Annotated in this window: 51 protein-coding genes and 1 pseudogene (2 of these 52 cut by a window edge); 24 read left to right on the plus strand and 28 right to left on the minus strand. The window is 37.0% G+C overall.

The features are described from left to right. The 5 genes in view from rpsM to rplQ are tightly spaced (at most 34 nt apart) and all read left to right on the plus strand, a layout consistent with a single transcriptional unit that may run on beyond the window. A protein-coding gene (rpsM, locus tag ABEA36_RS08900; RefSeq protein ID WP_345491239.1) for a 30S ribosomal protein S13 crosses the window boundary here: on the plus strand, positions 1-174 show its 3' end. It extends 183 nt beyond the left edge of the window; only the last 174 of its 357 coding nucleotides appear in the window; its start codon lies beyond the left edge, outside the window; its stop codon occupies positions 172-174. Positions 175-189: 15 nt separating this feature from the next. Continuing rightward, a complete protein-coding gene (gene rpsK / locus ABEA36_RS08905; protein ID WP_345491241.1) occupies positions 190-579 on the plus strand; it encodes a 30S ribosomal protein S11 in 390 nt (129 codons plus the stop codon). Positions 580-613: 34 nt separating this feature from the next. Continuing rightward, on the plus strand, positions 614-1,234 hold the full coding sequence (gene rpsD, locus ABEA36_RS08910) for a 30S ribosomal protein S4 (protein WP_345491244.1): 621 nt from the start codon (positions 614-616) through the stop codon (positions 1,232-1,234). Between the two features lie 25 nt (positions 1,235-1,259). Further along, positions 1,260-2,249 carry a DNA-directed RNA polymerase subunit alpha gene (locus tag ABEA36_RS08915; RefSeq protein WP_345491246.1) on the plus strand — a complete coding sequence of 330 codons (990 nt, stop codon included), beginning with the start codon at positions 1,260-1,262 and terminating at the stop codon, positions 2,247-2,249. 28 nt (positions 2,250-2,277) lie between these two features. Next, positions 2,278-2,664: a 50S ribosomal protein L17 gene (rplQ, locus tag ABEA36_RS08920; RefSeq protein WP_345491247.1), complete on the plus strand. Its 387-nt coding sequence runs from the start codon at positions 2,278-2,280 to the stop codon at positions 2,662-2,664. 124 nt (positions 2,665-2,788) lie between these two features. On the opposite strand, the gene ABEA36_RS08925 is transcribed toward rplQ, so the two are convergent. Beyond that, positions 2,789-3,004: a SlyX family protein gene (locus tag ABEA36_RS08925; RefSeq protein WP_345491248.1), complete on the minus strand. Its 216-nt coding sequence runs from the start codon at positions 3,002-3,004 to the stop codon at positions 2,789-2,791. Between the two features lie 396 nt (positions 3,005-3,400). On the opposite strand from ABEA36_RS08925, the gene ABEA36_RS08930 reads away from it, so the two are divergent. Next, positions 3,401-4,810 (plus strand): hypothetical protein, encoded by a 1,410-nt coding sequence (locus tag ABEA36_RS08930; protein ID WP_345491249.1) that lies wholly within the window; start codon positions 3,401-3,403, stop codon positions 4,808-4,810. A 99-nt stretch (positions 4,811-4,909) separates the two neighbouring features. Here ABEA36_RS08930 and radC read toward each other — a convergent pair whose 3' ends face one another. Both radC and slyD read right to left on the minus strand, forming a co-directional pair. Further along, complete coding sequence (gene radC / locus ABEA36_RS08935; protein WP_345491250.1) at positions 4,910-5,557, minus strand: RadC family protein; 648 nt, start codon at positions 5,555-5,557, stop codon at positions 4,910-4,912. 215 nt (positions 5,558-5,772) lie between these two features. After that, positions 5,773-6,351, minus strand: a complete 579-nt coding sequence (gene slyD, locus ABEA36_RS08940) for a peptidylprolyl isomerase (RefSeq protein WP_345491251.1) — start codon at positions 6,349-6,351, stop codon at positions 5,773-5,775. Positions 6,352-6,668: 317 nt separating this feature from the next. On the opposite strand from slyD, the gene ubiA reads away from it, so the two are divergent. Next, entirely contained in the window at positions 6,669-7,514 is an 846-nt protein-coding gene (gene ubiA, locus ABEA36_RS08945) for a 4-hydroxybenzoate octaprenyltransferase (RefSeq protein WP_345491252.1), read from the plus strand. Here the strand turns inward: ubiA and plsB are convergent. Further along, the gene (gene plsB / locus ABEA36_RS08950; protein ID WP_345491253.1) at positions 7,511-9,946 is read right to left on the minus strand and encodes a glycerol-3-phosphate 1-O-acyltransferase PlsB; all 2,436 of its coding nucleotides are present in this window, start codon (positions 9,944-9,946) and stop codon (positions 7,511-7,513) included. The genes ubiA and plsB overlap by 4 nt on opposite strands. Before the next feature lie 427 nt (positions 9,947-10,373). Between plsB and rpmB the strand changes: the two genes are divergently transcribed. Both rpmB and rpmG read left to right on the plus strand, forming a co-directional pair. Then, positions 10,374-10,610 carry a 50S ribosomal protein L28 gene (gene rpmB, locus ABEA36_RS08955; RefSeq protein WP_065558426.1) on the plus strand — a complete coding sequence of 79 codons (237 nt, stop codon included), beginning with the start codon at positions 10,374-10,376 and terminating at the stop codon, positions 10,608-10,610. Positions 10,611-10,632: 22 nt separating this feature from the next. Continuing rightward, positions 10,633-10,800 carry a 50S ribosomal protein L33 gene (gene rpmG / locus ABEA36_RS08960; protein ID WP_034884348.1) on the plus strand — a complete coding sequence of 56 codons (168 nt, stop codon included), beginning with the start codon at positions 10,633-10,635 and terminating at the stop codon, positions 10,798-10,800. A 197-nt stretch (positions 10,801-10,997) separates the two neighbouring features. Here rpmG and ABEA36_RS08965 read toward each other — a convergent pair whose 3' ends face one another. From ABEA36_RS08965 to ABEA36_RS08980, 4 genes are all read right to left on the minus strand, one after another. After that, a complete protein-coding gene (locus ABEA36_RS08965) occupies positions 10,998-12,014 on the minus strand; it encodes an SPFH domain-containing protein (protein ID WP_345491284.1) in 1,017 nt (338 codons plus the stop codon). A 37-nt stretch (positions 12,015-12,051) separates the two neighbouring features. Beyond that, positions 12,052-13,440, minus strand: a complete 1,389-nt coding sequence (locus ABEA36_RS08970; protein ID WP_345491286.1) for a hypothetical protein — start codon at positions 13,438-13,440, stop codon at positions 12,052-12,054. Positions 13,441-13,535: 95 nt separating this feature from the next. Continuing rightward, on the minus strand, positions 13,536-15,332 hold the full coding sequence (locus ABEA36_RS08975) for an ABC transporter ATP-binding protein (protein ID WP_345491288.1): 1,797 nt from the start codon (positions 15,330-15,332) through the stop codon (positions 13,536-13,538). A gap of 233 nt (positions 15,333-15,565) precedes the next feature. Further along, the gene (locus tag ABEA36_RS08980) at positions 15,566-16,309 is read right to left on the minus strand and encodes a Crp/Fnr family transcriptional regulator (RefSeq protein WP_345491290.1); all 744 of its coding nucleotides are present in this window, start codon (positions 16,307-16,309) and stop codon (positions 15,566-15,568) included. A 211-nt stretch (positions 16,310-16,520) separates the two neighbouring features. Between ABEA36_RS08980 and ABEA36_RS08985 the strand changes: the two genes are divergently transcribed. From ABEA36_RS08985 to ABEA36_RS09005, 5 genes are all read left to right on the plus strand, one after another. Beyond that, positions 16,521-17,633: a mandelate racemase/muconate lactonizing enzyme family protein gene (locus ABEA36_RS08985; protein WP_345491292.1), complete on the plus strand. Its 1,113-nt coding sequence runs from the start codon at positions 16,521-16,523 to the stop codon at positions 17,631-17,633. An 83-nt stretch (positions 17,634-17,716) separates the two neighbouring features. After that, complete coding sequence (locus ABEA36_RS08990; protein ID WP_345491294.1) at positions 17,717-19,024, plus strand: MFS transporter; 1,308 nt, start codon at positions 17,717-17,719, stop codon at positions 19,022-19,024. Positions 19,025-19,286: 262 nt separating this feature from the next. Then, positions 19,287-20,837 carry a 2,3-bisphosphoglycerate-independent phosphoglycerate mutase gene (gene gpmM / locus ABEA36_RS08995; protein ID WP_345491296.1) on the plus strand — a complete coding sequence of 517 codons (1,551 nt, stop codon included), beginning with the start codon at positions 19,287-19,289 and terminating at the stop codon, positions 20,835-20,837. A 183-nt stretch (positions 20,838-21,020) separates the two neighbouring features. Continuing rightward, positions 21,021-22,235, plus strand: a complete 1,215-nt coding sequence (envC, locus tag ABEA36_RS09000) for a murein hydrolase activator EnvC (protein ID WP_345491298.1) — start codon at positions 21,021-21,023, stop codon at positions 22,233-22,235. Further along, positions 22,232-23,062 (plus strand): divergent polysaccharide deacetylase family protein, encoded by an 831-nt coding sequence (locus ABEA36_RS09005; RefSeq protein ID WP_345491300.1) that lies wholly within the window; start codon positions 22,232-22,234, stop codon positions 23,060-23,062. Before envC ends, ABEA36_RS09005 begins: the two co-directional genes overlap by 4 nt. Before the next feature lie 136 nt (positions 23,063-23,198). Here ABEA36_RS09005 and rapZ read toward each other — a convergent pair whose 3' ends face one another. From rapZ to yccX, 6 genes are all read right to left on the minus strand, one after another. Continuing rightward, a complete protein-coding gene (rapZ, locus tag ABEA36_RS09010; protein WP_345491302.1) occupies positions 23,199-24,059 on the minus strand; it encodes an RNase adapter RapZ in 861 nt (286 codons plus the stop codon). Between the two features lie 43 nt (positions 24,060-24,102). Continuing rightward, positions 24,103-25,533 carry an RNA polymerase factor sigma-54 gene (locus ABEA36_RS09015; RefSeq protein ID WP_345491362.1) on the minus strand — a complete coding sequence of 477 codons (1,431 nt, stop codon included), beginning with the start codon at positions 25,531-25,533 and terminating at the stop codon, positions 24,103-24,105. Continuing rightward, positions 25,533-26,258, minus strand: a complete 726-nt coding sequence (gene lptB, locus ABEA36_RS09020; RefSeq protein WP_345491304.1) for an LPS export ABC transporter ATP-binding protein — start codon at positions 26,256-26,258, stop codon at positions 25,533-25,535. The genes ABEA36_RS09015 and lptB overlap by 1 nt, the downstream gene beginning before the upstream one ends. Position 26,259: 1 nt before the next feature. After that, entirely contained in the window at positions 26,260-26,808 is a 549-nt protein-coding gene (gene lptA / locus ABEA36_RS09025) for a lipopolysaccharide transport periplasmic protein LptA (protein ID WP_345491306.1), read from the minus strand. A gap of 11 nt (positions 26,809-26,819) precedes the next feature. Beyond that, positions 26,820-27,404, minus strand: coding sequence for an LPS export ABC transporter periplasmic protein LptC (gene lptC / locus ABEA36_RS09030; RefSeq protein ID WP_345491308.1), 585 nt, complete (start codon positions 27,402-27,404; stop codon positions 26,820-26,822). An 85-nt stretch (positions 27,405-27,489) separates the two neighbouring features. Then, positions 27,490-27,792 (minus strand): acylphosphatase, encoded by a 303-nt coding sequence (yccX, locus tag ABEA36_RS09035; RefSeq protein ID WP_345491310.1) that lies wholly within the window; start codon positions 27,790-27,792, stop codon positions 27,490-27,492. A 159-nt stretch (positions 27,793-27,951) separates the two neighbouring features. On the opposite strand from yccX, the gene ABEA36_RS09040 reads away from it, so the two are divergent. Next, entirely contained in the window at positions 27,952-29,142 is a 1,191-nt protein-coding gene (locus ABEA36_RS09040) for an efflux RND transporter periplasmic adaptor subunit (protein WP_425571920.1), read from the plus strand. Between the two features lie 4 nt (positions 29,143-29,146). Then, positions 29,147-31,111 carry a MacB family efflux pump subunit gene (locus tag ABEA36_RS09045; protein WP_345491314.1) on the plus strand — a complete coding sequence of 655 codons (1,965 nt, stop codon included), beginning with the start codon at positions 29,147-29,149 and terminating at the stop codon, positions 31,109-31,111. 42 nt (positions 31,112-31,153) lie between these two features. On the opposite strand, the gene ABEA36_RS09050 is transcribed toward ABEA36_RS09045, so the two are convergent. Then, entirely contained in the window at positions 31,154-32,473 is a 1,320-nt protein-coding gene (locus tag ABEA36_RS09050; RefSeq protein ID WP_345491316.1) for an MFS transporter, read from the minus strand. A gap of 427 nt (positions 32,474-32,900) precedes the next feature. Here ABEA36_RS09050 and ABEA36_RS09055 point away from each other — a divergent pair, with 427 nt between their 5' ends. Then, positions 32,901-33,938 (plus strand): tagatose 1,6-diphosphate aldolase, encoded by a 1,038-nt coding sequence (locus ABEA36_RS09055; RefSeq protein WP_345491318.1) that lies wholly within the window; start codon positions 32,901-32,903, stop codon positions 33,936-33,938. A 67-nt stretch (positions 33,939-34,005) separates the two neighbouring features. On the opposite strand, the gene ABEA36_RS09060 is transcribed toward ABEA36_RS09055, so the two are convergent. Both ABEA36_RS09060 and ABEA36_RS09065 read right to left on the minus strand, forming a co-directional pair. Then, entirely contained in the window at positions 34,006-34,488 is a 483-nt protein-coding gene (locus tag ABEA36_RS09060) for a DUF2628 domain-containing protein (RefSeq protein WP_345491320.1), read from the minus strand. Between the two features lie 168 nt (positions 34,489-34,656). Next, positions 34,657-35,577 carry a LysR family transcriptional regulator gene (locus ABEA36_RS09065; protein WP_345491322.1) on the minus strand — a complete coding sequence of 307 codons (921 nt, stop codon included), beginning with the start codon at positions 35,575-35,577 and terminating at the stop codon, positions 34,657-34,659. Positions 35,578-35,746: 169 nt separating this feature from the next. On the opposite strand from ABEA36_RS09065, the gene aroG reads away from it, so the two are divergent. Continuing rightward, the gene (gene aroG / locus ABEA36_RS09070) at positions 35,747-36,802 is read left to right on the plus strand and encodes a 3-deoxy-7-phosphoheptulonate synthase AroG (RefSeq protein WP_345491324.1); all 1,056 of its coding nucleotides are present in this window, start codon (positions 35,747-35,749) and stop codon (positions 36,800-36,802) included. Positions 36,803-36,843: 41 nt separating this feature from the next. Here aroG and ABEA36_RS09075 read toward each other — a convergent pair whose 3' ends face one another. Continuing rightward, a complete protein-coding gene (locus ABEA36_RS09075; RefSeq protein WP_345491326.1) occupies positions 36,844-37,527 on the minus strand; it encodes a LexA family transcriptional regulator in 684 nt (227 codons plus the stop codon). A 626-nt stretch (positions 37,528-38,153) separates the two neighbouring features. Here ABEA36_RS09075 and ABEA36_RS09080 point away from each other — a divergent pair. Then, on the plus strand, positions 38,154-39,335 hold the full coding sequence (locus tag ABEA36_RS09080; protein ID WP_345491328.1) for an FAD-dependent oxidoreductase: 1,182 nt from the start codon (positions 38,154-38,156) through the stop codon (positions 39,333-39,335). 34 nt (positions 39,336-39,369) lie between these two features. On the opposite strand, the gene ABEA36_RS09085 is transcribed toward ABEA36_RS09080, so the two are convergent. After that, the gene (locus tag ABEA36_RS09085; RefSeq protein WP_345491330.1) at positions 39,370-39,762 is read right to left on the minus strand and encodes a winged helix-turn-helix transcriptional regulator; all 393 of its coding nucleotides are present in this window, start codon (positions 39,760-39,762) and stop codon (positions 39,370-39,372) included. Between the two features lie 104 nt (positions 39,763-39,866). Here ABEA36_RS09085 and ABEA36_RS09090 point away from each other — a divergent pair. Beyond that, positions 39,867-40,406: pseudogene (locus ABEA36_RS09090) on the plus strand (NAD(P)H-dependent oxidoreductase). Positions 40,407-40,504: 98 nt separating this feature from the next. Here the strand turns inward: ABEA36_RS09090 and gyrB are convergent. From gyrB to codB, 9 genes are all read right to left on the minus strand, one after another. Continuing rightward, complete coding sequence (gene gyrB / locus ABEA36_RS09095; protein WP_345491332.1) at positions 40,505-42,916, minus strand: DNA topoisomerase (ATP-hydrolyzing) subunit B; 2,412 nt, start codon at positions 42,914-42,916, stop codon at positions 40,505-40,507. 42 nt (positions 42,917-42,958) lie between these two features. Then, positions 42,959-44,035 (minus strand): DNA replication/repair protein RecF, encoded by a 1,077-nt coding sequence (gene recF / locus ABEA36_RS09100; protein ID WP_345491364.1) that lies wholly within the window; start codon positions 44,033-44,035, stop codon positions 42,959-42,961. 57 nt (positions 44,036-44,092) lie between these two features. Beyond that, positions 44,093-45,196: a DNA polymerase III subunit beta gene (dnaN, locus tag ABEA36_RS09105; protein ID WP_345491334.1), complete on the minus strand. Its 1,104-nt coding sequence runs from the start codon at positions 45,194-45,196 to the stop codon at positions 44,093-44,095. A gap of 25 nt (positions 45,197-45,221) precedes the next feature. After that, positions 45,222-46,598 (minus strand): chromosomal replication initiator protein DnaA, encoded by a 1,377-nt coding sequence (gene dnaA / locus ABEA36_RS09110; RefSeq protein WP_345491336.1) that lies wholly within the window; start codon positions 46,596-46,598, stop codon positions 45,222-45,224. Positions 46,599-46,829: 231 nt separating this feature from the next. After that, positions 46,830-47,879, minus strand: coding sequence for a porin OmpA (gene ompA, locus ABEA36_RS09115; protein WP_345491338.1), 1,050 nt, complete (start codon positions 47,877-47,879; stop codon positions 46,830-46,832). Between the two features lie 208 nt (positions 47,880-48,087). Then, a complete protein-coding gene (locus ABEA36_RS09120; RefSeq protein ID WP_345491340.1) occupies positions 48,088-48,987 on the minus strand; it encodes a recombination-associated protein RdgC in 900 nt (299 codons plus the stop codon). A 97-nt stretch (positions 48,988-49,084) separates the two neighbouring features. Then, positions 49,085-49,834 (minus strand): MipA/OmpV family protein, encoded by a 750-nt coding sequence (locus ABEA36_RS09125; protein ID WP_345491342.1) that lies wholly within the window; start codon positions 49,832-49,834, stop codon positions 49,085-49,087. Between the two features lie 111 nt (positions 49,835-49,945). Further along, on the minus strand, positions 49,946-51,223 hold the full coding sequence (locus tag ABEA36_RS09130) for a cytosine deaminase (RefSeq protein ID WP_345491344.1): 1,278 nt from the start codon (positions 51,221-51,223) through the stop codon (positions 49,946-49,948). Then, positions 51,220-52,467, minus strand: a complete 1,248-nt coding sequence (gene codB, locus ABEA36_RS09135) for a cytosine permease (RefSeq protein WP_345491346.1) — start codon at positions 52,465-52,467, stop codon at positions 51,220-51,222. Before codB ends, ABEA36_RS09130 begins: the two co-directional genes overlap by 4 nt. 287 nt (positions 52,468-52,754) lie before the next feature. Between codB and glnS the strand changes: the two genes are divergently transcribed. The 4 genes from glnS to adhE all read left to right on the plus strand — a co-directional run. Then, positions 52,755-54,413, plus strand: a complete 1,659-nt coding sequence (glnS, locus tag ABEA36_RS09140) for a glutamine--tRNA ligase (protein WP_345491348.1) — start codon at positions 52,755-52,757, stop codon at positions 54,411-54,413. 318 nt (positions 54,414-54,731) lie between these two features. After that, positions 54,732-55,232, plus strand: a complete 501-nt coding sequence (locus ABEA36_RS09145) for a DUF2165 family protein (protein ID WP_345491350.1) — start codon at positions 54,732-54,734, stop codon at positions 55,230-55,232. Positions 55,233-55,389: 157 nt separating this feature from the next. After that, positions 55,390-56,196, plus strand: a complete 807-nt coding sequence (gene tcdA / locus ABEA36_RS09150) for a tRNA cyclic N6-threonylcarbamoyladenosine(37) synthase TcdA (RefSeq protein WP_345491352.1) — start codon at positions 55,390-55,392, stop codon at positions 56,194-56,196. Positions 56,197-56,500: 304 nt separating this feature from the next. Further along, positions 56,501-57,671: the start of a bifunctional acetaldehyde-CoA/alcohol dehydrogenase gene (gene adhE / locus ABEA36_RS09155; protein ID WP_345491354.1), read on the plus strand. 1,538 nt of this gene lie beyond the right edge of the window; the window shows 1,171 of its 2,709 coding nt (coding positions 1-1,171); its start codon is at positions 56,501-56,503; its stop codon lies off the right edge, out of view.

Consider the following 57,671-nt stretch of genomic DNA (forward strand, 5'->3'; position numbering starts at 1 on the left):
AAATTTACCGTAGAAGGTGATTTGCGCCGTGAAGTGACTATGAGTATCAAGCGTTTATTAGACCTTGGTTGTTATCGTGGTATACGTCATCGCCGTGGACTTCCAGTTCGTGGTCAACGTACAAAGACTAACGCTCGTACCCGCAAGGGCCCGCGTAAGCCTATCAAGAAATAATCGGGGTAATTAAGAATGGCAAAGACACCTGTTCGTACACGTAAACGTGTAAAAAAACAAGTTTCTGATGGTATCGCTCATGTTCATGCATCTTTTAACAATACAATCGTAACAATTACCGATCGTCAAGGTAATGCGTTAGGTTGGGCAACCGCTGGTGGTTCTGGATTCCGTGGCTCACGTAAGTCAACTCCATTTGCAGCACAAGTTGCAGCAGAACGTTGTGCTGAAGCTGTAAAAGAATATGGAATTAAGAATCTAGAAGTTATGGTAAAAGGACCTGGTCCGGGTCGTGAGTCAACAATTCGCGCATTAAATGCAGCGGGTTATCGCATCACTAATATTACTGATGTTACTCCGATTCCTCATAACGGTTGTCGTCCACCAAAGAAACGTCGTGTTTAATCACTTGGCGTTTTAGGATTATTGGAGAAAGAAAATGGCAAGATATTTGGGACCAAAACTCAAATTAAGTCGTCGTGAAGGTACTGATTTATTTTTAAAATCAGGCGTTCGCGCGGTAGATAGTAAATGTAAGCTAGAACAAGCTCCTGGTCAGCATGGTGCGCGTAAACCGCGTTTATCTGATTATGGTGTTCAGCTACGTGAAAAACAAAAAGTTCGTCGTATTTATGGGATTTTAGAAAAACAATTCCGTAACTATTATAAAGCCGCAGCTCGAATTAAAGGTAACACAGGTGAAAACCTTCTTAACCTTTTAGAATGTCGCTTAGATAACGTTGTTTATCGTATGGGATTTGGTGCAACTCGCGCTGAAGCTCGTCAATTAGTCAGTCATAAAGCAGTACTTGTTAATGGCCGTGTTGTTAATATCGCATCTTACCAAGTTTCACCTGAAGATGTGGTTAGTGTTCGTGAAAAAGCGAAAAAACAAGCACGTGTTAAAGCCGCTTTAGAATTATCTGAACAACGTGAAAAACCAACTTGGTTAGAAGTTGATGCCAGTAAAATGGAAGGTGTATTTAAACGTATGCCTGAACGCTCAGATTTATCTGCGGACATCAATGAACATTTGATTGTCGAACTTTACTCTAAGTAAAGTTTAGTACTTAAGAGAGGACACAATGCAGGGTTCTGTAACAGAGTTTTTAAAACCTCACCTAGTTGATGTTGTTCAATACAATCAAACACACGCAAAAGTGACTTTAGAGCCACTTGAGCGTGGTTTTGGTCACACACTAGGCAATGCACTGCGCCGTATTTTATTGTCATCAATGCCGGGATGTGCTGTAACGGAAGTTGAGATTGATGGTGTGTTGCATGAATACAGTACTAAAGAAGGCGTCCAGGAGGATGTGCTTGATATTCTGTTAAATCTTAAAAAATTAGCAGTCAAAGTACATTCTAAAGATGATGTAATGTTAACTCTGAATAAATCAGGAGCAGGTGTTGTTACTGCAAGTGATATTATTCATGATGGTGATGTTGAGATCGTCAATCCGGATCTTGTGATTTGTCATCTTACTGATGCTAATGCTTCAATTAGTATGCGTATTCGTGTACAAAGAGGTCGTGGATACGTTCCTGCTTCTGCTCGTGTACGTACAGAAGACGAAGAACGTCCAATTGGTCGTCTACTTGTTGATGCATGTTTCAGTCCAATCGACAGAATAGCCTATTCTGTAGAAGCAGCGCGTGTTGAACAACGTACGGATTTAGATAAATTAGTTATCGATATGGAAACTAACGGTACTATTGATCCAGAAGAGTCAATTCGTCGTGCATCTACAATTTTGGCTGAACAGCTTGAAGCTTTTGTTGACTTACGTGATGTTCGTCAACCAGAAGTTAAAGAAGACAAACCAGAATTTGATCCAATTCTACTACGTCCAGTAGATGATTTGGAATTAACCGTTCGTTCTGCAAACTGTCTAAAAGCAGAAGCAGTTCATTACATTGGTGATTTAGTACAACGTACTGAAGTTGAGTTATTAAAAACCCCTAATCTTGGTAAGAAATCGCTTACTGAAATTAAGGATGTGCTCGCTTCTCGTGGTTTATCTCTTGGTATGCGCCTTGAGAATTGGCCACCGGCAAGTATTGTTGAAGACTAATTAAAGTTTATATAAGAAGGATAAAGTTATGCGCCATCGTAAAAGTGGTCGTCAACTGAATCGTAATAGCAGTCATCGTCAAGCTATGTTTCGTAATATGACAAGTTCGCTTGTTGAACACGAAATTATCAAGACAACTTTACCTAAGGCTAAAGAGCTGCGTCGAGTAGTTGAACCGTTAATTACGTTAGCCAAAAGCGATAGTGTGGCTAATCGTCGTTTGGCTTTTGCTCGTATCCGTAATGCGGATGCAGTAAAAAAATTATTTTCAGATTTAGGTCCGCGTTTCGCAAACCGTCCTGGTGGATATGTTCGCATACTAAAATGTGGCTTCCGTGCTGGTGATAATGCACCAATGGCTTATATTGAATTAGTTGATCGTCCTGCTGTTGAAGCAGAAGCATCTGCTGAATAAATATTCTAGTATGTAATAAAAAACCGACTTAATGTCGGTTTTTTTATAACAATAATATACTCAGTTGCTCTATTTTATTCTGTGCCAGTTTATATTTTTCTATATAACCATTTTGCCAATGATTTTAATAATGTGGCGGAGGGGTTTCTTCAGACATACTCGCAATATTTGATGTATGCGTGGCTTGTAACTTTTTAGATACTAATGTTAGTTGTTCTTTTAATTTAGCCATTTCTGACTGCAATTGAATAACCATTTGATTCAGTTCTTCAATTGTCATTTCTTGAAAGCTTATTTTAGTTTCCAATTGTTCGATCTGTCTTTCTATTAACTTATTCATAATGACTCGTGTGATATATGATTTGCTTATTATAGGCAATTTATCGCTAAAACAAACATTATGTTTGAATTAATTTCTCTACGTTTACTTAAACAAATACTAAAACAATGCTTTTCAATGACTATTTCCATTTATACTATGTTGTATAGTATACATAAAACCGTTACAATTAGATTTATTAAAATTTATAAATAAATCATCGGTGTAAATTGACTAACATTTCATCATGATATATAAGGTATTGTAAAATATAAAAATATAAAAATATAAAAATATAAAAATATAAAAATATAAAAATATAAAAATATAAAAATATAAAAATATAAAAATATAAAAATATAAAAATATAAAAATATAAAAATATAAAAATACGATAACGGTATAAGGAAAGATTAAATGATTAACTTCTATGACGAATCAGAAGGTGGTACCTGTCTGCTTAAAACGTTTTGTTTGAAAATATGCGCTAAACTGAATTTAGCAAGTGCATTACTTGTTTTACTTGCAACTTGCAGTGCTAATGCGGGGTTAACCTCAACCACCGCTTATAGTATACAAGGCACTGCACCCTACCTTACCTATGATGGTGGTATTACTAAAGTCACGACTACAGATGAATTACTTTGGATAAAGCTATCTGATGGCACGTTATACACAAAAGTAGATAATAACTCCACCGCATCAAATCCGATAGTACTCCCAGTAGAAGGGCAGACTATGGCGAACATTGATATGTTAGTCCCTGTTTCGACCACCGTGACATCTGCAACAGATCCAACGCAAACAATCAGTCTTGATTCATTAATGAAAGATCCTTATCACTACTGGGCGGATGATGACGATGATGGTAATATTAGCGCCACAGGAAGTCTTAGTGTGATGATTAAAGATTCATTAGGCCGTCAAATCGAACGTTCTGATATATTAACCAATTGCTTTTCCCCTTATCAAGTAACATTAACAAGCACTGCTGGTGTACTCTCGACTCAGTACGGGATTCCTAATTCTTCTAGTTTTACTGAAGCAACGACAACTTATTACATTGCTCCTAAATCTGACGCACCCTATGCATGTTATGCTCAACCCAATTTAACTAGTAGTGGTGGTAGTTATGATGGGCCATCCGAACAATGGGATGCAACAAAGGGGTTTAAACTACAAGATATCACGAATTCTTCAAGTAATTTTCCCACAATCGGTGCTAAAGGATTTTATTTCACTTTATTACTAGAGAGTGCCATTTCCAATACTGTAACTTATAGTAAGACACCGTCAACGTCACCGTTAGGTTTAACATTGACACAAAGTGATAACGGTGTAAAAGTTGAGTTGACCGGGCCTGGTGATGGTTCTACTAAGGCTCAAGCGATGGCATTTACGCCAACCGAGTTTACATTAAAGGCTGGAAACACGGTACTTTATACATTTAAAATTCAAACTTGGTTTATCGCAAAACGAACTGATCCGATTAGCTACAGTACAGCACAAACATACTGTACGGATTTAGGCTATAGTCTACCAACAATAGCTAATTATACGAATGCTAATGGCGATGGTTGGACTGGTGGCTTATCTGGGCAGGACAATCGTTACCAACGGCGTATTGCAGGTGGATTATTCGCTGAATGGGGGAGTGCTAGTTTTACATACTATACAAATATTGACTTTGAAAGTACGCTTTATTTTTGGTCCTCACAATCGAAGAATAATACAAATAATCAATATATAGTATTTAGTAATGACGGTAGAATTTTTGATATGAGTCAAGCAAATGGTAACGCAAAAGTGTCTTGCATTAATAATTAGTCTTATTATTCATTTTCACTTATTTAGCCACGATATATCGTGGCTATTTTATTCACTAGCCATACACGTTATTTGAGGCAGGTGTAATCTGAAAAAGCTCTACAGCCAACCTCGTTCAGCAAAAGAGACATATTCACCTTTGCCGATAACAAAATGATCAATAATGCGTATATCGACTAAATCACAAGCTTGCTCAATCTGGTGAGTGATATGGCGATCTGCTTGGCTTGGTTCAGCCATTCCGGATGGGTGATTATGTGCTAAGATTAATGCCGCTGCATTATATTTTAATGCTTGTCGAACAATCTCTCTAGGGTGTACCTCTACAGAATTGTAAGTGCCTACAAACATTTCTTCCGCCTCTATGACATTATTTTGATTATTTAGAAAAATGACCAAAAATATTTCACGGTCTTTATCAGCTAAACGACTGGCAAGGTAATGATGAGTCAGGTTTGGTGACGTCAGGGAACTTTGACAAAGCATTTTTACTTTTAAATAGCGGTGAGATAATTCAATTACGGCTTTAAGTTGTGTATATTTTACTTTACCAAGGCCAAGCTTTTGGCAAAATTGATGTTCGCTGGCACTCATTAAGTGATATAACGATCCAAATTCATTTAATAGATTTTGTGATAATGTGAGTACTGGCAAACCGCGTGTACCCGTTCGTAAAAAGATGGCTAATAATTCATGATCAGTCAGTGATTCTGCGCCAAATTTAAGCAGTTTTTCTCGTGGCATCATATGTCTATACAACCTTACTGAGTTATAACTACATCATATTGTGTAGATAATAAAGCGTCAGGCGAATACTCCAGCGAGTTTTTATAAAAGAGATCGCAAAAAACAAAAATTTTTGCCAATTTCGGCTAACAATGGATATAAAAATGCACCATTACAAAGTGAGCATAATTGCTGACAAATAATGGTGCAGTAATATGGTTTATGACGTTAAAAGATTAATGTCGGCATCCACAACCACCGTGACCGCCGCCACAGCATCCATCATCTTCTTCTTCATCATGATGACCATGGCCACCACAACAACCATCCTCACCATGATCATGACCATGCGCGCCATGAACGTGACCATGCGCTAATTCTTGGTCAGTTGCTTCGCGTACATTAATGACTTCAACATTAAATTTTAAGTCTTGGCCTGCTAACATATGGTTTCCATCAACTGTGACTTTGTCGCCATCGATAGCTGTGATTTCAACGGGTACCGGCCCATGCTCGGTATCAGCTAAAAAGCGCATACCAACTTCTAAATCATCAACACCAACGAAAACATCACGAGGCACTTGTTGTACTAAATTATCGTTGTAATCACCGTAGGCATTATTTGATGCAACTTCAACATCAAATTTATCTCCAGCTTGTCGGCCTTCTAGTGCGTCTTCTAACCCTTTGATTAAGTTTCCTGCACCGTGTAAATATTCAAGTGGTGCAACGGCTGTAGCTTCATCAACTAATACACCATCTTTAGTACGAACTTGGTAAGCAAGGCTTACAACGCTATCTTTTGCTATTTTCATTTCATCTCCGGTTGTTAGCGAGAAAAGATTTAACGATTTTATCTGAAAAATATAGCAATGTATTCTTTTTTTAATCATTTAATTTGCAAAACAAGATTCTTTACTATTATTCGTAACACAGCTTAATCATTTAACTTATGCATGGGGTTAAGCTAGGGGTGCCCATCCTTTTCATTATGGTCATATCTTCGGCTAGTATTTAGCTATAATAGCTCGTTGTGCTTTAACCTGCGATTATCCTGAATCAATAGCATTTCACTTGTACAAGATATTCATCTATACTTTGTCTCAATAATTGATTACGTTATGATTGTTATATGAATAAAACTGTTCTTGCATATTGTCAGTTAATGCGGCTAGATAAGCCGATAGGGACTTTGTTGTTACTTTGGCCGACTTTTTGGGCTCTTTGGTTAACTGGCTCTCCCTCATGGCATCACTTTATTGTGTTTACCTTTGGCGTCATTAGTATGCGGGCTGCGGGTTGCGTTATTAATGATTTTGCTGATCGTGAATTTGATGGCCATGTTGAACGAACCAAGCATCGTCCTTTAGCGAGTGGTAGACTCAAGGCGAAAAATGCCTTGATGACATTTGCGGTGTTAATTGTTATTTCTGTTTTACTATTACTAACACTCCCACCATTAAGCTGGCTAATTGCATGTTTTGCCTTATTAACGACATTAATCTATCCTTTTATGAAAAGGTATACAAACCTACCACAAGTGGTGTTAGGTGTTGCCTTTAGTTGGGGAATTCCAATGGTTTATGCTGCAAGTATTGGCTCATTTCCGATAAGCTGCTGGTTATTATTTATTGCCAATATTTGCTGGACCATCGCTTATGATACACAGTACGCGATGGTTGATCGCAATGATGATTTAAAAATTGGTATCAAATCGACAGCGATTTTATTCGGACAACATGATAAATTCATTATTGGTTTGTTACAGTTTACGACACTTATTCTATTTGCGGTGCTTGCTGTTACCAGCCAATTATCGATCATGTTTTACATTGCATTGAGCGTTGTCGCAGGATTATTTATATATCAACAACGACTGATCAAAGAGAGAGAACGGGAACGCTGTTTTAAGGCGTTCCTCAATAATAATTACGTAGGATTGACGATTTTTGTCGGTATATTACTTAATTATTTTTAATAAATCTCTTCAATCGTTTGTAATACTCTGCTGGTGATAAGTGGCTTAAGCGTTTCATTCATCAGTTTAATTTTATCTAAACTACCCTCGTCTTTATCATCGAGATAGCCTTGTTCACGTAACGTCGAAACTAATGTCGAGAACACGCCTTTATCAAAAAACTCTGGTGCATTGATTCCATGCAAAACAGAGAGCCGTTCAGCAATCAGCCTACTCTCTTTTTCAAGACTTGCACGGCTCATGGCCGGATCTTTTTGCAGTAATGAAAACGCGATAGCATAACGTTGTAATGTATCTTTTGAGCCTGATGCAAGTAGCTGCATTGAGGCAATTTTAAGGTAATTAAGCGTGATGCGCTCAGGCGTATAATTAATCAAATTTAATTCAGCAAAGCTGTGAATCAGTTTATTAACATAGGTTAAAAGTTGTTCTTCATCATAACGAATAAACAATTCTGATTTTATTAATGGGTATAGCCGTAAGACTTGAGCAATCAGCTCATCAGCTGAGATCCGATTATGTTTAACCATGATTCTAGCCATGATCGCCGGAATGATGATCAAGTGCTGAATGTTATTACGGTAATAAGTCATTAAAATCGCTTGTTCTGGGCTGAGGCTAACAATTTCACCCGCATCATCTTCTGTAATAACAAATTTACCCATCGCTTTAGCATGTTCAAAGAGCTCTTCAGCACTATTATTTGGCACGGTAATCAGTTCAGAATAGGGTACATTCTTCAACATAACCAGCGCATGATTAATATGTTCAATCAGGCGTTTTTTTGTTAAAGCACTTTGCTGAGATGCTAACAAAATAGAACAACATAAATTCATGGCATTAACTGCGGCAGATGAATTAATGCTTTCCATAATATTTTTAGCCAGTAAATTGGTGGTTGGTGTTAACCAGTTTGGTCTAGCCGCACCAGTTGGGTCAATTGCCTCACGCCATTCTGGAATATGATGATTTAAGAATTGATTTAGCGGGATTGGTTGGCCAAAGTTGACATAACCATAACCCAGTTTTTTGAGTTTAAAAAAAGCTTTTATGGTTTGCCATAAACTTTCTTTCTTTTTGGTTGCTCCGCGTAATTCATTTGCATAAGTCGCGACTTCAAGCACGTGCTCATAACCAATATAAACAGGTACGATTGAGATGGGTCTTGGATCTCCACGCAAAAGAGTTTGAATGGTCATCATTAACATGCCGGTTTTAGGATCAAGTAATCGGCCTGTTCGCGAGCGCCCACCTTCAATAAAATATTCAACAGAGTACCCACGCATAAAGAGTTCAGCAAGATATTCACGAAATACTGCAGTATAAAGCTTATTCCCCTTAAATGAACGACGAATGAAAAAGGCGCCTAAACGACGGAATATGGGGCCTGCAGGCCAAAAATTAAGATTAATCCCTGCTGCAATATGTGGTGGGACCAGCCCTTGTCGATAAAGCACATAGGATAATAATAAGTAATCCATGTGACTCCGATGACATGGTGCGTAAACAATTTCATGCCCATTCTGTGCAAGTTCACGGATAGGATCTGCATTTGTGACCTTCAATCCCTGGTAGAGGCGACTCCATGCCCAAGTTAATACAAAATCGGTCATTTTTAATGCGCGATAAGTAAAATTAGCAGCAATCTCATTTAACATCGATAATGCATTTTTTCTTGCTTTTTCAAGTGAAATATTTTTACTTTTGGCTTCTTCTTGTATTGCGTCTGTCAATGCAGGATTGTTTAGTAATTTTCTCAGCATTTGCTGTCTGACAGGCAGTGTCGGGCCAACTGATGCAGTTCGCTGTTTTGAAAAATGTATACGCGCGACGCGTGATAATTTTAGTGCTAAGGTTGTAATTTGTTCATCATTTTCGTTAACCTGTGCAGCTAAATTCTTGAATGAAACGGTATTTGAAAAGCGAGTATAACAATCACGTCCAGAAAAAATCATTTTAATAAATTTACGCGTTCCACCTAACACTTGAAGTGAAAGCTTCTTTTTACCTTCTTTATCTGGTGCGCGACTGAACATCACCGACACCGGTAACATTTGCACATCAAGTTCGCTATCATGTTTATGTGCTTTTATATATTCGCCAATAATCTCAATGGATTTCTTTTTTTGTTGATTAGACGCAAACATACCCGGTCCTTTATCAATATAAAGAAAAGCGGGTAATAACCCATTATCCGTTTTCACACCTTGTAGTGGGTCCGGTAATTGATATTTTTCACATAGCGAACGTACAACCATCAAATCGATTTTTGAGTTGTAAGGTAGAACATATAAAATAGGTTTTTGTTTATCTATATTCAGTTCTTGTATTGGGTCTGTTGGGATTGACTTGCTTTGTACGAAAAATTTGACTGGAATACGAATTATCGAAAAACAAGCCTTAGTCCACCAAGACATTGTCCATGTTGACATAATTTAAACAACTCAGAATATTAAAAATAAGTGATATATAATAGCAAAAATCAGTAAAAAAAATAGTCTATGCGTAAGAAAAGTTATTGTAGGAATTGTTAATAACTATCTAAGCCATTATTATGATTGTTGGATTCTTAAAGTATCATAACTGATATGTTAGTATTCTTTTATTGCAAACCTATTTTCAATTTTAATGAAAAATAGGATTTTTTAACGTCAAAAATGTAATAGTACTTGAGAATATTTGTATAACAGCGTATACTTCGCTACCTTAATTATTGTGGGTATAGTATAAGAAGTTGGTCTATGGGCTGTAAAGACTGTTCTTAACAACCTAATAGAAAACTAAAGCCTGACGAGGTTAATGTTCCATTAACATATTATATCCAAGGCCTAAGCATTGAAATTTCGGAGAATTATTGACATGTCACGAGTATGCCAAGTAACAGGCAAGAAACCATTAGTAGGGAACAATCGTTCGCATGCGATGAATGCTACTAAACGTCGTTTTCTGCCAAATCTTCAAACTCACCGTTTCTGGATTGAGAGTGAAAAACGTTTTGTAAAATTACGTGTATCAGCTAAAGGTATGCGCACTATTGATAAAAAGGGTATTGATGCAGTTCTTGCTGAACTTCGTGCCCGTGGTGAAAAATACTAAGAAACTATAAAGGAAAATTATCATGGCTAAAGGTGTACGTGAAAAAATTAGACTAGTTTCTTCTGCTGGTACTGGTCATTTTTATACAACTAGCAAAAATAAAAGAACAATGCCTGAAAAAATGGAGATCAAAAAATATGATCCTGTTGTTCGTCAGCATGTTGTTTATAAAGAAGCTAAAATTAAATAAGCGATTTATTTAGATATAAAAAAACCCAGCAAATGCTGGGTTTTTTGTTTTTTTAATCTGAAGATTCAATCGGTTGGATATTTTGTTAAAATGTTTTCGTTTACCTTATATTACACTTATTGATTATGACTATTTAAATATTTATATTACATAAAAACTGAAATCAATTAAGCTTATGTATGGCTAACGATAATTGATTACATTCGCTCTAAAATCTGCTTCTTTTTAGCATCAAATTCTTCTTGAGTCAGTATTCCATCATCCAGTAATGATTTGAGTTTTTTAAGTTGATTAAATATTTCATCATCTGTTTGTGAAGACTGTGTGGGAGCCGCTGTGCCACCTTTATTTAAATCAAATGATTTTGCAACTTCAAATCCGGCACCTAGCTGTAATCCAGCTCCGGCTAGCCCTCCTTCATTTTTAGCAGCATCACGGAGAGCTTTAAGTTTTTCATGATCGACATAATTTAATCCTACTGCTTGTGCAGCAAGTGCATCAGATCGTGAATCAGCTATTTTATTGATGCGTTGCACTGTTTCTTCATTAAAAGAGGTGGCTTCAATACGAAAATCCGTTAAAGACAAACCTAACTCATTAAATATCGTTTGCAGCGTTTCTTTTATTTCCTGTGATAGTTTAGCTAATTGAGCATCAATATTCTGATAGGCATAACGATCAGTCGCTAGTTGTGTTGCAATGCTTGGTATGATACGAGATACTATCAATTGACGGAGATCATTTGCGGTATAAGAGGCTTTCGTTCCAATAATATTTGTAAAAAATGATTCAGCTTGTGTGATTCGTATAGAATAGGTTCCATATGCGCCAAGTTCAATCGGGAACTGGTAGACGCTATCGACATATTTTATTGGAGTTGATGTGCCCCATTTTTGATTAACAAGCTCTGCTAAACGGAAAAAGTAAACTCTCATTTTATGTTCACTTTCAAAACTTTGCATAATTTTAAGCAAGTTGGTAATAAACGGATGGTTAGCGGTTGATAGCTCGTAAGTACCTTGTTCAGTTAATACGTCGATGACTTTCCCTTCATAAACAAGAATGCATCCTTGACCTGGATTAATAATGAGTTTACTCGCATTTTTTATTTCATCAGTCGGTGCCGAAAATTGAGAAAATAAAATATCGGATCCCTGATTCGACCATTCGATAACAGTTCTAAGTTGACGTTTAAAAAATTTGCCTAGTGCCATATTTTATTCCTTTTTTATTTTAATCATTATAGTTATTTTAATCTTTTAATGTAATACGCTTAATAAGACTACCATTGGCGCTAATGATTGCATATTGGTTGCAATCTTGTTTCGCTATAAAGTTCTCACCGTAGGGGGTAATTTCTTTTATAGTGAATAATTCATCTGATAAAGTCCATATGACTTTACCATGTTCAATATCAATTTGTTGGTAATTATAATTGGCTCCTGGTGCCGCATTAGCTTTTGTTTTAATAATCAGAATATGATTATCCGAATATAAAATAGACGGATCAAAGTATAAACGATTGGGAGTAAGGTTTTTATGATTCATCACCGTAACCAGTTTATTGTGGCGGTAAGCAGAATCAATCACAATATCATAAGCCGTATTACTGTCAGTATGTTTGCCATACTCTGTGAGTTTTTCATCGCCAACGTTCGCTGATCGGATCGATAAATGGGGTTTTCCATCATAACTAACATAGGTAAATTTTATTAATTTATTATCTTCACCATATCGATTAGCAAAATCATAAGTGGTATGTTCTCGAGTGTCATCAGGGGCTCGTTTAGGTCGGTTTTTGAGCATTTGAAAATCATAATTATCAACATACACTTCATCAATTAAAGGATAATAATAAATCTTTTTACCGTCATTAGTTAAAATATGGAATGCATTACCAGATGTTGTTTGGGATATTGTCACTGATGCTAAACCAGTTTGATAATCGGGATGATTATGCAATAAAGACGGGGTAATATTATCCAATTTAGCGTTTATTTTATCGAGCAGAAATATCGTATTGTTATTTGCAACAAAATAGGTTTTGTCATTGGAAAAATCGAGATATGACCATTTTACTTGACCAAATTTATCGGTTGAAAGTTTATCAATGGGGTGCTCTTTTATGCTTTTATTTGACGTTAAATCATAAATGGTAAAAAAGAAATGATGATCATTATATGCATATGAATGATCTTCCAACGTTAGAATATAGGCTTTATCTTTATCAATAATGGTTGAGCAATATTCATACTGAGTGTGAAATTTCTTCGGTACTTCAGTTATTTTAGCGGTGGTTGGTTGGCTATTCACACCACTTGATGATGCGGTATTTTGTACTTGACTCACTCTGCTTTGTGAAGGTGGATTGTCAGATTGACGTTTAAATAGCAACGTAAACACTGTCACCAACACAATGACACCAATTGACGCTAAAACAATTTTTAATGTCGGATTATGGGTAAAAGCGTTGATTGGCTTTGTTGGCCGATTTTGATGATGAATATGAATATTAATATCATCATTATCTAAAAAGTACTCGGTTTGGCAATTATCACAGCGATAATGTTCTGGTTTAATTTCCGTCTTTTGAACACTACCACAATTGGGGCACTTTATTACTTTTATTTGTTTGGCCATTCTGTTTTATTCTACTAATTATTATTTTGAATGAAATGAGCTTGTCATTTTAGCTATTTTCTAAAATAGTGTCACCTGACATATTTGTTTGTGTTTTAATTTTCTGTCTCATGTTCAAATGTCTTAGCAATTTTTTCAACATTTAGACTACGAGCCATTGCATCAAAGATATGTTTATACGCACCGTCTGCTTGGTAAAGTGCTTCATGGGTCCCAGATTCGACCATATGGCCATTTTCAAGCACATAGATACAATCGGCATCAATAATTTGTGAAATACTATGTGAAATAATAACTACCGTTCGCCCTTGTTTAATGGCATCCATACTATTTTTTATCTGTTCTGTTGAAATAGCATCTAGACTAGCAGTAGGTTCATCTAAAAATATAATGGGCGGATTTTTTAAAAACATTCTGGCAATCGCGATCTTTTGTTGCTGTCCACCTGATAGCGATAAGGCTGACGTTTCATATTGTTTTGGCAGATTCATAATTTGTTCATGTAGATAGGCTTGTTTAGCTGCCACAATGACGTCTTCATTGGTTGCAAGGGGATTACCATATAAAATATTTTCTTTAATCGTACCATTAAAAATATGGTTTTTTTGTAGTACTAAGCCAATATTATTTCGTAAACAAGCCGTGTCATATTGATCTAATTTAACGCCATCAAGCAAAATTTGACCGGAATCGGGAGCATAAAATTTATCTAATAAATTAATTAACGTACTTTTCCCTGCACCCGAAAGTCCCACTAATGCTGTAATTTTACCCGGCTCAATCGTCATATTAATATTGTGTAATGTTTGTTTTTCATTGTTAGGATAAGTAAAATTAACTTGTTTCAATTCAAATAAGCCATTAACTTTTGCCGGTGAAAAATCACCAGAGCGTTCAATGTGATGATCGGCATGGAGAATATCAAAAAACCCCTCCGAATAAATCAATGCATCATTCATTTGGTCATAGATTAAATGTAAACGACGAATTGGTGCAGTCACATTATTGAATAACAGTATGTGGAACATAATTGCGCCGATAGTCATCTGATTTGTTAATACGAAATAGGTCGTTAATAGGATAATGAGTACTACACCAATTTGTTCAATGAAGGTTTTGAAACCATCAAAGAAAAAACTGGTTTTACGTATTTGCATTTGTTTATTTGTTAAATCAGTTTGCAGTTGCATCTGCTTTGTTCGTTCAATATCTTCTCGTAAAAACGACTTAATTACGGGGATCGATTCAATAATACTTAAAATTCCCTGACTTTTATTTTCACGTAATGTTTTGATTGCGCGTCGACCAACCGTGAGTTTTTGCGCTTGTAAACGGCTAGTATAGTAATAAATGGGGACGATACAAAAGCCGACCAAACCAACATAAACGTTAGCTTGAAACATCATCAGTAATGCGACAATCGCATTGGCAAAAAGCGGTAATATATCGATGAAAAAATTTTGAATTAGTCGCGTTAAGCTTTCAACACCTTTATCAATCCGCGTCTGTAATTTACCTGGTTGATTATCGTTACCACTATAAAAAGCCAGTTGATAGGTTAAAACCTTTTCAATCACAGTTTGCGCGAGATCTTGTGATAAATAAATACGTAATTTTTCACCATAAAATTTTTGCCCAAACTGGATAAAAAGGTTGATAATTTCTTTACCGATTAGAATTATTGAAATAAAAATCAGCACATTAAATCCATCTTGTAAACTTTTATGCGAATCCAAAAGTGCATTAATCGCATCTACCGTGTAGCGTAGCACCCAAGCATTAACCTGTGCCGTTAATGAGCCAATAAACGTTAAAATTAGTGTGAAAATAACCAGCCAGCGATAAGGACGAACATAAGGTCGAATGTTCTTAAACAATTGAAATAACGTCATGCAAGATCCTTATTTGCGGTGATTATATAAATGAAATGAGATAAATCAAAAGCATATTGCATATAGTAGGAAGCAGATTTAATAAAATCAAATCGGATTATGCTATTAGTTTTATTACTGAGGTTGCTCAAAACCCATGAATATAAATTCAGGGGGTTACGATGGTATAAAGCATCACGTTAGGATTGAAAGATTTTTAACCGCCATCGGTTGCTTATCATAAATTGATATCGTTATTCATCAATGTAGAGTTGTTTTAATGCCTGAATATTGGTAATCGTAATTTTACCATAACGCGCTTTCAACCAACCTAATTTTTCCCACTCAACCAACCGTTTATTAATCGTTTGTCTTGCTGAATGTGTCAGCGTCGCGAGGTCATCTTGTGTAAAATGTAAGCTAATCAAGATTCCCTCTTGATTGATGACCCCATAACCTTCGGCTAGGCTTACTAATCTTTTTGCAAGCCGTGCTGAGACGGATAAGAGCGTTGAATCATTTAGCATGGTGAATGCTGTTCTTACCACTCGACATAATAAACTCGCTAAAAACTTATAAAATATAGGATATTGTATCAGTAAGGTTTGTAGCTCTTTTTCAGAAATTACCAGTAATGTTGTCTGACTAATTGCGATAGCATCATGAGTTCGTCGGGAACGATCTAGTACCCCGATTTCACCAAACCAGCTTGCTGGCGCTAAATAACGAAAAACACACTCATTACCTTCTGCTGATATTGAACTGACTTTTACCGAGCCAGTGAGTATGGCATAAATGTCTTTTGCTTCATCACCATAATAATGAATGATATCCCCGTCTTGGAACCGCTTTAGTGTTGCAATATTTAAGATTGCGCAAACAAGATAATCCGGTAATTCTTTAAACCAGCTATTACCTAATAGCAACGTTTTGATTTTTGTTTTCAAATATTCATCAAGATTTGTATTTGATTTCAGTGACTGTAATGTGTGTTGCATAAACAGCGCCTCATATGAAGGGGATTGTGCAATGACCTGTAGATTACTATTAAACTTTTCATTACCACAAAATAAAAATATCCAAACTTAGAACAACATCATAAAACTGAAATTTATTTAATAGTGTGTCAATTGTTTGACAGTTTTTTACTTTTTTGAACTGCTAGTGTGTAAACGCAAAATTAAATTTACTTAACGGTGGAGATATTCAATGAAGATTGTTTCATTAAAAACGTTCATTATGCACGTTCCTGTCAGTAAAACTGTTATTGGCGATTCGACGCATACGGTAACACACTGGGGAATGCCCGGGGTCATGATTGAAGCGGATAATGGACTGGTTGGCTATGGTTATTCTGGTACGCATGCTGATCTAGTTACAGACCGCTTAATCACCAATATTATTAGCGAAGTCTTTGCTCCCATGCTCATTGGTGAAGATCCTGCTGAAGTGCGTTATTTAAATCGTAAATTATCGCGAAGTTCAACCAATATTTGGGTTGGTCGGGGTGGCTTAATGCAAATGGCACTATCGGCAATTGATATTGCATTATGGGATCTTAAAGCAAAAGAAGTGGAACAACCATTATGGAAGGTGTTGGGGGGCAGCAAAGAAGCCAAAGTTGCTGCTTATAATACAGACTGTGGTTGGCTCGTTCGCGATACTCCTGAATTGGTCGATGATTGTAAGAAAATGATTTTTGAAGAAGGTTTTAATGCGATCAAAATGAAAATCGGTAAGCCGAACCCAAAAGATGATATGTTACGCATTGAAGCAGTGAGAAATGCAATCGGAAATGATGCGCAATTGATGGTTGATGCTAATGCTAAATGGGATATTAGCACAGCTAAACAATACGGTACTCGACTTGCTGATTTTGATATTACCTGGTTTGAAGAACCGATGTGGCATGAAGATGTGTTAAGCCATAAAATTTTAGCTGAGCATATTTCAACCCCAATCGCATTAGGTGAATTACTTTATCAATTTGATACATATAAAGAATTCGTTGTAGCAGGCGCGGTTGATTATCTACAGCCAGATGCAACGCGGTGTGGCGGTATTACCGCAGTGTGGGAGATCGCCGATCTCGGTATGGCATTTAATTTACCTGTTACTCCGCATCATGGTGATATGATGCAAGCGCAATTACACCTAGTTATGGCTCACCCATCTTGTTCATTACTCGAATATATTCCGTGGACACTGGATTGTTTTGAGCATCCAGTCATCGTCAAAGATGGTTTTTATCAAACACCTACCGCCCCAGGAGCAGGTACCACATTACGTAAAGATGCTATGGAACGTTTTTGTGTGAAATAACAACGAGAAACTCAACATACATGCGTCTTGTCAGGCGCATAAGTAATCTTTAATTATGATTAATGATAAAGAGGACGTTAGCAATGCAAGTCAATAATACGCATCTATCAAGTGCGATTAGCAAGGCAACAAAACACATTATTCCCATGGTCATTTTAATGTTTTTGTTGGCATATTTAGATCGCTCAAACATCGGTTTTGCAAAGCAAGAATTTCAGGTTGATACAGGGCTAAGTGATGCTGCTTATGCATTTGGAGCCGGTATCTTTTTTATTGGTTATGCTTTATTTGAAGTACCTAGCAATATCTTATTATATCGAATTGGCGCTAGAGTCTGGCTTGCACGTATTATGATTACATGGGGATTAGTTTCAGCTGCGATGATGTTCGCACATACTGAAACCACATTTATTATCATTCGATTTTTACTTGGTGTGACGGAAGCAGGATTCTTTCCTGGTGTAATTTTGTACCTAACATTTTGGTTTCCGTTAGATATCCGAGCAAGAGTAACTGGGTATTTTTTATTTGGTGCACCACTTGCTTTTATTGTTGGTGGACCTTTATCTGGAGGTTTATTGAGCTTAGAAGGGACATTTTTAGCCTTTGGTTTACATGGCTGGCAGCTCATGTTTTTGGTAGAAGGGTTGCTTGCATCTGTCGTGGGTGTTTGGGCGCTATTTTATCTTAATGATCGCCCGAAAGATGCCAAATGGTTAACAAAAGAAGAACAAAATGCATTAACTGACGTGTTACAAAAAGAAGACCACGCAAAAGTTGCGCATGGTCCTAAAGGCGTATTGGCTGCATTATTTGACATTAAAGTGCTGTATTTATGTGTAATTTGGTTTACCGTGCAAATTCTGGGTTATGGTATCTATTTCTTTTTACCAACCCAAATAGGGACATTATTGGGACAAAAAGTTGGGTTATTAGTTGGTTTTATTTCTGCTATTCCCCCCATTTGCGCGGCACTTGCTGTGTATTTTATTCCGCGTTTATCTGAAAAAATCGGTGATAGACGAAATATTGCTGTGATCACTTATTTGCTTGGTGCAGTAGGGATTGCAATATCAGGTTTTGCCGATAATATTCCATTAATTGCGATTATTGCATTATGTGTGGCAGCAGCTGGTCATTTAGCTGTTCAACCTTTATACTGGACATTCCCTTCCGGGTATCTGGGGGGGACTGCAGCGGCTTCAGGAATTGCACTAATTAACTCAATTGGTAACTTAGGTGGCTTTGTGGCACCGAATATTCGAGTCTGGGCAGAATCAACTTTTCAATCAGCCAAAGCCGGATTGTATTTACTGGCAATCATTACCGTAATTGGCGCCATAATGATCTTCTTTCTAAATAAGATGGGAATTGATAAAAATAATCATTAATCAGTCTTTGGGCGAGGCGCTTAAATTAAAGCGCCTTATCTTGTAATAAATCCACTATGAATATTTCTAATATAAAACCGCTTAATAATAAATCATTGACCTCATAAGCTATATTATATCCATTACTCGTAAGCACTTAAAATATGACTTAATCTGACTGGATTAAATAAATACTTTAAGGATAATCCTATACCACACAAGGCTTATATAGTAAAATAGCGCCATTTTTTGAATATAATATAAAGACAATTTAGGAGCAAATGTGAGCAATACAAATAAAAAACCTATCGTTCTTGTTATTTTGGATGGCTACGGGCATCGTGAAGACCAAAAAGACAACGCGATTGCAGCAGCGCGTAAACCGGTATTAGATAATTTAGTGAAAACGTGCCCAAACACCTTAATTAATGCATCAAGTATGGAAGTCGGTCTGCCATTTGGTCAGATGGGTAACTCAGAAGTTGGTCACACTAATATTGGTGCTGGACGCGTTGTTTATCAAGACCTAACCCGCGTGAGTAAAGATATTATGGATGGTGAGTTTGTTAACAACCCCGTACTTACGACAGCGGTAGATGATGCAGTTAAAAATAATAAAGCAGTGCATATCATGGGACTGATGTCACCAGGGGGAGTTCATAGTCATGAAGAACATATTATGGCAATGGTTGAATTAGCGGCAAGTCGTGGCGCGGATAAAATTTACTTACATGCTTTTTTAGATGGGCGTGATACACCGCCACGTAGTGCTGAAGCAAGTTTAAAACTCTTTGCTGATAAATTTAATGCGTTAGGTAAAGGCCGCATTGCTTCTTTAGTTGGACGTTATTTCGCTATGGATCGTGATAATCGTTGGGATCGCGTTGAGCACGCTTATAATCTTCTTGTGGATGCAAAAGGTGATTTTACCTATAGCTCTGCAATTGAAGGATTACAGGCCGCTTATCAACGTGATGAAAATGATGAATTTGTAAAACCGACTGTGATTCAAGCTGATGGTGAATTAAGTGCCGCTATCCAAGATGGCGATAGCCTTATTTTTATGAATTTCCGTGCTGACCGTGCCCGTGAAATTTCAAAAGCATTGATTAATGAAGATTTTGATGGATTCAATCGCCACCGTGTAATCAAATTTGCTCATTATGTGTCATTAACTGAATATGCGACGGATATTCCTTCCACTGTTGCATACGTACCTGAGGCATTAACAAATACGCTGGGTGAATGGCTAGCCAAAAATAACAAAACCCAATTACGTATCTCTGAAACTGAAAAATATGCACATGTTACGTTTTTCTTTAATGGTGGACTTGAAGCACCTTTTGCTAATGAAGATCGCATTTTGATTAATTCACCTAAAGTAGCCACTTATGATTTACAGCCAGAAATGAGTTCTGGTGAATTAACGGATAAGCTCGTTGGCGCAATAGAAAGTCAAAAATATGACGTGATTATCTGTAATTATCCTAATGGCGATATGGTTGGTCATACCGGTGTGTTTGATGCAGCAGTTAAAGCCGTTGAAGCATTGGATCAGTGTATTGGTCGTGTTGTTGAATCCGTCAACAACGTTGAGGGGCAGTTATTAATTACGGCAGATCATGGTAATGCTGAGAAAATGCGTGATGATGAAACGGGACAAGCACATACGGCTCACACCAACTTACCGGTTCCATTGATTTATGTTGGTTCCAAAGCCGTTAAGCCTGTTGAAGGTGGTAAATTATCGGATTTGGCACCGACGATGTTAACCTTAATTGATATGGCTATTCCTGCAGAAATGACCGGTAAAACGTTATTTATTAATCAATAATTTTGTATTTCTTTACATCTTTGATTGCGCCCCTGTGAATGGGGCGTTTTTTCAAATATTCTATTTGTCAGCTATTAGGCAATCAGTTATAGTAAACTCTTGGGAATCTGTATTTAGCATAAACATATAAATACTGAGTGATCACTTTTATTTTTATCCGCCTCAATCATGTTATCGAGCAAGATGCGATCTATTTATGGTTATTTATTATTGATATTAGTTGGGTGCTTTATCGCACCCTCTTACCTTTATGCTGATGATAAACAAGATTTGCAGTCGATTCGTCAATCTATTCTAGAACAAGAAAAGAAACTTGCTGAACAAAAAAAACAGCGTGTAAAACTACTTGCTGATTTAAAAAAGCAAGAAACGGCAATCGCCAATTTATTAACCGTATTAGATAAATCAGATAAACTACTCGATTCATTAGCTAATGATATTGCCAGATTAATTCCACAAATTAGTGCACTCGAAACACGACAAACAAAGCATCAACAAATTTTAGCAAAACAGCTAGAAGGGGCATTTAAATTAGGTAAAACCAGTAGTATGGAGTTAGTTTTTGCTGGTCAAGAGAGCGAACGTAATGAACGAATTATTACCTACTATGGTTATATTAACCAAGAACGTCAAAAGCGTATTAATGAGCTTAAATTGATTCAAACTGAGTTGCATGAGAAAAAAAGTGCATTAGAACAAAAACATCTTACTCAGCAAGATTTACTTGAGAAACAAAAAACACAACGGGATAATTTATTAGCCAATCAAAAAGAACGGCAGCAAACGATAGTAGCCCTTGATAAATCAATGCAACTCAATCAACAAAAACTGGATGAGTTAAAAGAAAACGAAGCGGCATTGCAGGCCCAAATAGCCAAAGCGGAACAAGAAAATAAAAAAATTGCTGAAGATGAAGCAAAACAAGCTGCACAAATCAAAGCGAAACAGCAAAATTACAATTATAGTCCAACTAAGGACGAGCGAGCCTTGATGGCTAGGGTTAGTGGTATAGGTAAACCAACTCATTCACTCGACTGGCCGGTATCCGGTAGCTTATTATATCGTTTTGGTGAGCCACAACAAGGTGAGCTACGCTGGAAAGGATTGGTTATCAAGGCTCGTGAAGGTACAAAAGTCAAAGCCATCGCAGATGGCCGCGTCATTCTTGCCAGTTGGCTACAAGGTTATGGTTTTATTGTCGCCATTGATCACGGTAAAGGGGATATGACACTTTATGGCTATAACCAACGCGTTTTAGTTGATGTTGGTGATAAGATAGAAGAAGGTCAAGCTATTGCATTAGTCGGGACAACGGGTGGTCAAGGTAGTGCATCACTCTATTTTGAAGTTAGGCGAGATGGAAAGGCACTTGATCCAAGTGCATGGTTAAAAAAATGAAACAGCTCATAATATTACTTAAAATTACCTTGTGTTCATTGATGATAATGCCCGCTGCATACGGCGCAAAACTTGCGTTAGTCATTGATGATTTTGGTTATCGTGAGCATAATGAAGAACAAATTATAGCGCTCTCCCCTGAGATAACCGTTGCCGTATTACCTAACGCTCCTAATGCTGCTCGAATTGCGACATTAGCGCATCAAAGTGGTAATGATGTCATTATTCACTTACCCATGGCACCTAAAAGTAAACAACCGTTAGAAATCAACACGCTGTTTCCAAATATGGGCGAACAAGATATCCATCGTATTATTAGTTATGCCGTTGATCATGTGCCTTATGCCATCGGTATGAACAATCATATGGGCAGTTTGATGACAGCAGATTTAGACGGTATGCGTAAGGTGATGAAGAGCTTATCTGCTTATTCACTTTTCTTTTTGGACAGCAAAACGATAGCAAAAAGCCAGGCTATCAATGCAGCTAAAGAGTATCGCGTTGCAACCGTAAGTCGTGATATTTTTTTAGATGACTCGCAAGATGAACAATCAATCGCGCATCAATATGATTTGGCGATTGCGCATGCTCGAAAATATGGTAGCGCGGTGGCGATTGGACATCCTTATAACTCAACAGTTAAAGTGCTTACAGCCAAATTAGCACAATTGCCTGATGATATAGAATTGGTGAAAGTCAGTCGTTTAGTTCAAAAACCGAATAAAATTCAGTTAGGGACATTGATTGAACACTATAAAATTTGGTTTGAGCAAAGCTTATTTCAATATGTCATTTTACAACAAACGCTAAAAAATAAATTGGATTAAACTCGGTTCACTTAAATCATCTCACATGCTTAATGGGTGATTCGTTATTCATCGATATTAATCCCTGTTGATAACGACAATGATCATCATGCATTTAAAAACAGTTTATCCGTGATGGTTTTTCATTTTTCGGCTTTTATTTTTTATGTAATTCTTTTTCTAAACTGCGGTGACGTGTTTGTACTTGCCTGCCATGAGTCGTAAATAATTCGGCGAGTTTTTCTGCAATGTAAACAGAACGGTGCTGACCACCAGTACAACCAATTGAGATAGTGAGATAACTGCGGTTATTCTTTTGTAATAAAGGAAGCCACTGTTGCATGTAATTAGCGGTTTGATAAATAAAATTGTTGACCTCCCAATGTTTAGCTAAATACTCTTGCACGGGTTGATCAAGTCCGGTTAATGGACGTAAACTGGGATCCCAATGTGGATTAGGTAAAAACCGTACATCAAAGACAAAGTCAGATTCGCTTGGTAAGCCATATTTAAAGCCAAAGGATTCAAACACAATGGTTAATTCGCGTTCTTTTTTACCTAAAATACGTTGACGCAAAATATCAGAAAGTTCATGAACTGATAAATTATCTGTATTAATAATTAAATCAGCACGATCACGCAACGGCTCAAGATACTGTTCTTCTAAATCGATAGCTTCCTCTAATGAGTTTCCTTGTATTAATAACGGATGAGAACGGCGAGTTTCACTATAACGACGAATTAATGTGTTACGGCTGCTTTCTAAAAATAATACTTGAGGTGTTATTGACTTGGGCAATTGCTCAATAACTTCTCCAAGCTGTGTAAAACTTGCGGGAAGATTACGGATATCAAGACTGACTGCAACGGGGGTTTTGCTGTCTTCTAATGCTTTGGCCAGCTCAGGCAATAAAATAATCGGAATATTATCAACACAATAAAACCCCATATCTTCAAGAGCTCTTAAGGCAATGGATTTCCCAGAACCTGAACGACCACTGACGATCATTAAAAGCATAATATTCACCCTTTAGTCTTGTGATAGTCTCGTAAAATATGGACTATTTAAGCTGTTTACGCCCACTTGACGGTGGAATCGAAAGTGACTCTCGATATTTTGCAACAGTCCGCCTCGCCACCATCATTCCCTGTTGTTCAAGTAAATCTGCAATTTTACTATCACTGAGTGGTTTTTGGTTATTTTCATGGCTAATCAACTTCTTGATTAGCGCTCGAATAGCGGTTGAAGATGCTTCGCCACCTGATTCAGTATTGACGTGACTTGAAAAGAAGTATTTTAACTCAAAAATACCGCGAGGGCATTGTAAATATTTTAATGTCGTAACTCGAGAAATGGTTGACTCATGCATATTAATTGCGCTAGCAACATCAGCCAATATCATCGGTTTCATGTACTCTTCACCATATTCAAAAAAGTTCTGCTGGTGTTCAACGATAAATTGGCTGACTTTCGTCAATGTATCATTACGATTTTCGATGCTTTTGATTAACCAATTTGCTTCTTGCAGTGCTTGGCGAATATATTGCCCATCACTTTCACTGGCGACTTTCTCCATCGCAGCGTACTGTTGGTTAATTTTTAGATGTGGAATAGAATCATTATTTATCACAACATGCCATTTTGAGCCGATTTTTTTGACTAATACATCTGGAATGACATATTCAGGTGGGGCAGTATTGATTGACTCGCCTGGATAAGGTTGCAGTTGTTGAATCAGGTTGACTGCATTTTTAAGTTGCGCTTGATTAATATTAAGGTGTTTTGTTAAGGACTTGAAATCTTTTTGACCAAGTAAATCCAAATAGTGGGCAATAATAACTTTGGCATGTTTAATGTCATCACTTATCGTGACATATTGGTTAATTTGAATCATTAAACATTCTTGTAGTGTTCTTGCACCAATACCAATTGGATCAAAGTGTTGAATACGTTTTAATACAGCCTCAACTTCATCACGTTCAATAGAATCGTTGCCTTGTTCTTCAAGTATGTCGTCAATTGAACTGGTTAAATAACCTCGTTCATCAATCGCTTGGATTAATGATATGGCAATGGTTCTATCTTGTTCACTAAATGGGGTCAAATTAAGTTGCCACATTAGATATTCATTCAAGGTTTGATGGGTTTCACCTTGGTAAACCGGTAATTCGTCACTGCGGTAGTCAGAATGTGTTCCTGATGGGGTACCTGCCGTATAGATATCATCTAATGAAGCATCAAGCGGAATATCATCAGGAATGTCCCGATTTTCCATCATTTCGCTTGTATCGATATTTTCCGATTCAGGTAATGCATCGACACTGACTTCATCATAATGGTCATCAACTTCAAGTAACGGGTTATTTTCTAACGACGTTTGAATTTCCTGACACAGTTCAAGTGTTGATAATTGTAAGAGCCGAATTGCTTGTTGCAATTGCGGCGTCATTGTGAGTTGTTGCGATATTTTTAATTGTAAATTCGGTTTCATCATAGCCGGAATTCTTCACCTAAATAGACACGTTTTACATGGTCATTATTTAGGATAGTACTCGGGCTACCTTCTGCAATCAAGTGTCCTTTACTCACAATGTAAGCTCGCTCACAAACATCTAGCGTTTCGCGCACATTATGGTCAGTAATTAGGACACCAAGTCCTCGATCTCGCAAATCACGGATAATGTTTTTTATATCAATGACAGAAATGGGATCAACGCCTGCAAAGGGTTCATCAAGTAAAATAAATTTAGGATCCGCAGCAAGTGCTCTGGCTATTTCAACACGACGACGTTCTCCACCTGATAAAGCTTGTCCAATACTATCTCGAATATGAGTTATGTGAAATTCTTCAAGTAGTGCTTCCGCTTTTTCCTCTCGTTCTTGTTGACTTAATGATTTTCGCGTTTCAAGAATTGCCATAATATTATTATAAACAGTGAGGCGTCTAAATATTGATGCTTCCTGCGGTAAATAGCCGATCCCAATTTGGGATCGCTCATGCAATGGCAATAGACTAATATCTTTATCGTCAAGATAAATACTCCCTGCATTGAGTGGTACAATGCCAACTACCATATAGAACGTTGTCGTTTTACCCGCACCATTAGGCCCTAATAATCCAACAATTTCACCTGAATTAACTGTCAGGCTAACATTTTCGACTACTCGACGTTGCTTATAGACTTTTGCTAAATTAGACGCTTTTAGAATTGCCATATTACTTTTCGATCTCTTTGACTTGGTTAGGGACAATCGTTGTTTTTACTCGCCCACCTTTACCTGATTGTGCACGAATTTTTTGTTGATCGACATCATAAATAATTTTATCACTAATGATGTGATTATCTTGTTGGAACAGCTCTGCATGACCCGTTAAGGTGACCGCATTTTGTTTAACTTGATATATCAGTTGATCTGCGTGACCGGTGATTTTTTGTTTTGCATCATTTGCATTGGTTTGTTCAAAATAAACAGGTTTACCGTGGGCGGTAATTGTCTGATTATCTTTACTTTGCATATTCGTAATAATAACGGTATTCGCCTTTACTTTGAGTCCATCTTGGGTAATGACAACATTACCCGAAAAGGTGATGGTATTGTTTTGTAAGTCAATTTGTTGATTATCAGCATCAATAGCGATGGGTTTATTATTGATCGTTGTATTGGGCGCTGTTTGCGCAATAGTGAACGGCGAAGCTAAGCTGATGGCTAAACTAACTAATATCGCTTTAAGTTTGTTAGAACGGTATAAAACAGACAGATTCATCAATGTTACCTTTAGTTAGTTGTATTACTGGTTTCAATATTCGGTGCGTTATAATAAGTTTTTACATTTTCTAATATATCAGCTGTTTTATTACGTAAATTACCTAACAGTCCCGTGCCCGTTGAAGTAAAACTGGTTCCTTCAATAGTGACCTGATCATCAGATGTAACAACTTGTGTTGTTAAATCGACCTTGGCATTATCCGTTAATATTCTTTGTAATTGGGCATCGGGTAATATATTTTTCAAGATGACCTTATCATTTAAGTACAGCAGTTTATCACGGGTTAACGTGGCCTTATTTGCCAAAATATGCCAAGTGATTAAATTATCTTGATTATATAACGTAATGTTAGGCGATTGAAACAGCGTTTCACCACTATCTTCAAAATGTTTGACGTTGTCTGCAATAATTTTATAACTTAAGTTACCTAATGGATCATAGATGGTTGTTTCCATTCGGTCACTTTGATAAATCGGCTCGGTTGATAGGTCTATTGTTTCGAGTTCAGGTGACTCAGTATCATCGCGTTGATAATAATAGATTCCCATTGCGAGAATAATCAGTAAAATATAAATTATATTTTTCTTTTTCATTGTGAATGTTTATTTACCCTTAATATTTTACGTCTTCATATGCTTTGACAACTAAACCAACCATTTTACGTGAATTTGTTGAAAATTAATATCTCACATTGAATGTTGTGTACATTTGCTCAAAATTCGCTTGTTTAACGTCAAAATGCGTGATTTTAGCAGAGCTTGGTCCCCCTTTTTCAAGCCAATTGATTAAGCTATCAAGTTGTGTTTTTGTGCCATAGGCTAAAATTTCAACATCGCCGTTACTTAAATTTTTGACATAACCGACTAATTGCCATTTTTTTGCCTGCTGATACGTGAAAAAACGAAATCCTACCCCTTGAACGCGACCTGTTACATGGATAATAATACCACCTTCATACGGTGATTTGTGCACGTTTTGCATATTTATTACTCCCCTTGTAAGGAATCCTCTTTTCTAATAATTACAATTTATTATTAGGTTTTTATAACCATTATTGGTTATATTATATTAAAATGATTATCATATTGATTTGTTTTTATATTATTTGGATAGATTTTTTCATCAGGAGTCAGGGAATTAATGACGATTTTAAAAAGAATAAAAATGACCTACCTTTTTCTCATCATATTCGTTTTAGTAGTGGGTTATGGTATAAAAAAAGTATTTTTCACTGAAGAATACGCCCCCAATTATATTACTGCCCGAGTCGAACAAGGTGATATAGAACAAACCGTATTAGCTGATGGTAAAATTAGCGCCTATAAAATGGTTAGTGTTGGTGCACAGGTGTCGGGGCAAATTCAAAAATTATATGTTGAATTAGGTGATGAAGTTAAGGCCGGTGATATGATTGCCGACATTGACGATTTGACGCAAAAAAATACCTTAAAACAAGCAGAAGCATCACTCGCCAGTTTAGAAGCACAGCGTAAAGCCAAAGAAGCGAATCTTAAAAATTATCAACTTACTTATGATAGACAATTAAAACTGGTTAAAAGGGGCGTGGGTATTCAATCTGATCTCGACGCAGCAGAGGCGCAACTTGATGTCATTAAAGCCGATATTGCTTCACTTGATGCCGATATTATTCGCGCAAAAATTGCAGTTGATACGGAAACACTTAATTTAGGTTATACTAAAATCACGTCACCAATTAATGGGATTGTGGTTGCAGCACCCGTTGAAGAGGGCCAAACCGTTAACTCAGTACAAACCGCTCCGACCATTGTGAAAGTTGCACAACTCGATAAAATGACGATAGAAGCGCAAATCTCAGAGGCTGATGTGATTAATGTAAAACAAGGCATGCCTGTCTATTTTACGATTCTAGGTCGTGGTAATGAACGTTTTGATGGTTTATATTTAAGATCGATTGAACCCGCGCCTACCTCGATTAATAATGAAACATCAACATCTTCAACAACCTCTACGACGACAGCAATTTATTATAATGGTTTATTTGATGTTGATAATCCTGAGCGAATTTTGCGCATTTCGATGACAGCACAAGTTTATATTGTTTTAGCCGAAGCTAAAAATGTGTTGTATATCCCTTCAGCAGCAATTCAGAAGAACCTTGGTGATGGTAAAGCAAGTGTGTTTGTGTTGGATGAACAACAAAACTTGACAGAAAAACGTATTGAAATTGGTATCGATAATAATGTTAATGTCGAAGTAAAATCCGGTCTTAATTTAGGTGAAACCGTCGTTGTAAGCCGTTTTGATGGTGCTGCAATAGGTCATAATAGAAGTGCTCGAGTAAGATTATAACGCCATGAAAGATACTCCATTAATTCAACTTAAAAATATCGTTAGAGAGTTCCCTGCTGGGGATACCACCATTCAGGTATTAAAAAAAGTTAATGTAAACATTAATGCCGGCGAAATGGTGGCGATTATTGGTGCATCCGGTTCAGGTAAATCTACCTTAATGAACATTTTAGGGTGTTTAGATAAACCGACGTCTGGCGAGTATACTATTGGTGGTCGGGTGACGAGTCAATTACTACCCGATGAATTAGCTGAGCTTCGCCGTGAGCATTTTGGTTTTATTTTTCAGCGTTATCATTTGCTCAATGCCCTAACGGCTGAAGGTAACGTTGAAGTACCTGCTATTTATGCTGGGATGAATAAAGAGCAGCGTCATAAACGAGCAAGTGAAATTTTAAATCGGCTTGGGTTAAGTGAAAAGCTCAATAATAAACCAAATCAATTATCAGGTGGTCAGCAACAACGCGTTAGTATTGGTCGAGCATTAATGAATGGTGGGCAAATTATTTTAGCCGATGAACCAACAGGCGCTTTAGATCAAAAAAGTGGTCATGAAGTGATGGCGATTTTACGTGAACTACACCAGCAAGGTCACACGATTATTATTGTGACCCATGATGCTAAAATTGCACAAAGTGCTCAGCGCATTATTGAAATTAGTGATGGTAATATTATTTCTGATTCACAAAATCCAGAATTTGAAACCTCTGCTGAGCATCAACATCAAGTTAAACATATTCAAACCACTAAAACAAAAGATACTTTTTCAGCTCACATCGACCGCTTTAAAGATGCATTTAAGATGGCGATTTTATCGATGCTTTCTCAACGTTTAAGAACATTCTTAACGATGCTTGGTATCATTATTGGTATTGCCTCTGTCGTATCGGTAGTGGCATTAGGGAAAGGATCTAAAGAGCAAATCTTAGCAGATATAAGCGCAATTGGTACTAGCACTTTAGAGATTAGACCGGGCAGCGGATTCGGTGATAGAACAGCCGATCGTATCACCACATTACGCTCCTCTGATGCGGAAGCCTTGTCTCAACAAAGTTATATACACAGTGCCACACCAAATGTTTCAACAAGTGTCTATTTCCGTAAAGAAAACTTGGCACTATCGGGAACGGTTAATGGGGTAGGGGTTCAATATTTTGCCGTACGCGGGCTCGATATTGTTCAGGGAAAAGCTTTTGATGATAAAGGCATTGAAAACTCAGCTCAAGATGCTGTTATCGACGATAATACGGTTGCTCGGTTATTCCCAAATCAAGATCCTATCGGGCAAGTCTTTTATGTCGGTCAATTACCGGTAAGAGTTATTGGGGTCGCGACACAAAAAAATCAAGGTTTTGGCACTAACGAAAGTCTTAATGTCTGGCTACCTTATACCACGGTGATTAACCGTATGATTGGACAAACATCACTGCGCAGTATTACGGTAAGGGTTAATGATAATATTGACATGATGGTTGCGGAACAAGCTGTTGAACGGTTGATGATCCAGCGACATGGTTCAAAAGACTTCTTTATTTTTAACTCAGATAGTATTCGCCAAGCTGTTGAAGCTGCAACAGCAACAATGACATTATTAGTTTCAGCTATCGCGCTGATATCATTGATTGTTGGTGGAATTGGCGTGATGAATATTATGTTAGTTTCAGTGACCGAACGCACACGCGAAATTGGGGTGAGGATGGCTGTTGGTGCCCGCTCCAGCGATATTTTACAGCAGTTTTTGATTGAAGCTGTGTTAGTCTGTTTAATCGGTGGAACGTTGGGGATTTTGTTATCATTACTAATTGGTGTGCTATTTGCTTATTTTGTTACAGCGTTCGCGATGATGTTTTCAGCCGCAGCGATTGTCGCAGCATTTGCTTGTTCTAGCTTTATTGGTATTGTCTTTGGGTATTTTCCAGCCAAACGCGCCGCAAGTCTTGATCCAATCTACGCGTTAGAACGCGAATAAATGAATTCGCCACTTTACGTGAGTTAAAGTGGCGAGCTTGCTTTAATCAAAGTCTTTAGCAATATAATTATGCTGACTACACAATAAAACTACTCCAATCACGGCGCCTAATGAAAATAGGGATACGACATAAAATGCTGGTGCCAGTTTATTAAATAAATCAGTAAAGATTGATAATAGTAAGGGAGTTAAGCCTCCTGCAATGGCATAAGCCATATTAAATGAAAATGACACGCCGCTATAACGTACTTCGGTAGGAAAGGCTTTTACCATGAAGTAGGCAAACGAACCAACAACCCCGACACCAAATCCAGCCAAAGGATAGGTAACAAACAGTAATTGTGGATGGCTGGCTAATGAAAAGTAAAAACAACCAATTGTGATTACCGCAATAAGGCTACCAACAATAAACACCTTACCAATTGCGAATCTATCCATTAACGCGCCATATAGGGTACAACTCATTATTAAGCCAATAATTGCCAATGTATTAGCTTGTAAGGCTTGCATTGCGCTAAATCCTACCTGTTTTTGTAAATAGATGGGGGCCATGAGTATGACAACCATAATACCCGCCGATAAAATCCATGTTAATAACATGGATAATAGGGTTTGTGGGAAGTGATCTCTTAGTACGATTAAAACAGGCAAACGTTTGACGGTCTCTGATGATTTACGTTGTTGCATTTCAATAAAAATCGGCGTTTCTTTTAACCATCGACGTAGATACATTGCTAAAAAGCCGAAAATACCACCGACAATAAAGGGGATACGCCAACCCCAGGTATTCATACTCTCTCCTTCGAATACCATATTGATGAGCGTCGAAATAAGTGAGCCTAATAAGATGCCTAAACTTAAACCACTGGTTAAAATACCACATGCAAGACCAATACGGTGTTTTGGAACATGCTCAGCCACAAATGTCCACGCACCTGGCACTTCGCCGCCAACGGCTAACCCTTGGCAAAGACGCATCAATAATAATAATAAGGGAGCGGCATAACCAATATCTTGATAAGTCGGTAAACAACCAATTAACAGTGTGGGTAGTGCCATCAGTAAGATACTTAAAGTAAACATTCTTTTTCGGCCAAATAGGTCTCCAAAATGAGCCATGACAATGCCACCAAAAGGTCTAATTAAGTAACCTGCGGCAAAAATACCATAGGTTTGCACTTGGCTAAGCCATTGCGGCATGTCTTGTGGAAAAAAGAGATGGCCGATGACTAATGAAAAGAAGACAAAAATAATAAAGTCATAAAATTCTAATGCACCACCAAGTGCCGCTAATCCAAGGGTTTTATAATCTTGTGTATTGAGCGTTCTGCGGTTAGTCGCAGACGTAGTCAAATCTGTCATGAGATATACCTAACGTTGTTTATTTGTCATTATTGGTTAAATAAAAGCGTGCTATTCGTCTATTACGAGTCAATCATATTTTGAGCTTGATGCTGCCATCAATTTCGCGACTCAATATACCCTGTTTTTGATGAATTCTCTAATGAGTTTTGCTGATTCATCAATGGTTAAGGTGAAAGACGTATTTTTTACACTATAATTGCATATGATGATAAAAAAATAACGAAAATGCATTAAAAATCGATCATTGTTTGTTTGGATAACGCACAAAAAAATTCGTTGTAACGCCTTAATCTATTGATATGCCAGCCGATAACCGAAAAAAGTAGCACAATAATTAGCACGATTTAACCATCTTGCTTATTGAACTCTTTGTTAAGAGGTTTAGAATAAATCTATCATATCATCGATTTTAGAGGTATTTAACATGGTTAAAAAACGAATTTCACGTAGAAAATTTAATAGTATGCAACAGTTATCAAATCAAGATGGTGTTATTGCTGCGTTAGCCATTGACCAACGGGGTTCGATGGTTAAAATGATGGAGAGTGCAGTCGGAAAAGAGCGCTATCACATTGATATGGTCTATGAATTTAAAGAGTTAGTATCACAAGAATTAACCAAATATGTTAGTGCAATTCTACTCGATGAAGAGTATGGATTTAAAGGCATGAAGTCAAAAAGTCAAAATGCCGGATTAATTCTATCTTATGAAAAAACAGGTTATGATGTTAATACGCCGGGCCGTTTACCGGAAATCCTTCCTGAAGAATCCATCCAACGTTTGATAAAAAAAGGGGCTGATGCGGCTAAAGTGTTAGTTTATTATAACCCCGACGATCCAAAAGATATTTTGGATAAGAAACATGCGTTTCTTGAACGGTTAGGTGATGAAGCAAGAGCGGCTGATCTGCCTGTATTTGTTGAACCAATTGTGTATGATAATCACATTTTAGATGATAAAAGCCCTGATTTTGCCAAAATCAAACCAAGTAAAGTTATTCGGACAATCGAAGAGTTTACACAAGATCGTTATCATATCGATGTCTTAAAAGTTGAAGTGCCTGTATTATTTAAATTTGTAGAAGGTTTTAATGAAAGTAATCCGGTAGTGTATTCGCAAAAAGACGCGGCTAACTATTTTAAAGTGGCGAGTGATGCAGCAACCAGACCTTTTATCTATTTGAGTGCAGGCGTCCCAACGAAGCTATTCCATCAAGAACTGATTTTTGCAGGTCAATCTGGTGCTAAGTATTGTGGCATTTTAGGTGGGCGAGCGACATGGTTTGATGGTGTTGCTGCTTATGCAAGTGGCGGTAAAGATGGACTTATAAAATGGTTAGATACTGTAGGTCGTGATAATGTGGAGCACCTTAATCAAATTTTAAAACAGTATGCTAATCCATGGTACCAAATTTATGGTGGTAAAGATAATATTGAGGTATTTGATATTAACTTAGCTTAATTCGTTCTAACGTGACCATAAAAAACGCCGCAATATGCGGCGTTTTGATGTCTCAATCGAAAACCGATTACATACGTGAAATAATATCGTTGTTTTCAGGTTTGTTCGCTTCAGTTGTCATTGCGCTGTCTGATTTTCTGCTTTCTGCAACCGCCATATCCGGGTTTAATGCACTGACTGTACCAATTAATTGATACCCTTTTTTGATTAAATCAGTTTCTCTAAATGCATTACCTTTCACGCCAACAAAAATTGCAACACCTAATTGAATAACAAGGAAAACTAATGAATAGTTTAATGCTGATTCCATTGCTCTTTGGTATTCATAATAGTTATTATAACTTTCGATATCAGGTGTTACACTGCTTGAAATCACAAATAGCACAACACGGAAAATAATTAATAAAATCGCAACTAGCCAAAGTTTTTTGACCAGTCCCCAAATAAAACCTAAACCAAAAAGTTCAAGGACAAATGCTGGCCATGACCAACCTTGTTTTACTGTTTCAATACGTCCATCCGTGTGCTTAAATACTTTATAATTTTTCATATTAATTGTTATATCTTAAGTAAAAGGGAATTCTATTGTATAGTAAATTTTTTGTTAAAAACAATAGCAATAGAGAAATTTTTTACAAAAATCAAATTTGATTTAGGCGTTGCTTTATTCTCAATGATTGCTGTTTATTAACTGAAGCTGGGCCTTAAATTTCAGCACTTACATTAACTTGAAGCCATATTGTTGGATTAACATTTTTAATTCATCAATATACTGTTGAGCAGATTGGCTTAGCTGAACTTTTTGTGATGTTATCCAACCCAATTTAATTTTTTCCTCTGTCTTAAGGGGGATTGAAGCAATATCCGAACCATTTAAATCAGTACTAAGTACCCCTGTGCTGATAGTAAAACCGTTTAAGCCATGTAATAGGTTAAACAGTGTTGCCCGGTCACTCACATGAATACTCTTTTTATGGTAAACCGTACTTAAAATTTCTTCAGAAAAATAAAATGAGTTATATTCACCTTGCTCAAACGAAAGGTAAGGGTAGTCTTCCAGATCGTCCAACGTGAGCAGATTTCGTTTAGATAAGGGGTGTTTTGTACTGATAAATACATGCGGATCTGCTTCAAAAAGCGGATAGAATGTCAGGTGATTCTCTTTTAGCAGTCGTAATAAGACTTTTTGGTTAAAATCATTTAAATACAAAATCCCCACTTCACTACGCAACGTTGCGACATCCGTAATAATGTCATGTGTTCGGGTTTCCCTAAGTGTAAATTCGTATTCATCAGTATGATTTTTCTTAATTAAATTAACAAATGCATTCACGGCAAACGCATAATGTTGTGTAGAAATATTACACAGCTGTTTCGATGGGAGCTTTTTATTGTAGTGTTGCTGCAATAACTTCGTTTGTTCAAGGATTTGCTTAGCATAGCCCAAAAATTCAATGCCTTCAGCAGTTAAAGATACGCCTTTGGAGGTTCGAATAAAAATCTCAATATTAAATTCTTCTTCCAGTTCCTTGATGGCAGTCGAAAGACTGGGCTGAGTAATGTAAAGCTTTTTAGCGGCTTCGTTAATTGAACCACAGCGTGCAACTTCAACAATATAACGGAGTTGATTTAATTTCATCGTCAATTCTCATAACTTTATTTATGCCTACTTTAATACAGCAGACCGGTTTTGAACAGCGTAAAATTCGTTAACAATTTTTCGCTAACTGTTGCAAACTTTGACTATGCAACATATGATTGACGGGGTATATACTTTTCTCGTTAATGTTAAGTTATTAGGTATAAAAATGAATGATAAAAATGATGATGTCCGTATTGCAGACATCCGGGAGTTACTTCCTCCGATTGCTTTATTAGAAAAATACCCGGCAACAGATGATGTTGCTGATTTAGTTTTTGAAACTCGACAAAATATTCACCAAATTTTAACTCACCAAGATGACCGCTTATTAGTGATTATCGGTCCATGCTCAATTCATGATGTTGATGCGGCGTTAGAATATGCCAATCGATTAAAGCAAGTAAGAGCACACTATCAATGTGAACTTGAAATTGTTATGCGTGTTTATTTTGAAAAACCACGGACAACAGTTGGCTGGAAAGGTTTAATTAATGACCCTTTTATCAATCATACGTTCGATATTAATCAGGGATTAAAAATTGCCAGAAAATTACTTGTGGATATTAATCAATTAGGTGTTCCTGCTGCAGGTGAATTTTTGGATATGATTTCACCACAGTACCTTGCTGATCTTATGAGTTGGGGCGCGATTGGCGCACGAACGACAGAGTCACAAGTTCATCGCGAATTATCTTCAGGATTATCATGCCCAGTCGGCTTTAAAAATGGGACTGATGGCACAATGAAAGTGGCTATCGATGCGATAAATGCAGCAAGTGCACCACACTGCTTTTTATCTGTCACAAAATTTGGACACTCAGCCATTGTGACCACCACGGGTAATCGTGACTGCCACATTATTTTACGTGGTGGTAAAGAACCCAACTATAGTGCAGCACATATCGCGGCAGTGAAACAAGATTTAGCTAAAGCGGGCCTACCTGCTAACATTATGGTCGATTTTAGTCATGCTAATAGCCGTAAACAATTTAAAGAGCAATTAAATGTTGGTGATAATGTGGCACGTCAAATCGCTGATGGTGAAAAAGCCATTGTTGGGGTGATGGTCGAGAGCCATTTAGTCGAAGGTGCACAAAATCCCGAGAGCTCTAAACCGCTCGTTTATGGGCAAAGTATTACCGATGCCTGTATTGGGTGGGATGATACAGTACATGTCCTAGATACACTTGCCAATGCGGTCAAAGTCAGACGACAGGGCTAAAATCGGATTGTTATAAGGCGCCAAGTAGGCGCCTTCATTTTTTAGCAGGTATTTTTGATAATCTGAACAACATTACCTATAATTTTATACTGACTAAACTCTTCTCTTGGCACTAAAATCGTCACACATTGTGAATTATTGCAAAGCAACTTCCAGCCATCAATTGTTAATCGAATACGTCGTAATAATGTCATATCTTCATATTCTAAAAGATAAAGACCACCGGTTGTGATTTCTTTGATATCAGTATTAATGATTAATCCATCATTGTGACCGATTTCAGGCTCCATTAAATCGCCTTTTGCCCAATACATGAGTAATTTTTTGGGATCAAATCCAAAATGTGACAACCAACCTTCAAGTAAAGGGTAATTCATGACAGGTGGTGTACCATTAACGAATTTATGTGTTCTCGCTTCCTCAGGAGTTGGCAGCTGCTTATGATAGACAGGAATGCGATAGATGAATTCATTATAGACATCATCATTATCGACTTCGGCAATACCTTCAAAGCGAATGCCTGTTGCAAGCCAATCGTAAGATACATTACATTGTTCTGCAATCGTTGCGAGACGACTTAACGAGGGGTAAGTTTTACCCGATAGATAATCTCGAATCACGGTTTCAGACATGTTGCATCGTTTAGCAAAGGCTGATACAGAATCACTTTGCATAACTTCTGCCAAACGGTTTTTAAAATTTTTCACGCTTTTATTTATTATCACAAGTATTTCCTTTTTTTTTATGCATAAAAATTTATTATATATTATAAATTATTTTTTTTCTTCAATACAAATCAATAATAAACACAACTTTAATCACAATTTATCAAATCATTTAGTGAAAAAGTGATCTTTTGCATAAAATCTTATTTTATTGAGTAGGAAAAGCACCACAAGTGTTTAATATTATGACAATTTTCGTCGAAGCTATCTTCATAAATGAGACAAAAATTGTTTTATTTCGCCGATGCGAATATGATGCCAGCCCTTGGCTCATCGTGCTTGGTTAGCTATTGTAAAACAATTAAATCACCAAGCTTAAATTTTATTAAACGCTGTTTTTTTATTTTTTTGTGTTGTTATGTTTATTTTTGTTTATTATTTATTCGTAAAAAAGTTTGATTCTATTTTTTAAGCGTGATATATTGACCTTAATATAAGGTTTTTATTGTTTTACCTTCCTTATATTCTTACTTTCATCTTTGCCCACTTAATGTGGGCTTTTTTATGTTTTTATTATCATCCCCGTAAACATCCCAGTGTTCTCATCAACATACTGCGCTATAATATTGCTTGTTATAAATCGATGTCATGTGCTAACAAACTAGATACTAGCTAAAGAGGTTATTGTGGTTGATTTTGATGTTGTGATTATTGGTGGTGGCATTGTTGGTTTAGCAACGGCTTGTGCTTTAAAACAGACCAAAATGAACATTGCGGTGATTGATGCCAAACACGATCTTTATCAAGAACTTGCTGAGAACGAGGTGAAGATTCGTGCTTCAGCAATCAATTTAGCGAGTAAACACTATTTTGAACAAATCGGCATTTGGTCTGAGCTGGAACGTAGTGGGCGAGTTTTAGTATTTGACTCAATTGACGTTACTGAGCGACAAGGGTTTGCGAGATTATCAGCTAATAGCGCATCATTCCATTATGATCAGTTAGGCTATATTATTGAAAATCAATTGATGCAAAATACACTGTACCAGTGTGCTAATACGCAAAGTAACATTACATTTTTTCATCAACCGGTCAATGACCTGTTTTTTAGTTCTGACCGCGGTTTTGTTGAATTAAGTGATGGCTGCAAAGTCGCCGCTAAATTGGTGATTGCCGCAGATGGTGCTAATTCACTTATTAGAAAAAAGCAAGGAATGACTCTCTTAAAAAAACCTTACCGTCATCAAGCTATCATCGCCACGGTAAAAACTCAATTTGCTCACCAATCTTGCGCCAGGCAAGTCTTCTATGCTGATGGCATCATTGCTTTATTGCCGTTATGGCAATCTCATTTAAGTTGCCTGGTCTGGTCAACGAAACCACAATTCGCTTCAGACTTATTGATAAGGCCCCCTCATTTATTTAATCAACAATTAAGTGAGCTGACTGAACATTGTCTTGGTGATTGCTCATTAGTCAGTGAACGTGAGCTTTTCCCATTAGTGGCGCGTTATTGTCCAAAACCCGTACAAGATCGGTTAATCCTAATTGGTGACGCGGCACATACTATCCATCCTTTAGCAGGCCAAGGTGTCAATTTAGGACTGCAAGATTCTAAACAGTTAGTTGATGTGATTATTAAAAATTATTTAGCTCATAAAGACTTTGGTTTAAAACGTATATTCAACCATTACCAATTTATGCGCCATAAAGATACGATGATGATGTTAACGGCTATGCAGACGATTCAAGATACCTTTGATGGCGCATCGCCAATTAAAAAATTAGCGAGAGGCATTGGGATGAATATGATCAATACAACTCCCTTCATAAAACAACATCTGGTTAAATATGCATTAGGGTTATAGTTTTTACACTATAATCACCTATTATGATAAAAATTTAACGAATATTTTGTACCGTTGAGTTGAAGATGTCGTCATCATTTCGTTGCGCAATGGTAAGTGCCCATGAACATAGTTCAGCTAACGCAGGGCAGACTTGATGGCCTAAAGGACTTAGTGCGTAAATGACTTTTATTGGTGGTTTTTCACCAAATACTTGACGGGTAATCAGGCGATCTTTTTCCAATTGTTTCAGTTGTAGACTTAATGTCATTTCGGTAATTGCAGGCATATCTTTCTTTAATTCATTAAAACGTTTCTCGCCGTTTTTAAGGTAATGCAAAATCACACCTTTCCATTTCCCACCAATTAAATCCATCGCCATGCTGATCGGGCAATCATAATATTTATCATTATAAATGATTTTGCTTGATTTGATTTTTGTTCCCATTATGACCTCACTATCTATTTTGATAGATATTGTCATAAAATAATTTTTAAGTAAACTATTTATATTAACTATAAAATTGATAGCTTAAATAACAAGGATATATTATGGCATTAATCATATTGGCCCATCCCAATACAACACAGTCGATTGCTAACAAGACAATCGTTGATACGGTAAGTCAAAACTTGCCAAATAGTGAAATTCGCAATATTCATCAGTACTATCCTAATTACAATATCGATGTTAAAGCCGAACAAGCGGCATTATTACGGCACGATTTTATTGTGTTATAGTATCCAATGTATTGGTTTAACATGCCTGCAATTTTAAAAATATGGTTTGATGAAGTTTTTACCTATAATTTTGCTTATGGTTCACAAGGTGATAAATTAAAAGGCAAAAAATTATTACCCAGTCTAACCATTGGGCAGCCTGAACAAAATTTTCAGCAAAATGGTCACCATATGATTTATGATCTATTACAACCTGTTAAGCAGTCAGCACAGTACGCTCAGATGGTTTATCTTGAGCCGATTTTGCTGTACGGTGTTTCAACAGTGTCTGGGCACAGTCAGCAAACTATTGCGGATAAAGCGCATCAACATAGTTTGAATTTGATTGATAGAATCAGGCAGGGGAAATAACATTTTAGCTTTACCCACCGATTTTTTAGGCATAAAAAACCAGACACTAAGTCTGGTTTGATATATCAGTAATTGCCGGATCCGATAATAATAATTGACTAGAAGTCGAGGTTTGAGGCTTTTAATGCATTTTCTTCAATAAAGGCACGTCTTGGCTCAACTTCATCACCCATCAGCGTGGTAAATAAAAGGTCTGCTGCGATCGCATCTTTTATGCTCACTTGCAGCATGCGGCGGCTCGTTGGATCCATTGTGGTTTCCCATAACTGATCTGGATTCATTTCACCTAATCCTTTATAACGTTGGATAGTTAAACCTCGTCGCGATTCTTTTACAAGCCATTCAACGGCAGATTCAAAACTGCTAATAGGCTCTTTTCTTTCTCCACGCTGAATAAACGCACCCTCTTCAATTAAGCCTTTTAATTGTGAACCTAAGTGACAGATATTTTTATATTCGTTACTGTGTGCAAATGCCAGATCCAGATTGTAGCGATTATCAACACCATGTGTTCTGATTTTGATAATCGGAATATAACGTTGTTTCGCTTCATTGTAATCAATTTCATAGTGATAAAGATTACCGTGTTGCTCTTTTTCTGTTAATTTTCCAGTTAATTGTTTAGCCCATGCGTCAGTTAATTGCTGATCTTGCATCACTTCTTCAGTTAAAACATCATGATAAATTAATTCAGCAAGTAACGTTCTTGGATAACGACGTTCCATTTTACCAATCAATTTTTCAGTTTTTTGATACTCAGCAATTAATCGTTCTAGCGGTTCACCGGCTAAAGCTGGGGCATGGTTATTTACATGCAATGATGCGCCTTCTAAGGCTAAGGCTATTTGATATTCAGTCATCGCATCATCGTCTTTAATGTATTGTTCTTGTTTGCCTTTTTTTACTTTATACAGTGGTGGCTGAGCAATATAGACATAGCCACGTTCAATAATTTCAGGCATCTGACGATAGAAAAACGTGAGTAATAAGGTTCGAATATGTGAGCCATCGACGTCGGCATCTGTCATAATAATGATGCTATGGTAACGCATTTTATCCGGATTATATTCGTCACGACCAATACCGCAGCCTAAGGCTGTAATTAAAGTCGCCACTTCTTGTGAAGAGAGCATTTTATCAAAACGCGCTTTTTCAACGTTCAAGATTTTACCTTTGAGAGGTAAAATCGCTTGATTTTTGCGGTTACGCCCTTGTTTGGCTGAGCCTCCCGCAGAGTCCCCTTCCACAAGGTAGAGTTCAGATAATGCAGGATCTTTTTCTTGGCAGTCAGCAAGCTTACCTGGTAAACCGCCGAGATCTAATGCCCCTTTACGTCGGGTCATTTCACGTGCTTTACGCGCGGCTTCGCGAGCTCTTGCTGCATCAATAATCTTACCAACAACAATTTTAGCATCGGTTGGGTTTTCTAATAGATATTCTGATAATTTTTCAGCCATAATGGATTCAACAGCTGATTTAACTTCAGATGAAACCAGTTTATCTTTAGTTTGTGATGAGAATTTAGGGTCAGGTACTTTGACGGAGACGACGGCAATTAAGCCTTCTCGAGCATCGTCACCCGTTGCACTGATTTTCGCTTTTTTACTGTAACCTTCATTATCCATATAACTGTTGAGTGTGCGAGTCATTGCACCTCTAAAGCCCGCTAAGTGAGTCCCACCATCACGTTGTGGAATATTATTTGTAAAACAGTAAATGTTCTCTTGATATCCATCATTCCATTGCAGTGACACTTCTACACCAATGCCGTCTTTTTCTGCACTAAAATAGAAAATTTTGGGATGTATTGGGGTTTTATTTTTATTTAGGTATTCAACAAAAGCTTGGATACCACCTTCATAATGATAATGTTCACTTTTACCTGTTCGTTCATCAAATAATTTGATAGAAACCCCAGAGTTTAGAAATGAAAGTTCTCTTAAACGTTTGGCTAAAATTTCATAAATAAATTCGATATTGGTAAACGTTTGTGGGCTTGGCCAAAAACGTACGTAGGTACCACTTTCAGTGGTATCACCAACAACAGCAAGTGGTGCTTGTGGCACACCAAGATGATAAATTTGCTGATGAACTTTATTATCACGATAGATAATCAGTTCAAGTTTATCGGATAATGCATTTACAACAGAGACACCAACACCATGCAAGCCGCCGGAAACTTTATATGAATTATCGTCAAATTTACCGCCTGCATGCAGTACAGTCATAATGACTTCAGCCGCAGATACGCCTTCTTCTTCATGAATTCCTGTTGGGATACCACGGCCATCATCGCGCACAGATACCGAATTATCTGTATGAATCGTCACTTCAATATGACTACAGTAACCAGCAAGTGCTTCGTCAATGGCATTATCGACGACTTCAAAAACCATATGGTGCAAACCTGTACCATCATCAGTATCGCCAATGTACATACCCGGGCGTTTTCGGACAGCATCAAGGCCTTTTAGTACTTTTATACTTGAGGAATCATAAGAATTAGACATGTATTTCTCGCTAGAACATCATTTAACTGATTAGTAATAAAATTATGCTGAAATTATACCAGATTTTATGTAAAAAATCTTGTCATTTTCATCAACCATTGCTTGAATTTGTTCTTGATCAACAGCAGTGATAAAAACTTGTGAACCGGTTGATTTTAGGCGCTTAGCAAGTAGTGTGCGTTTTGATAAATCCAGTTCTGAAGCAAAGTCATCAATCAAGTATAAACAAGACTGATTAAGTTGTTCTGCATAGAACTCGCCTTGTGCCAATCTTAAAGCGCACATCAACAGTTTTAACTGACCGCGAGAGAAGAGGGCTTCAATCGGGGTATTACCAATTTTTAATCGTAAATCCGCTTTATGTGGACCGACTGATGTATAGTTTAACAGTTTATCGCGTTCAAAATTATCGACCAGAAGGGTTGCATAATCGGTTGATGAATCCCAACCTGAGTAAAATTGACATTCGAGTGAATATTCGGGTAAAAAGTCATGGCTTGTTTTGATGATTTCAGGTCTAATTTGCGCAATATAATCCTCGCGAATTTGACTGACTTTATTGGCAACAGGAACGAGTTCTTTATCCCAAGGCAGTACCTGATTGTAGTGTATTGTATTTTTGAGTAAGGCATTACGCTGTTTAAGTAAACGACGTAGGGTATTCCATAGTGAAATAAACTCTGGATAGTGATGGAAACACCCCCAATCAATAAACGCCCTGCGATATTTTGGGCCACCGGTCAGTAAATCAAAACCTTCAGGCGTAATCAATTGCATGGGTAGTAATTTGGCAAGTTCTGCTAATTTATAGCCTTCATCATTATCAATTTTAATTTTATTGTCACCACTACGTGCTTTCGACAAACCGACGGTGTGAGTTTGCTGATTTGGCGCAATGATTTTACTAAAAAGAATTAATTCTGATTTATTGTGTTGGATAATTCGACTAGAAAGTAGGTGACGAAAGGCTCGACCATGACCCAACATATAGATCGCTTCTAGAAAACTGGTTTTACCACTGCCATTATCTCCAATAATAAAATTGAATGTGGATGACGGTGAAATATCGGCAAAATCGATATTACGGAAATCATGAATTTTAAGCTGTGCGATGGTCATAGGATTGGCAAGCATAATATATTCAGCAATGAACTGCTGAATATATTATTGGATGATTTATAAACGCATTGGCATAACAACATAGGTTGCTGACTGATCATTAACATCTTCGACTTGAATACTGGATGTTGAATCAGATAATAACATCTGTACCGTATCGCATTTTAGCGTATTTAATACATCAAGTAAGTAGGTTACGTTAAAGCCAATCTCTAATGGTTCGGCGTTATATTTTACATCAATGATTTCTTCTGCTTCTTCCTGCTCAGGATTATTTGCGGTGATTTTAACTTGATTATCCTGTACGTAAAGTCGAATGCCTTTAAACTTTTCATTGGATAAAATGGCTGCACGCGATAGCGCATTTCTTAAGTTTTCACATGAGGCTTCTAATGTTTTATCGGGATTACGTGGTAAAACTTTTCGATAATCAGGAAATCGTCCATCAATGAGTTTTGATGTAAATGTAAGATCAGCTAAATTGACCCTTAAATTATTACTACCAATTTGAATATTGATTAATTCATCACTATCACTGGCCAGTTTGGCTAATTCAAGAACACCTTTACGAGGCATAATTACGGAACAGGCTGTTGGAATGTTTTGACCAACGGGTAGGGCACAAACGGCTAAGCGATGACCATCCGTAGCTACCGTTTTGAGTAAGTTATTCTCGGTTTCAAATAACATCCCATTTAAATAGTATCGTACATCTTGGTTTGCCATTGAAAACTGAACAGAATCAATGAGTTGTTTTAATGTTTTTTGCGGAATAGAAAAATCCGCATCGCATTGCCAATTTTCCAAGTTAGGGAAGTCGCTGGCCGGTAATGTGGATAAGGAAAATTTGCTGCGTCCTGATTGAATGGCTAAACGATTATCATCTAATGATATCGAAATTTGAGCATCATTGGGTAGACTGCGGCAAATATCCAGAAATTTACGTGCAGGTACCGTTGTTGCACCTGATTCATTTGATTCAATAAGAGGCAATCTGGCAATCATTTCGATTTCAAGATCGGTACCGGTCATCGATAAAACATTATCACTGACTTGTAATAGTAGATTACCTAAAATAGGCAGTGTTGGGCGACTGCTCAGTGGCGCACTAACAAGCTGTAATGGTTTGATTAGTTTTTCACGATCAATAATAAATTTCATAGTATTGTTCTTTATTTAAAAATAATTATGTTGAAAGTGTTCGTATTAAATTGGAGTAATCTTCTTTAATATCATTACTTTCTTCCCTTAATTCCGCAATTTTACGACAAGCATGTAAAACCGTTGTGTGATCTCGTCCACCAAAACCATCACCAATTTCAGGCAAGCTTTTATTGGTGAGTTCTTTTGCCAATGCCATTGCGACTTGTCTTGGTCTTGCTACGGAACGAGAACGCCTTTTTGATAATAAGTCAGATACCTTTATTTTATAATATTCTGCAACGGTTTTCTGAATATTTTCAATAGTAATGAGTTTTTCTTGTAAAGCAAGTAAGTCTTTTAAAGCATCTTTAACAAAATCGATATTAATTGCTTTACCTGTGAAGTTGGCATTAGCAATAACACGATTTAAAGCACCTTCGAGCTCTCTCACATTCGAACGCAATCGTTTTGCGATAAAAAAGGCCACTTCTTCTGGTAATTTGATGCGATTTTCTTCTGCTTTTTTCATTAAAATCGCAACGCGTGTTTCCAGTTCTGGTGGCTCTATTGCAATCGTTAAGCCCCAACCAAAACGTGATTTTAAACGGTCTTCAACGCCATCAATCTCTTTTGGATAACGATCAGAGGTTAAAATGATTTGTTGATTACCTTCTAATAAGGTATTAAATGTATGGAAAAACTCTTCTTGAGTTCGCTCTTTATTGGCAAAAAATTGAATATCATCAATGAGTAATGCATCAACTGAGCGATAATAATTTTTGAAATCATCAATCGCATTATTTTGCAGTGCTTTCACCATATCTTGTACAAACCGCTCAGAATGCATATAAATCACTTTCGCATTTTTTTTACTTTGTAAGATTTGGTTACCCACAGAGTGTAATAAGTGTGTCTTCCCTAATCCAGTTGACCCGTAAATAAAAAGGGGGTTATATGCTTTACCTGGATTCTCGGCAACTTGTTTTGCAGCTGCATTTGCAAGTTGGTTTGATTTACCTTCAACAAAACTATCAAATGTGTATTTGGGATTAATACCCGATTGATAAACAATATTTTCCGTTGCCTTTTTTATTTTCCATTTTGGCAGAGATGCGGCAGGTTGTTCATCGTGTTGTGCTGCTGTCGAATCTTGTTTGACAGTATTGACATTATGCTTTGGTGACCCAACTTCCATATAGACTTTTGGCGACTGGGTATTTTGTAATTGGCCAAGCAGCAATGAAATTTTTGATAAGTATTTATTTCTGACCCAATCTAATACGAAACGATTAGGGGCATAAAGATAAAGTTTATCGTTGTTTATTTCAGCTTGTAGAGGTCTAATCCATAAGTTGAATTCTGTTGGGGTTAGTTCTTCTTGCAATTGAGATAAACATGTTTGCCAGACCATTGTAGACACAAGAACTCCAAATATTGGTGATATACATAAATTATCCACAAAATAATGTGAATTTAATTATTTTATTGTGAATAAAAAAATATATGGTTTATTTCTGATTGTTTTATAAACAAAAATAACGCTATAAGCTACAGATTTGATTTTTACTATTGTAATAGATGTGTATAAATAATCAATAAAAAAACCCGGTCAAATAACCGGGCTTTTGGAAAACAAAAGCTAACACATTAATTATTTTGTATTATCTTTTTTATCAGTTACTTCAACTTCTTCAACAGTTTTAGCTTTAACTTCGATCTCTACGCGACGATCTGGTGCTAAACATGTTTTAAGATCTGCACCTTTAAGTGCATTACATTGGTCGCCAGTAACTGGTTGTGATTTACCAACACCACGAGCAGAGATTAAGTCAGCTGGAACACCTTTAGATAATAAGTAGTTCATAACTGATTTAGCACGTTGTTCAGATAATTTTTGGTTGTAACCAGCAGAACCGATACGGTCACTGTGACCAACTACAACGATCGCACTTTCAGATGGGTTAAGTTTAACTAATGTTTTAATTAACTCATCTAACGCTGCTTGACCTTCAGCTTTAAGATCTGATTTAGCATAACTAAATAGAATATCTTCGCTTAACACATAACGGTTTTCACGAACTTCTAATTGTGTTGCTGGTGCAACAGCTGGTGAACCTAAACGGTAAGTTACACCGAACGTTAACAATGAGTTATCTGGACGAGTTGGACCTTCGTTGTTGATGTTGTTAACCCATTGATACTCTAAACGAGTAGAAAAATCTTCATTTAAACGGTAATCAAGACCAAGTGCATAAGTAGGAGATACGCTTGTATTGCTGCTACTGTTACCGCCTGATTTCCATTTAGTAGTATGAATGAAGGCACCTGCACGTGCATAGATGTCTAAATCATCAGAAATAAATGATAGTGGGTAGCTTACTTTACCAGTGAAAGATGCACCGTGAACGGTTAAGTCACCAGTAGTATTGCTTCCATTAGTTTTGTATGAAAGTTTACCTAACCAGTCATAACCTAATTCAGCTGCAAGGTATGGATTTGCTTGATAACCAACAAATGCTCCACCACCTACGCGGTTGTTGTCTACTTTTTCTGTTCCTGGTACTTTTTGAGAATTAGTATCATAATACTTAGACCAACCAAGTTTACCACCAACATACCAAGTATTTTCTGGTAATGCAGCGTTAGCTACAGATGTAATGCTAGCAATTGCCACTGCTAGAGCTAAAGTTGTTTTTTTCATTTTGTCCCTCAACTTAATGTTGTGTTTATAATCATTTCCAATAGTTACTTTAAACTACCAGAAATAATGCTTGATTTCTCTTCTTATTATTATATAGAAATACTTATTAGTAGTATACCATGTGAAATTTGCATTGGTATAGATAATTTTAACTTTTATTGAATAAAATCATTTTGCTAGCTGTTTTCTATATATAATAACAATTAGTCTAATTAATGATTTTAATCAAAGAGTTAATTGTATCTGCTAAGGCATTTGTCATGATGACAAAATCAGCCTCAAGTTTCCTATCTCTTTCTTCTGGCATAAAATCTTCATTTTTATCCAGAATATCACCTTCAAATTTAATTCGTTTTAATGTGTAATCACGATTTAAAATGAAAGATAAGCCCCGTTCATCAACTAGCTTGAGTTTACTAACTTGCTTACCTGCATCAATATGCACGAAAATTTCGTGACTATCAATTTCTTGATGCTTACAACGCACAATTTGCTTATCTTCAACGGCATCTTTGAGCTCAACTTCATCACCCAATTTAATATCGGGATAAACAACGGCATTTCTAACCCAGTCGGTCATTGTTTTTTCAAGTGGCGTTTCTGTTGATAGTGGCGTTAATGCAAGGCTCCCCATCTCTTTTCTTAGTAATGCAAGTAAATCTTCCGCTTGTTTAAAACTTGCACTATCAACTATCACGCGTTTATGTTTTGTATCAAGCCAAAGCCAAATATGCTGATATTTGCTGAATGCTCTTGGTAGTAAATCAATAAAGACTTCATCTTTTAACGATAATTTTTCTGCTTTTTTGAGTTTTCGACCTAAGGCATCTTCTTGTTTGTTAATTTTGTCTGCTAAAGCTTGTTTAACAACGGATGAGGGTAAAATTTTGATTTCTTTTTTTAAGCGAAGCAATAACTGGCCATCAATATCAATTAATAGTGGATTATCGCCATGTTCACCGTAGGGAGATACCCAACCTGACTTGGCGCTATCAGTATTACCACATGGCATAAATGGATTGGCATTGATTGCTTGCTCAACAATATGTTTATCGAGTAAGTAATCTTTATTAAGCTGGTAAATAATGGCATTTTTGAACCAAAGCATAGTGATGATTTTTCCTTAGCGATTTAGCGTCACGCATAAACCCGTATTGGGCCAGCCTAGTTATTGTAAATTGAATTAGGCGTAGACTCAAATAAACTTAAAATGTGTAGTTAATGCCAGCAAACACACTTGGTATAGTGCTATGGGCAATCATTGGACTCTTTTTTACATCTCCCGTTAATCTGTCGACGCGCGCACCAAGATAAGTGGTGAAATGTTGATTAATTGTATAATAACCGGTTACCGAGATGTACGGTGTAAAAGTACTTTTGGCAGAATAAGCAGCAAGACCAGAACGTTGCGATTCACTTTCTGAAATTCCATAATAATAATTATTATGTTTTTTATTTGCCCAATTAAAACCCACTTCAGGCACGATAAATAGCTGACCAAATGTCAATAATGTTGTGTAATCTGCGTTAATGATCACACTATTGCTTTCATCAAGCACATCAGCCGCAATACTAGCGGTAAAATTACCAATATTGGTTGATCGTGTATATTCGACTTGTGCAAGTAATGTTGAGTGACGTTTATTAAGCTGTTTCATTTGTAAATCATCACTGTGCTTGGGTTTAAACTCTAATGGTAAATAGGTCAATGCAACAGATAATTCATGAACATCATTATGATATAGATAGGCGCCTGCGGTAAAATTATCAATAAAAAAAGTATCATTATCAAATGTAATATTCGGTAATGGGTAATAATCATTACCATATCCTTTATATTGAGAATGGCTCCAGCCCATACCCAGACCAATTGATGGAGCATTTTCTGCATGTGCTAAAAATGAAAAAGGCCACGATAGAAGCATTGTCATCAGTGAGAATGTTTTTTTATTCACAAATATTCCTTGGGATTAAAGTTTTCGTTATAAAATTTTATTGCACATTGTATCGATTTTACATATCAATCTTTAACGAGAAGTGCCATAACTTATGCTATGGCAAGTGATTTATCGGAAGGTGACAAGTTCATCATGTTCATTAACAATAAAGGATTTAGCCAGTTCGGTTCTGGCGATGACTTTTCCTTGTCGAATTGAATAATGAACGGGCGTTTGTCTGCGCACTGCATCAAAACCATTTTCAGCAGGTAGAATTAATAAGTTTGCTTGATGACCTGTTTCAATTCCGTATTGATGTGAGGCAAGATTTAATGTTTTAGCACTATTGTTTGTGATAAATTCAATTCCTTGATTGATTTGTTCGTACCCCATTAATTGGCAAACATGTAACCCCATGTGAAGAACTTGTAACATATTTGCGGTACCCAGTGGATACCATGGATCGAAAACATCATCATGACCAAAACAAACATTGATTCCCGCTTCTTGCAGTTCTTTTACTCGGGTAATACCACGTCGTTTGGGGTAGCTATCAAAGCGTCCTTGTAAATGAATATTAACCAGCGGATTTGCGACAAAATTGATTCCAGACAGTTTTAAAATACGAAACAAACGTGATGTATAAGCACCATTATAAGAATGCATTGCGGTCGTATGACTCGCTGTTACTTTATGTCCTATCTGATATTGATAGGCAAGTGCGGCAACGGTTTCAATAAAACGAGATTGTTCATCATCAATTTCATCGCAATGCACATCAATTAAGCGGTCATATTTTTGAGCAAGTTCAAACACAAAATGTAACGACTCAACCCCGTATTCCCGAGTGAATTCAAAGTGTGGAATAGCACCTATCACATCCGCACCTAATTGGACAGCTTGTTCTAACAATTCTTTACCATTTGGATAGGATAAAATCCCTTCTTGTGGAAACGCAACGATTTGCAAATCAATCCATGGCGCAATTTCTTCTTTCACTTCAAGCATGGCTTTTAATGCGATTAATGACGGGTCGGATACATCAACATGGGTTCGCACATGTTGGATACCGTTGGCAATTTGCCATTTTAACGTTTTTAATGCGCGTTCTTTCACATCATGATGTGTGAGCATTGATTTACGTTCAGACCAGCGCTCAATGCCTTCAAAAAGTGTACCAGATTGGTTCCACGCCGGTTGCCCTGCTGTTTGAGTAGTATCCAAATGAATATGTGGTTCAATAAAAGGTGGAATGACCAGACCGTTTTCGGCATCAATATCACATGTGATTGAGGTCGTTTGTTGCGTTATTTTCCCAAATTTGCCATTAATGACCTCTATTTCCCACAAGCCATTTTTGTTTGCTAAATGGGCATTTCCAATAATATATGTTGTTTGATTACTCATTTTCGCCCTCGAGATAATCGGAGTTGTCTTGCTAATAATGTCATTATAATATAACTCATTGCACTGCCTAGTACGGAATTAATGGGTACCACGCCAGGTAGATATTTAGCGCAAATAATCCCAACAGCAACAGCCACTAAAGAAATCCAGTTAATTTTACGCTTACTACCATTAGCCAATGATTGATAGCGTTTTTTATGCATAAAATAGTCAGCAATAATAACACCGCCAATAGGCGGGATTGCTGTTGATAAAAAGGTTAACCAACCTACAAAATTATTATATAACCAAACTGCACATAAAGTCCCAATTATACCATTTACCATTGACATGGTTTTACTCGATAAGCCTGTAATATTTGCCATACCCAGTCCAGACGCATACAACGCGTTATCATTGGTGGTCCAGATATTTAGTCCGAGAACAATAATAGCAGGAATCAGTAATCCCTGTGCAATCATGACATCTGAAATGTCCGCTTGTCCAACTGATGCTGCACCAGCAGCACCAAAAATAAACATTAACGAATTACCAAATAAGAACGAAATAATGGTAATAATAAACACATGGCGTGCACGTTTACCAAAACGGACAAAATCAGCGGTCAACGTCCCTGCACTAATAAACGAACCCACAACAATCGTTAATGCTGTCGCAAATGGAAGTGGCTCTGATGGCGTGATATCCATTAAAGCATGTAGTCCACCAACATCATTTACCGCAACCCAAACCGAATAACAGCCTAGAATACCAATTGCAGGAACTGCAATAATCGATAAATAAAGCAGTGCTTTGATACCTTCAAAAGCAACGGTGATCGTCATCAAAAAACCGAAAACACCAATCAAGATATATTCATTAATACCTGTTGCTTTACTTACTGGAAATGCAAACATGGCCAGACCAACACCAAACCAACCAACTTGAGTTCCACCTAATAGCAAAGACGGTAACCATGAACCTTTACGCCCAAATGAAAAACGGGCTAGAAGATGGGTGGAGAAACCGGTTTTAGCACCAATATAGCCTAAGATTGCACTATATATTCCCAGCAATAAGTTACCAATAAACAATGCAAAAAAGAAATGACTAAATGTAAGCCCTGTCCCAAGCTTACCTCCTGCCCACATACTGGCAGAAAAAAACGTTAAACTTAACATTATAAATGTGAGTGAAATGGCGCCTTTTTTAGCCGATGGTGGAACGGCTTCTTGGCTAAAATTATGATCTTTTGTTTTTGACATAACGATTCCAATATGTGTCTAATCCATTAATGGGCGCACATTATAATGATTTTTCGAGGCTAAACTACCACTTAACTTGTTGATAATATTTAATTGATTGAAATATAAATAGTATTATTTTTGAGACAAAATTGGGTATCACTATTACGATTGAATATTTGCTTTGATTTTCAATCAAATAATTCTAATTTAATAACATTCACGAATAGTAAAAAATTTGTTATATTCACAGGTTAAGATTTCAAAAATGCCTTAAGGCAACACAAATTTAGATTTAGGGGAATTTTATGAGCGAAGTTGAAGCTCGTCCAACAAACTTTATTCGTCAAATTATTGATGCTGATTTAGCCGATGGAAAGTATCAAACAATTCAGACGCGTTTTCCTCCAGAGCCAAACGGCTATTTGCATATTGGTCATGCTAAAGCCATTTGCTTAAATTTTGGTATTGCTCAAGATTATCGGGGTAAATGTAACCTGCGTTTTGATGACACGAATCCGGTCAAAGAAGACGTTGAGTATGTTGAATCGATCAAGCATGATGTACAGTGGCTTGGTTTCCATTGGGATGGTGAGGTACGTTATTCATCAGACTATTTTGATCAACTTTATCACTATGCCATTGAGCTGATTCAAAAAGGGCTGGCTTACGTTGACGAATTATCTGCTGAAGAAATTCGTGAATACCGAGGCACACTTACTCAACCAGGCAAAAATAGCCCATATCGTGACCGCACCATTGATGAAAACTTATCGTTATTTAATAAAATGAAAAATGGTGGTTTTGAAGAGGGTAAAGCCTGTCTACGTGCAAAAATTGATATGGCATCTCCATTTATTGTGATGCGAGATCCTGTTTTATATCGTATTAAATTTGCCAATCATCACCAAACTGGTGATACATGGTGCATTTATCCTATGTATGATTTTACTCATTGTATTTCGGACGCAATTGAAAATATCACACACTCACTTTGTACATTAGAGTTTCAAGACAATCGTCGTTTATACGATTGGGTATTGGATAATATTACCATCGCTTCACGACCACACCAATATGAGTTTTCTCGTTTAAATTTAGAATATGCGATTACCTCAAAGCGTAAATTGAACTTATTAGTGAGTGAAAAAATCGTTGATGGTTGGAATGATCCTCGTATGCCTACCGTCTCGGGTATGCGTCGCAGAGGTTATACGCCGGCGTCAATCCGTGATTTTTGCCAACGAATTGGTATTACCAAACAAGAAAATACCGTTGAGATGAGCACACTTGAATTTTGTGTACGCGAAGACCTGAATCAAAATGCACCACGTGCAATGGCTGTGCTTGATCCCGTTAAAGTGATCATTGAAAACTTTTCTGAAAAATTGGATGAAGTATTAACCATGCCGAATCATCCTAATCGCCCAGAACTTGGTCATCGTGACGTTGCATTTACGCGGGAAATCTTCATAGATCGTGCTGATTTTCGTGAAGAAGCGAACAAAAATTACAAGCGTCTAGTATTAGGTAAAGAAGTGCGTTTGCGCAACGCGTATGTTATTCGTGCAGATCGTGTTGAAAAAGATAGTGAAGGAAATATTACGACGATTTATTGTTCCTATGATCCAACCACATTAAATAAAAATCCTGAAGATGGACGTAAGATAAAAGGAGTGATTCATTGGGTGTCAGCGAAGTTTGCATTGCCTGCCGAAATCCGTCTTTATGATCGTTTGTTTAATACACCAAATCCAGGTTCAGCAGATGATTTTCTATCAACCATTAATACGGATTCTTTAATTATTAAACAAGGCTTTGTTGAACCAAGCTTGCGTGATAGTAAGGCAGAGTTTGCTTACCAATTTGAACGAGAAGGCTATTTCTGTTTAGATAGTAAATATGCAACAGCTGATAAATTAGTGTTTAACCGTACGGTTGGATTACGTGATAGCTGGAGTGAGTAATATTGTAAACAATAATGCCAAGAGAAAACCGCTTTTAAGCGGTTTTTTTATACTTATCATCTTATTTAGCAAAACGTGCTTCACATTATTTTAAATACCGGCCTGCTATAACCCAAGAACATTATAGTGCAGTGATAAGTGGTAATATTTTAACGAAAATTTAGATTGATAACTAATATCGTTTTCAGCGATTGATGTTAGCGTGATTTACCATATTGCAGGTGTATGTAAAGAGTGCTGTAATGAGTTGTAAACACCTGCTTTGCAATTATTTATAATCAATATTGGGGCAGTGTTATTAACATTGAGGGAACAAATATGATTATACGTTTATCTAAGATAGTTATGGTTATGGCAATCGCGTTTTTTGCCAGTTTAGTCGCTTTTGGTAACATAACGGATTATCAAACCAATTTTGCTTTTGTCCACCATGTGTTTGCCATGGATACTATCTTTCCTGATGCAACAATTAAATATCGAAGTATCGAGTCACCGATCATTCAAAATCTTGGCTATATCTTTATTATTTCACTTGAGACATTAACCGCCGTTTTATGCTGGATTGGTGCATTTAGTTTATTAAAATCAATTAAGCTTGATGCTAAAGCCTTTAATAAGAAAAAACGCATTGCTATCGTTGGGTTAACACTTGGCTTTTTAGTTTGGCAAGTCGGTTTTATGTCTGTCGGTGGTGAATGGTTTGGTATGTGGATGTCAAGTCAATGGAACGGGGTCCCTGATGCATTCAGATTCTTTATCACCATCATTTTAGTCTTACTTTATCTTATCCAAAAAGACGGTGAATTAAGCGATAATTAATTTCGTCTACGCTTTATCGAGCGCAGTTTGTGATGACACACAGCAAATTGCGCTTAAATATATTACTCACTGATCTGCCTTTATCCCAGTTCTTGGTATTGAAAAAGAGTAAAATCATCCCATATAAAAACAAACACTCATTAATATAATTATTACTATGTCATTACTACCATCTTATTATCAACGTTTTAGTGGTATTGCTCGGCTATATGGTGAGCAAGCACTTACTGCTTTTTCTCAGTCTCATGTCTGCGTTATTGGTATTGGGGGCGTTGGGTCTTGGGTTGCTGAATCACTTGCGCGTAGTGGTATCGGGCAAATTACGCTAATTGATATGGATGATGTTTGTATCACTAATACTAATCGACAAGTGCACGCATTAAAACAAAATATTGGGCAAGCTAAAACAGAGGTGATGGCAGAGCGTATTTTGCAGATAAACCCTGAGTGCAGCGTTAATTGCATTGATGATTTTATTAATCAAAATAATGTAAGTGAGTACTTAGGCACCCAAGCAAACCCTCGCTATCATTATATTATTGATGCAATTGACTCGGTGAAGGATAAAGCTGCGGTATTAGCTTATTGTCGACGTAACAAACTCAAAGTGATCACTATTGGTGGTGCGGGCGGACAAAAAGATCCGACAAAAATAGCAATTACTGATTTAGCAAAAACTGTACAAGATCCTTTAGTTGCTAAATTACGTGAAAGACTAAAGAATGAATATAAATTAACGAAAGATAGTAAAGGAAAATATGGTATTGCCTGTGTTTACTCTATAGAACAGTTGACTTATCCCGCAGTAAATGGCGGTGTTTGTCTAACGAAGAGTCAGGCTCAAGGTCCCAAAAAAATGGACTGTGCGTCTGGATTTGGAGCAATAACCACCGTGACGGCGACATTTGGTTTTGTCGCGGTGAGTTACATACTCGATAAATTAGCGAGTAGACGGGGTGGATAGCGGTATTTTTATTGATGTTGATCGCTTGTTTTTTAGTCACCCTTAGCTCTTACTCATTTTCCCTTTCTAACCTTGCTAAATCAAGGTTTTGTTATTAACTTGAAGAATTACGAAACCTTAGTTACACAAATTGTGCGGCACATCACGATTTGCTTATTGAATCAAAGTATAAACTGATTTACGATAGTGTCATTCGTCTAAAAGTAATAAAAAAATAAATAGAAACTGCGTGGCAAACCAAAGCCCTAAGAATGACGGCAAGATTTAAACTTAAACTTAAACTTTAAAATTAGGAGATAGTCATATGGCAGTAACTAACTTAACTGAGTTAGATAAATTGATTGTGCGAGTTAAAAAAGCACAAGAAGTCTATGCAACTTTTACTCAAGAACAAGTGGATAAAATCTTTGTCGCCGCAGCAACTGCCGCAGCAGCAGCTCGTATTCCATTAGCGCAGCAAGCCGTTGCTGAGTCAGGGATGGGAATTGTTGAAGATAAAGTCATTAAAAATTTGTTTGCAGCTGAGTATATTCTTAATAAATTTCGTCATGAAAAAACCTGTGGTGTTATCGCTGAAAATGAACCTTTTGGTACTATCACTTTGGCGGAACCATTAGGTATTATTTGTGGTATCGTACCAACAACTAACCCAACTTCAACCGCCATTTTCAAATCTCTAATTAGCTTAAAAACACGTAATGCAATTGTTTTTTCACCTCATCCAAGAGCAAAAAAATCAACGATTGAAGCGGCCAGAATTGTGCTTGATGCGGCTGTTAAAGCGGGTGCACCAAAAGATATTATTGGCTGGATTGATGAACCATCAATTGAATTATCAAATGGTCTAATGCACCATCCTGATGTTGCCGCTATTCTTGCAACAGGCGGTCCTGGTATGGTGAAAGCAGCTTATAGTTCAGGTAAGCCTGCATTAGGTGTTGGTGCAGGGAATACGCCTGTTGTTATCGATGAAACAGCTGATTTAAAACGCGCTGTCGCATCGGTTTTAATGTCTAAAACCTTTGATAACGGAATGATCTGTGCATCAGAACAAGCTATTGTCGTTGTTGATTCAGTCTATGATGAAGTTCGTCGTTTACTCGCTGAATTTGGCGCTTATGTCCTTGATGCTAAAGAAACAAAAGCGGTACAAGGTATTATTTTAAATGATAAAGGTGCTTTGAATGCCAATATCGTTGGTCAACCAGCAGCTAAAATCGCTGAAATGGCAGGTATTAAAGTACCATCAGCAGCCAAAGTCTTGGTTGGTGAAGTCAGTAAGGTTGATCTTTCTGAGCCATTTGCTCATGAAAAATTATCACCAACTCTTGCAATGTTCAAAGCAACAGACTTTGCAGATGCTGTTGAGAAAGCTGAAAAATTAGTTGAAATGGGTGGTTTAGGGCATACCTCTGTCCTTTATACAGATCAAGATGCAAATCGTGATCGTATTGCCTATTTTGGTAGTAAAATGA

This window comes from Orbus sasakiae (genome assembly GCF_039542345.1).
Lineage (GTDB): Bacteria > Pseudomonadota > Gammaproteobacteria > Enterobacterales > Orbaceae > Orbus > Orbus sasakiae.

Bases quoted from the DNA above. Each gene is read 5' to 3' on its own strand.
- rpsK (WP_345491241.1), top strand. From the start codon at position 190: ATGGCAAAGACACCTGTTCGTACACGTAAACGTGTAAAAAAACAAGTT.
- rpsD (WP_345491244.1), top strand. From the start codon at position 614: ATGGCAAGATATTTGGGACCAAAACTCAAATTAAGTCGTCGTGAAGGT.
- ABEA36_RS08915 (WP_345491246.1), top strand. From the start codon at position 1,260: ATGCAGGGTTCTGTAACAGAGTTTTTAAAACCTCACCTAGTTGATGTT.
- rplQ (WP_345491247.1), top strand. From the start codon at position 2,278: ATGCGCCATCGTAAAAGTGGTCGTCAACTGAATCGTAATAGCAGTCAT.
- ABEA36_RS08925 (WP_345491248.1), bottom strand. From the start codon at position 3,004: ATGAATAAGTTAATAGAAAGACAGATCGAACAATTGGAAACTAAAATA.
- ABEA36_RS08930 (WP_345491249.1), top strand. From the start codon at position 3,401: ATGATTAACTTCTATGACGAATCAGAAGGTGGTACCTGTCTGCTTAAA.
- radC (WP_345491250.1), bottom strand. From the start codon at position 5,557: ATGATGCCACGAGAAAAACTGCTTAAATTTGGCGCAGAATCACTGACT.
- slyD (WP_345491251.1), bottom strand. From the start codon at position 6,351: ATGAAAATAGCAAAAGATAGCGTTGTAAGCCTTGCTTACCAAGTTCGT.
- ubiA (WP_345491252.1), top strand. From the start codon at position 6,669: ATGAATAAAACTGTTCTTGCATATTGTCAGTTAATGCGGCTAGATAAG.
- plsB (WP_345491253.1), bottom strand. From the start codon at position 9,946: ATGTCAACATGGACAATGTCTTGGTGGACTAAGGCTTGTTTTTCGATA.
- rpmB (WP_065558426.1), top strand. From the start codon at position 10,374: ATGTCACGAGTATGCCAAGTAACAGGCAAGAAACCATTAGTAGGGAAC.
- rpmG (WP_034884348.1), top strand. From the start codon at position 10,633: ATGGCTAAAGGTGTACGTGAAAAAATTAGACTAGTTTCTTCTGCTGGT.
- ABEA36_RS08965 (WP_345491284.1), bottom strand. From the start codon at position 12,014: ATGGCACTAGGCAAATTTTTTAAACGTCAACTTAGAACTGTTATCGAA.
- ABEA36_RS08970 (WP_345491286.1), bottom strand. From the start codon at position 13,440: ATGGCCAAACAAATAAAAGTAATAAAGTGCCCCAATTGTGGTAGTGTT.
- ABEA36_RS08975 (WP_345491288.1), bottom strand. From the start codon at position 15,332: ATGACGTTATTTCAATTGTTTAAGAACATTCGACCTTATGTTCGTCCT.
- ABEA36_RS08980 (WP_345491290.1), bottom strand. From the start codon at position 16,309: ATGCAACACACATTACAGTCACTGAAATCAAATACAAATCTTGATGAA.
- ABEA36_RS08985 (WP_345491292.1), top strand. From the start codon at position 16,521: ATGAAGATTGTTTCATTAAAAACGTTCATTATGCACGTTCCTGTCAGT.
- ABEA36_RS08990 (WP_345491294.1), top strand. From the start codon at position 17,717: ATGCAAGTCAATAATACGCATCTATCAAGTGCGATTAGCAAGGCAACA.
- envC (WP_345491298.1), top strand. From the start codon at position 21,021: ATGCGATCTATTTATGGTTATTTATTATTGATATTAGTTGGGTGCTTT.
- ABEA36_RS09005 (WP_345491300.1), top strand. From the start codon at position 22,232: ATGAAACAGCTCATAATATTACTTAAAATTACCTTGTGTTCATTGATG.
- rapZ (WP_345491302.1), bottom strand. From the start codon at position 24,059: ATGCTTTTAATGATCGTCAGTGGTCGTTCAGGTTCTGGGAAATCCATT.
- ABEA36_RS09015 (WP_345491362.1), bottom strand. From the start codon at position 25,533: ATGAAACCGAATTTACAATTAAAAATATCGCAACAACTCACAATGACG.
- lptB (WP_345491304.1), bottom strand. From the start codon at position 26,258: ATGGCAATTCTAAAAGCGTCTAATTTAGCAAAAGTCTATAAGCAACGT.
- lptA (WP_345491306.1), bottom strand. From the start codon at position 26,808: ATGAATCTGTCTGTTTTATACCGTTCTAACAAACTTAAAGCGATATTA.
- lptC (WP_345491308.1), bottom strand. From the start codon at position 27,404: ATGAAAAAGAAAAATATAATTTATATTTTACTGATTATTCTCGCAATG.
- yccX (WP_345491310.1), bottom strand. From the start codon at position 27,792: ATGCAAAACGTGCACAAATCACCGTATGAAGGTGGTATTATTATCCAT.
- ABEA36_RS09040 (WP_425571920.1), top strand. From the start codon at position 27,952: ATGACGATTTTAAAAAGAATAAAAATGACCTACCTTTTTCTCATCATA.
- ABEA36_RS09045 (WP_345491314.1), top strand. From the start codon at position 29,147: ATGAAAGATACTCCATTAATTCAACTTAAAAATATCGTTAGAGAGTTC.
- ABEA36_RS09050 (WP_345491316.1), bottom strand. From the start codon at position 32,473: ATGACAGATTTGACTACGTCTGCGACTAACCGCAGAACGCTCAATACA.
- ABEA36_RS09055 (WP_345491318.1), top strand. From the start codon at position 32,901: ATGGTTAAAAAACGAATTTCACGTAGAAAATTTAATAGTATGCAACAG.
- ABEA36_RS09060 (WP_345491320.1), bottom strand. From the start codon at position 34,488: ATGAAAAATTATAAAGTATTTAAGCACACGGATGGACGTATTGAAACA.
- ABEA36_RS09065 (WP_345491322.1), bottom strand. From the start codon at position 35,577: ATGAAATTAAATCAACTCCGTTATATTGTTGAAGTTGCACGCTGTGGT.
- aroG (WP_345491324.1), top strand. From the start codon at position 35,747: ATGAATGATAAAAATGATGATGTCCGTATTGCAGACATCCGGGAGTTA.
- ABEA36_RS09085 (WP_345491330.1), bottom strand. From the start codon at position 39,762: ATGGGAACAAAAATCAAATCAAGCAAAATCATTTATAATGATAAATAT.
- gyrB (WP_345491332.1), bottom strand. From the start codon at position 42,916: ATGTCTAATTCTTATGATTCCTCAAGTATAAAAGTACTAAAAGGCCTT.
- recF (WP_345491364.1), bottom strand. From the start codon at position 44,035: ATGACCATCGCACAGCTTAAAATTCATGATTTCCGTAATATCGATTTT.
- dnaN (WP_345491334.1), bottom strand. From the start codon at position 45,196: ATGAAATTTATTATTGATCGTGAAAAACTAATCAAACCATTACAGCTT.
- ompA (WP_345491338.1), bottom strand. From the start codon at position 47,879: ATGAAAAAAACAACTTTAGCTCTAGCAGTGGCAATTGCTAGCATTACA.
- ABEA36_RS09120 (WP_345491340.1), bottom strand. From the start codon at position 48,987: ATGCTTTGGTTCAAAAATGCCATTATTTACCAGCTTAATAAAGATTAC.
- ABEA36_RS09130 (WP_345491344.1), bottom strand. From the start codon at position 51,223: ATGAGTAATCAAACAACATATATTATTGGAAATGCCCATTTAGCAAAC.
- codB (WP_345491346.1), bottom strand. From the start codon at position 52,467: ATGTCAAAAACAAAAGATCATAATTTTAGCCAAGAAGCCGTTCCACCA.
- glnS (WP_345491348.1), top strand. From the start codon at position 52,755: ATGAGCGAAGTTGAAGCTCGTCCAACAAACTTTATTCGTCAAATTATT.
- ABEA36_RS09145 (WP_345491350.1), top strand. From the start codon at position 54,732: ATGATTATACGTTTATCTAAGATAGTTATGGTTATGGCAATCGCGTTT.
- tcdA (WP_345491352.1), top strand. From the start codon at position 55,390: ATGTCATTACTACCATCTTATTATCAACGTTTTAGTGGTATTGCTCGG.